Source organism: Staphylococcus sp. GDB20D11A, from assembly GCF_016893255.1.
Classification (GTDB): Bacteria; Bacillota; Bacilli; order Staphylococcales; family Staphylococcaceae; genus Staphylococcus; species Staphylococcus aureus.
Window position 1 is genome coordinate 230,686 of sequence record NZ_JAFEPJ010000018.1, and the last position, 57,671, is coordinate 288,356.

The 57,671-nt window shown below is 32.8% G+C and carries 51 protein-coding genes and 2 pseudogenes (2 of these 53 only partly in view); 6 read left to right on the plus strand and 47 right to left on the minus strand.

What is annotated here, in order from left to right; translation table 11 throughout:
- The 3 genes from recG to JV528_RS11665 form a co-directional block, all read right to left on the minus strand.
- Positions 1–1,004: the 5' end (the start) of an ATP-dependent DNA helicase RecG gene (recG, locus tag JV528_RS11655; protein WP_001151505.1), read on the minus strand. The gene continues 1,057 nt to the left of window position 1, outside the view; only the first 1,004 of its 2,061 coding nucleotides appear in the window; it begins with the start codon at positions 1,002–1,004; its stop codon lies beyond the left edge, outside the window.
- Between the two features lie 189 nt (positions 1,005–1,193).
- Positions 1,194–2,840, minus strand: coding sequence for a fatty acid kinase catalytic subunit FakA (fakA, locus tag JV528_RS11660; protein WP_000623920.1), 1,647 nt, complete (start codon positions 2,838–2,840; stop codon positions 1,194–1,196).
- Between the two features lie 14 nt (positions 2,841–2,854).
- Positions 2,855–3,229 (minus strand): Asp23/Gls24 family envelope stress response protein, encoded by a 375-nt coding sequence (locus JV528_RS11665; RefSeq protein ID WP_000171418.1) that lies wholly within the window; start codon positions 3,227–3,229, stop codon positions 2,855–2,857.
- Positions 3,230–3,671: 442 nt separating this feature from the next.
- On the opposite strand from JV528_RS11665, the gene rpmB reads away from it, so the two are divergent.
- Positions 3,672–3,860 carry a 50S ribosomal protein L28 gene (gene rpmB / locus JV528_RS11670; protein WP_000517908.1) on the plus strand — a complete coding sequence of 63 codons (189 nt, stop codon included), beginning with the start codon at positions 3,672–3,674 and terminating at the stop codon, positions 3,858–3,860.
- A 380-nt stretch (positions 3,861–4,240) separates the two neighbouring features.
- Here the strand turns inward: rpmB and JV528_RS11675 are convergent, their stop codons facing one another.
- The 9 genes from JV528_RS11675 to JV528_RS11715 form a co-directional block, all read right to left on the minus strand.
- The gene (locus JV528_RS11675) at positions 4,241–4,882 is read right to left on the minus strand and encodes a thiamine diphosphokinase (RefSeq protein ID WP_000547904.1); all 642 of its coding nucleotides are present in this window, start codon (positions 4,880–4,882) and stop codon (positions 4,241–4,243) included.
- A 6-nt stretch (positions 4,883–4,888) separates the two neighbouring features.
- The gene (gene rpe / locus JV528_RS11680) at positions 4,889–5,533 is read right to left on the minus strand and encodes a ribulose-phosphate 3-epimerase (RefSeq protein WP_000164332.1); all 645 of its coding nucleotides are present in this window, start codon (positions 5,531–5,533) and stop codon (positions 4,889–4,891) included.
- Positions 5,534–6,409: a ribosome small subunit-dependent GTPase A gene (gene rsgA, locus JV528_RS11685; RefSeq protein ID WP_065315580.1), complete on the minus strand. Its 876-nt coding sequence runs from the start codon at positions 6,407–6,409 to the stop codon at positions 5,534–5,536.
- A 227-nt stretch (positions 6,410–6,636) separates the two neighbouring features.
- On the minus strand, positions 6,637–8,631 hold the full coding sequence (gene pknB, locus JV528_RS11690) for a serine/threonine protein kinase Stk1 (RefSeq protein ID WP_000579550.1): 1,995 nt from the start codon (positions 8,629–8,631) through the stop codon (positions 6,637–6,639).
- Positions 8,628–9,371, minus strand: coding sequence for a protein-serine/threonine phosphatase Stp1 (locus JV528_RS11695; protein ID WP_000888494.1), 744 nt, complete (start codon positions 9,369–9,371; stop codon positions 8,628–8,630). The genes pknB and JV528_RS11695 overlap by 4 nt, the downstream gene beginning before the upstream one ends.
- 6 nt (positions 9,372–9,377) lie before the next feature.
- Entirely contained in the window at positions 9,378–10,472 is a 1,095-nt protein-coding gene (rlmN, locus tag JV528_RS11700) for a dual-specificity RNA methyltransferase RlmN (protein WP_204177650.1), read from the minus strand.
- A 2-nt stretch (positions 10,473–10,474) separates the two neighbouring features.
- Positions 10,475–11,782 carry a 16S rRNA (cytosine(967)-C(5))-methyltransferase RsmB gene (gene rsmB / locus JV528_RS11705; protein WP_000572247.1) on the minus strand — a complete coding sequence of 436 codons (1,308 nt, stop codon included), beginning with the start codon at positions 11,780–11,782 and terminating at the stop codon, positions 10,475–10,477.
- Complete coding sequence (gene fmt, locus JV528_RS11710; RefSeq protein ID WP_000161282.1) at positions 11,779–12,714, minus strand: methionyl-tRNA formyltransferase; 936 nt, start codon at positions 12,712–12,714, stop codon at positions 11,779–11,781. Before fmt ends, rsmB begins: the two co-directional genes overlap by 4 nt.
- On the minus strand, positions 12,707–13,195 hold the full coding sequence (locus tag JV528_RS11715) for a peptide deformylase (protein WP_000985287.1): 489 nt from the start codon (positions 13,193–13,195) through the stop codon (positions 12,707–12,709). Before JV528_RS11715 ends, fmt begins: the two co-directional genes overlap by 8 nt.
- Positions 13,196–13,493: 298 nt before the next feature.
- On the opposite strand from JV528_RS11715, the gene JV528_RS11720 reads away from it, so the two are divergent.
- Positions 13,494–13,697 (plus strand): TM2 domain-containing protein, encoded by a 204-nt coding sequence (locus JV528_RS11720; protein WP_001198024.1) that lies wholly within the window; start codon positions 13,494–13,496, stop codon positions 13,695–13,697.
- Between the two features lie 162 nt (positions 13,698–13,859).
- On the opposite strand, the gene JV528_RS11725 is transcribed toward JV528_RS11720, so the two are convergent.
- The 5 genes from JV528_RS11725 to gmk form a co-directional block, all read right to left on the minus strand.
- The gene (locus tag JV528_RS11725) at positions 13,860–14,813 is read right to left on the minus strand and encodes a hypothetical protein (RefSeq protein WP_000751699.1); all 954 of its coding nucleotides are present in this window, start codon (positions 14,811–14,813) and stop codon (positions 13,860–13,862) included.
- 500 nt (positions 14,814–15,313) lie between these two features.
- The gene (priA, locus tag JV528_RS11730; protein ID WP_000560854.1) at positions 15,314–17,722 is read right to left on the minus strand and encodes a primosomal protein N'; all 2,409 of its coding nucleotides are present in this window, start codon (positions 17,720–17,722) and stop codon (positions 15,314–15,316) included.
- The gene (coaBC, locus tag JV528_RS11735) at positions 17,722–18,921 is read right to left on the minus strand and encodes a bifunctional phosphopantothenoylcysteine decarboxylase/phosphopantothenate--cysteine ligase CoaBC (RefSeq protein WP_000722167.1); all 1,200 of its coding nucleotides are present in this window, start codon (positions 18,919–18,921) and stop codon (positions 17,722–17,724) included. The genes priA and coaBC overlap by 1 nt, the downstream gene beginning before the upstream one ends.
- Before the next feature lie 215 nt (positions 18,922–19,136).
- Positions 19,137–19,355, minus strand: a complete 219-nt coding sequence (gene rpoZ, locus JV528_RS11740) for a DNA-directed RNA polymerase subunit omega (RefSeq protein WP_000933956.1) — start codon at positions 19,353–19,355, stop codon at positions 19,137–19,139.
- Entirely contained in the window at positions 19,355–19,978 is a 624-nt protein-coding gene (gene gmk, locus JV528_RS11745; RefSeq protein ID WP_000368225.1) for a guanylate kinase, read from the minus strand. The genes rpoZ and gmk overlap by 1 nt, the downstream gene beginning before the upstream one ends.
- A 274-nt stretch (positions 19,979–20,252) precedes the next feature.
- Between gmk and JV528_RS11750 the strand changes: the two genes are divergently transcribed.
- Positions 20,253–21,950, plus strand: a complete 1,698-nt coding sequence (locus JV528_RS11750; RefSeq protein ID WP_000312757.1) for an Rqc2 family fibronectin-binding protein — start codon at positions 20,253–20,255, stop codon at positions 21,948–21,950.
- Positions 21,951–22,265: 315 nt separating this feature from the next.
- On the opposite strand, the gene JV528_RS11755 is transcribed toward JV528_RS11750, so the two are convergent.
- From JV528_RS11755 to lspA, 12 genes are all read right to left on the minus strand, one after another.
- A complete protein-coding gene (locus JV528_RS11755) occupies positions 22,266–22,667 on the minus strand; it encodes a VOC family protein (RefSeq protein WP_000354184.1) in 402 nt (133 codons plus the stop codon).
- A 437-nt stretch (positions 22,668–23,104) separates the two neighbouring features.
- A complete protein-coding gene (locus JV528_RS11760; RefSeq protein ID WP_000998559.1) occupies positions 23,105–23,317 on the minus strand; it encodes a hypothetical protein in 213 nt (70 codons plus the stop codon).
- 29 nt (positions 23,318–23,346) lie between these two features.
- Positions 23,347–23,958, minus strand: a complete 612-nt coding sequence (gene pyrE / locus JV528_RS11765) for an orotate phosphoribosyltransferase (RefSeq protein WP_001040248.1) — start codon at positions 23,956–23,958, stop codon at positions 23,347–23,349.
- The gene (gene pyrF / locus JV528_RS11770; protein WP_000654063.1) at positions 23,958–24,650 is read right to left on the minus strand and encodes an orotidine-5'-phosphate decarboxylase; all 693 of its coding nucleotides are present in this window, start codon (positions 24,648–24,650) and stop codon (positions 23,958–23,960) included. The genes pyrE and pyrF overlap by 1 nt, the downstream gene beginning before the upstream one ends.
- Positions 24,651–24,759: 109 nt before the next feature.
- The gene (gene carB / locus JV528_RS11775; protein WP_001126255.1) at positions 24,760–27,933 is read right to left on the minus strand and encodes a carbamoyl-phosphate synthase large subunit; all 3,174 of its coding nucleotides are present in this window, start codon (positions 27,931–27,933) and stop codon (positions 24,760–24,762) included.
- Positions 27,926–29,026: a carbamoyl phosphate synthase small subunit gene (locus tag JV528_RS11780; protein WP_086037407.1), complete on the minus strand. Its 1,101-nt coding sequence runs from the start codon at positions 29,024–29,026 to the stop codon at positions 27,926–27,928. Before JV528_RS11780 ends, carB begins: the two co-directional genes overlap by 8 nt.
- A 1-nt stretch (position 29,027) precedes the next feature.
- Complete coding sequence (locus tag JV528_RS11785; RefSeq protein WP_000767028.1) at positions 29,028–30,302, minus strand: dihydroorotase; 1,275 nt, start codon at positions 30,300–30,302, stop codon at positions 29,028–29,030.
- A gap of 17 nt (positions 30,303–30,319) precedes the next feature.
- Complete coding sequence (locus JV528_RS11790) at positions 30,320–31,201, minus strand: aspartate carbamoyltransferase catalytic subunit (protein ID WP_001016166.1); 882 nt, start codon at positions 31,199–31,201, stop codon at positions 30,320–30,322.
- Positions 31,202–31,228: 27 nt separating this feature from the next.
- Positions 31,229–32,536, minus strand: a complete 1,308-nt coding sequence (locus JV528_RS11795) for a uracil-xanthine permease family protein (RefSeq protein ID WP_001178619.1) — start codon at positions 32,534–32,536, stop codon at positions 31,229–31,231.
- A gap of 217 nt (positions 32,537–32,753) precedes the next feature.
- Positions 32,754–33,281, minus strand: coding sequence for a bifunctional pyr operon transcriptional regulator/uracil phosphoribosyltransferase PyrR (gene pyrR, locus JV528_RS11800; protein ID WP_000003870.1), 528 nt, complete (start codon positions 33,279–33,281; stop codon positions 32,754–32,756).
- Between the two features lie 397 nt (positions 33,282–33,678).
- The gene (locus JV528_RS11805) at positions 33,679–34,596 is read right to left on the minus strand and encodes an RluA family pseudouridine synthase (RefSeq protein ID WP_000451299.1); all 918 of its coding nucleotides are present in this window, start codon (positions 34,594–34,596) and stop codon (positions 33,679–33,681) included.
- On the minus strand, positions 34,596–35,087 hold the full coding sequence (gene lspA, locus JV528_RS11810; RefSeq protein WP_000549208.1) for a signal peptidase II: 492 nt from the start codon (positions 35,085–35,087) through the stop codon (positions 34,596–34,598). Before lspA ends, JV528_RS11805 begins: the two co-directional genes overlap by 1 nt.
- A 554-nt stretch (positions 35,088–35,641) precedes the next feature.
- On the opposite strand from lspA, the pseudogene JV528_RS14905 reads away from it, so the two are divergent.
- Positions 35,642–35,896, plus strand: a pseudogene (locus JV528_RS14905) (transposase); the annotation flags it as partial.
- Between the two features lie 2 nt (positions 35,897–35,898).
- A pseudogene (locus JV528_RS11820) lies at positions 35,899–36,608 on the plus strand (transposase); the annotation flags it as partial.
- A 60-nt stretch (positions 36,609–36,668) separates the two neighbouring features.
- On the opposite strand, the gene JV528_RS11825 reads toward JV528_RS11820, so the two are convergent.
- The 18 genes from JV528_RS11825 to bshC form a co-directional block, all read right to left on the minus strand.
- On the minus strand, positions 36,669–37,466 hold the full coding sequence (locus tag JV528_RS11825; protein WP_000274849.1) for a VOC family protein: 798 nt from the start codon (positions 37,464–37,466) through the stop codon (positions 36,669–36,671).
- 290 nt (positions 37,467–37,756) lie between these two features.
- Positions 37,757–40,510 carry an isoleucine--tRNA ligase gene (gene ileS / locus JV528_RS11830; RefSeq protein WP_000384694.1) on the minus strand — a complete coding sequence of 918 codons (2,754 nt, stop codon included), beginning with the start codon at positions 40,508–40,510 and terminating at the stop codon, positions 37,757–37,759.
- Positions 40,511–40,730: 220 nt separating this feature from the next.
- On the minus strand, positions 40,731–41,348 hold the full coding sequence (locus JV528_RS11835; protein WP_204177649.1) for a DivIVA domain-containing protein: 618 nt from the start codon (positions 41,346–41,348) through the stop codon (positions 40,731–40,733).
- A gap of 23 nt (positions 41,349–41,371) precedes the next feature.
- A complete protein-coding gene (locus JV528_RS11840; RefSeq protein WP_000232497.1) occupies positions 41,372–42,178 on the minus strand; it encodes a YlmH family RNA-binding protein in 807 nt (268 codons plus the stop codon).
- 82 nt (positions 42,179–42,260) lie between these two features.
- Positions 42,261–42,551, minus strand: coding sequence for a YggT family protein (locus JV528_RS11845; protein WP_000354114.1), 291 nt, complete (start codon positions 42,549–42,551; stop codon positions 42,261–42,263).
- An 11-nt stretch (positions 42,552–42,562) separates the two neighbouring features.
- Positions 42,563–43,126 carry a cell division protein SepF gene (locus JV528_RS11850; protein WP_000018608.1) on the minus strand — a complete coding sequence of 188 codons (564 nt, stop codon included), beginning with the start codon at positions 43,124–43,126 and terminating at the stop codon, positions 42,563–42,565.
- Complete coding sequence (locus JV528_RS11855) at positions 43,123–43,791, minus strand: YggS family pyridoxal phosphate-dependent enzyme (RefSeq protein ID WP_025174650.1); 669 nt, start codon at positions 43,789–43,791, stop codon at positions 43,123–43,125. The genes JV528_RS11850 and JV528_RS11855 overlap by 4 nt, the downstream gene beginning before the upstream one ends.
- Positions 43,792–43,814: 23 nt before the next feature.
- Positions 43,815–44,606: a peptidoglycan editing factor PgeF gene (gene pgeF, locus JV528_RS11860; protein ID WP_204177648.1), complete on the minus strand. Its 792-nt coding sequence runs from the start codon at positions 44,604–44,606 to the stop codon at positions 43,815–43,817.
- 257 nt (positions 44,607–44,863) lie between these two features.
- Complete coding sequence (ftsZ, locus tag JV528_RS11865; RefSeq protein WP_000888997.1) at positions 44,864–46,036, minus strand: cell division protein FtsZ; 1,173 nt, start codon at positions 46,034–46,036, stop codon at positions 44,864–44,866.
- A 32-nt stretch (positions 46,037–46,068) separates the two neighbouring features.
- Positions 46,069–47,475: a cell division protein FtsA gene (ftsA, locus tag JV528_RS11870; RefSeq protein ID WP_000391032.1), complete on the minus strand. Its 1,407-nt coding sequence runs from the start codon at positions 47,473–47,475 to the stop codon at positions 46,069–46,071.
- A 104-nt stretch (positions 47,476–47,579) separates the two neighbouring features.
- The gene (locus JV528_RS11875) at positions 47,580–48,899 is read right to left on the minus strand and encodes a cell division protein FtsQ/DivIB (protein ID WP_000342196.1); all 1,320 of its coding nucleotides are present in this window, start codon (positions 48,897–48,899) and stop codon (positions 47,580–47,582) included.
- 15 nt (positions 48,900–48,914) lie between these two features.
- The gene (murD, locus tag JV528_RS11880) at positions 48,915–50,264 is read right to left on the minus strand and encodes a UDP-N-acetylmuramoyl-L-alanine--D-glutamate ligase (protein ID WP_000935992.1); all 1,350 of its coding nucleotides are present in this window, start codon (positions 50,262–50,264) and stop codon (positions 48,915–48,917) included.
- Between the two features lies 1 nt (position 50,265).
- A complete protein-coding gene (gene mraY / locus JV528_RS11885; RefSeq protein ID WP_000578468.1) occupies positions 50,266–51,231 on the minus strand; it encodes a phospho-N-acetylmuramoyl-pentapeptide-transferase in 966 nt (321 codons plus the stop codon).
- 291 nt (positions 51,232–51,522) lie between these two features.
- Positions 51,523–53,757 (minus strand): penicillin-binding protein, encoded by a 2,235-nt coding sequence (locus JV528_RS11890; protein ID WP_001118652.1) that lies wholly within the window; start codon positions 53,755–53,757, stop codon positions 51,523–51,525.
- Positions 53,738–54,139: a cell division protein FtsL gene (ftsL, locus tag JV528_RS11895; protein ID WP_000257598.1), complete on the minus strand. Its 402-nt coding sequence runs from the start codon at positions 54,137–54,139 to the stop codon at positions 53,738–53,740. The genes JV528_RS11890 and ftsL overlap by 20 nt, the downstream gene beginning before the upstream one ends.
- 13 nt (positions 54,140–54,152) lie before the next feature.
- Positions 54,153–55,088 (minus strand): 16S rRNA (cytosine(1402)-N(4))-methyltransferase RsmH, encoded by a 936-nt coding sequence (gene rsmH, locus JV528_RS11900; RefSeq protein ID WP_000468384.1) that lies wholly within the window; start codon positions 55,086–55,088, stop codon positions 54,153–54,155.
- Between the two features lie 15 nt (positions 55,089–55,103).
- Entirely contained in the window at positions 55,104–55,535 is a 432-nt protein-coding gene (gene mraZ / locus JV528_RS11905) for a division/cell wall cluster transcriptional repressor MraZ (RefSeq protein WP_000480800.1), read from the minus strand.
- Between the two features lie 143 nt (positions 55,536–55,678).
- Positions 55,679–57,292: a bacillithiol biosynthesis cysteine-adding enzyme BshC gene (bshC, locus tag JV528_RS11910; RefSeq protein WP_000340483.1), complete on the minus strand. Its 1,614-nt coding sequence runs from the start codon at positions 57,290–57,292 to the stop codon at positions 55,679–55,681.
- Positions 57,293–57,486: 194 nt separating this feature from the next.
- Between bshC and JV528_RS11915 the strand changes: the two genes are divergently transcribed.
- Positions 57,487–57,671, plus strand: the 5' portion of a protein-coding gene (locus JV528_RS11915) for an N-acetyltransferase (RefSeq protein WP_001289711.1). Its footprint extends 256 nt past the window's final position; only the first 185 of its 441 coding nucleotides appear in the window; its start codon is at positions 57,487–57,489; its stop codon lies off the right edge, out of view.

The following is a 57,671-nucleotide window of genomic DNA, read 5'->3' on the forward strand; positions in this document are numbered from 1 at the left end:
GCAATTAAACTTTCAGCATGTTGCTCTGCTAAAATTTCAGTTGGTACCATCAATGCTGATTGATAACCAGCCGTTTTTAACGCATACATACAAATTGCAGCAACTACTGTTTTTCCTGAACCTACATCACCTTGAAGTAATCGATGCATACGTATTGGTGCTTTTAAATCTCTAAAAATTTCATTAACACTGGATTTCTGTGCTTCAGTTAGTTCAAAAGGTAAACGATCAATAAATGATTTAACTTGGTCTAAGTCATAATCAATTTCAATTGCTTCGTCAGATGACTTTTCTAATCTATTTAGCCATTGCATACGTAATTCGAATAAAAACAGTTCAGTAAATGCATAGGTTCTACGAGCACGTAATAAATCCTCTTTACTTTTAGGATGATGTAACGTGTTCAAAGTAAAGTCCAAGGTCTCTAATTTATATTTTTCTCTTAGTTCATCAGTTAACCATTCATGAATTGTCACATCATTTAATGCTTGTCTAATTTGGTCTCGTATTTGCTTTTGTTTAATACCTTCCTTAATACGATAGACTGGTTCTAATTGAACATCTGCGTTTTCTTGAGTTTGTGTACCTTGTGAATTAAAGAAAACCCTATTACCAGTAATTTCCTGTTTAACCCTATTCCACTTACCTTTAACAGTTATAGTTTGATTTAATTCGATTTTCTTTTTTAAATACGGTTGATTGAAAAAAATACATTTGACAGCAATATTATTTACCATTAAATGAACAGTTAATTTTGATTTATTTCTTCCAAAAAATGCAACTACTGGAGCTGTATATACTTGTCCTTCTATCGTAACGTTAGATTGATCTTCTGCTTGATTCAAATCAATCACTGTATTATCTTCATATCTGGTTGGCAAATAAAGAACAAGATCTTCCACTGTATGAATATTTAGTTGTTGCAATACTTCTATTTTCTTAGGACCTATACCTTTTAATTGTAAAAGAGAATATGGACTTTCTATTAAGTTTACTTTCGCCAAAATAAATCACCTATGTTTTATTTGATTTTACGTATCATTTAGTATGTTATTTATTTTATCATGACTAAGTTGAACATGACATTGTTAGCAACTCGAGAATGATACTTTTAACCCGCTATCTCACTAAAATAGCAAAATAAAAAACTACCAACTGATGATTTATCATTGGTAGTTTTTTATTTTAAATTTTTATTCTACTGAAAAGAAATATTGATAAATTGGTTGTCCACCTTCATGAACTTCCACTTCTACATCTGGATATTGCTCTTCGATCCAGTTTATCATGTTATCTGTAACTGTTTGCTCTGCATCTTGACCAATAATCACAGTCAATATTTCACTATCTTCTGCTAACATCTCATTTAACAACTCAGTAACCGTTGTTAATTGATCACTTTGGCTACTTACAATCTTATCTTCAGTTAAGCCCATAAATGCGTCTTTTTTAATCTCAACGCCATCAATTTTCGTATCACGAACAGCGTACGTTAATGAACCAGATTTAACGTTATTAACTGAATCAGCCATTTGCGCTTTATTTTCTTCAAGTGTTGCGTCCACATCATATTGGAATAGTGCGCTTATACCTTGAGGAATAGATTTCGTTGGAATAACAACTGCTTCTGCATCAACAATACTCGCTGCTTGTTCACTTGCCATTAAGATATTTTTATTATTCGGCAAAATAATTGCACGTTTACATTTTGATTGTTCAATGACTTTAACGATATCTTCTGTAGAAGGATTCATCGTTTGTCCACCACTAATAATATGTGTGGCACCCATTGATTTAAATATCTCTGAAATACCTTCACCCATAGAAATAGTAATAATTGCTGTTTCAACCGTTTCCATTTTCGGTTTAGCTGTGTGCTGCTCTTTTCGAATCACTTCACGGTGCTGTTCTCTCATATTTTCAACCTTAAGTTTAATTAATTCACCATATTGTTGACCATAATTAAACACTTTACCTGGGTATTCGGTATGCACGTGAACTTTCACAATTTCTTCATCATTAATGACTAATAAAGAATCACCAAATTGACTCATATCTTGCCTGAATTCTTGTTCATCAAAGGCTTTTTTATTCTTTCCAAAACGAACCATCATTTCAGTACAATAGCCATAAATAATATCTTCAGTATTAATTACACCATGGAAATCATGTTCATCATGTACAAATTCATCTTTATCTAGCTTTGCAACTTTGGCTTCAACTTTTTCACCTTTAAGCGCTTTTAAGAATCCTTCGTAAACGCATAACAAACCTTTACCACCACTATCAACAACACCAACTTCTTTAAGTACAGCTAATAAGTTTGGTGTGTTTTCAAGTGATTCATTGGCTTTTACAATAATGTACTCCATTAATTCTATACAATCTTCAGTATTATTTGCTTTTTCTACTGCAGCTTGCGCAGCATCTTTTGCAACTGTAAGTATTGTACCTTCAACTGGTTTCATAACAGCTTTATATGCCGTTTCAACACCAGCTTGAAAACTTTCAGCTAACAATTTTGAATTAATTTCAGATTCACTTTCAATATTTTTACAAAATCCTCTGAATAATTGTGACAAGATGACACCAGAGTTACCTCTTGCACCCATTAGTAAACCTTTCGAGAATGTTTTACCTAATTCGCCGATATTTTTCGACAAATTATTCTCTACTTCTTCGCGACCTGAAGTCATAGTAAGATTCATATTTGTTCCTGTATCACCATCTGGCACTGGATACACATTCAAAGAATCTACCAAATCTGCATTGTTAGATAAATTTTGTGCCCCTTGTATAATCATATCGGCAAATAATTTACCATTAATTTTGCTAATCATTTCAAGTTGTCCTCCTAAGCTTTCTTGCCTGTATTATTCACACGTACACCTTGTACATATATATTGATTGAATTTACTGATACATTAAGTGATTTTTCCAAAGTATATTTCACTGTTGATTGTACATTATTGGCAACTTCAGATATTTTCACACCGTAACTTACAATAATGTACATATCTATATCCACTACGCCATTATTTTCAGTTACTTTGATGCCTTTAGCATAATTTTCATGTCCTAGTATTTCCGCAATACCATCTCTAACTTGTTGTCTAGATGCCATACCTACAATACCATAACATTCAACGGCCTTTCCACCTACAACCGAAGCAATCACTTCGTTTGAAATATCAATTTTACCGTAATCATTTGAAATCTCTAATGTCATATCTTTGTCCCTCCTAAATTTCAAAGTTTATTATTCGTTTTCCCTAATCACTTTTAAAATTTTACCACTTAGTGTAGTCATAAACGCTTTAAGTTTCATTGATTATTTTTATAAAATATCAATGGTACAACTTATCAGAATGACTTACGCTTAAATCACCTATTATATTTTGAGTAAACTGAATTTACAGTCGTGACGATTATCTATAGGCGTTTTCTTTTAATAGATGTAGTATCATTAAATAAAAAGTTTAAATGTTTCATTCACTTATTTCTCTAAAATATCATACTACATAACTTCACAGTCTACAATTATATCACAAAACTCAGTATTTTTGACTTTTATGTGAAAATTATTCATTGTTTTTCAAATGAAACTATGCTATCTTAGTTAAGTATATAAGTAGTTATGTGTATTTATATTTATTAAAGGAGGTACTCATATGGGTAAACAATGTTTCGTAACAGGTCGTAAAGCTTCGACTGGTAACAGACGTTCACACGCTTTAAACTCTACTAAACGTAGATGGAACGCTAACCTTCAAAAAGTTAGAATCCTAGTTGACGGTAAACCTAAAAAAGTTTGGGTTTCTGCACGTGCTTTAAAATCTGGTAAAGTAACTAGAGTTTAATAAATATATTGCACATAAAAAATGTGACCTTATGTGGAGGACGCATTTACTTAAGAACTAAGAGCTCAACCTCTTAGTTCTTTTTTTGTTACAAAACAATACATAATGGTTCATAGTGAAATTCGAAATACTAATATAATTTGGTTAAAACGTTTAATAATGCTTCTCTGTCAAATTGGACTTATGGGTTCAATATCGATTTTGGCACATAAATCAATGTACTAGGACCTACAATTTTCCTTTCAATAATAAATCACGCCATAATCTTCATTAATTACAGCGTGATTCATCTATTATTATGCTATAAATTCTATCTATAAACGTCACTTTATTAAATTACTCATGCACTTTATTAAAAATCCTCATTAATTTGAATATACTTAATTTAAATCTGTACTTCTAATTTGCAAAATCAACCCATCATGTACAATTACTTTCGCTTGCAAAGACTCAATTTCATTTGAAATAGTTAAAGTAGAACCTATATTAAGCATTTGTCTAGCTAAATTATATTTAAAACCTGCTAGAGAAAGTTCTACATCATCAGTCATCGGTATAAATGAAATGTACGGATAACTCTTATCTTTTTCAACTGTATGTTGACCTTTAGGCAATAATTCAATTTTATTTTGTTGATCGATAACTTCTATATGAACATCATGTTTATAATATGCTTTTTTCAATAATAACTGAATTGCCCCAAAAAAGTGATCTAATCGTCCGCCTGTTGCACCATAAATTGTAATACTATCAAATCCAAGTGCAACAGCTTTATCAACCGCTAAAGCTAAATCAGTATCAGCTTTTTCAGCTTGAACAGGTTTGATTTGTAACTGTTCTGTTAGAAGTTGGCGTTCTTCTTTACTGACTGAATCAAAGTCTCCCACTGAGAAAAAAGGGATAATTTGATGCTTCAATAAAATCAAAGCACCTCTATCAACGCCGCCCCATTTACCTTCATTACTTTTGGCCCAAATATCTTGCGGCAAGTGTCGATCAGAACATAATAAATTTATATGCATATACACTCAACCTTTCAATGCTTGTGTGACTTTTTTATAATCCTCTTGTTTAAAGAAAAATGAACCTGTTACTAGCATTGTAGCACCATTTTCAACACATACTTTCGCAGTATCGGTATTTACGCCTCCATCAACTTCAATATCAAAGTTTAATTGACGTTCCATTTTAATAGCATTAAGACCCGCTATTTTTTCTACGCATTGATCAATAAATGATTGACCACCAAACCCTGGGTTAACTGTCATCACCAGTACATAATCAACAATGTCTAAAATAGGTTCAATTTGTGATATTGGTGTACCAGGATTAATTACTACACCAGCTTTTTTATCTAAATGTTTAATCATTTGAATAGCACGATGGATATGAGGCGTTGATTCGACATGAATTGAAATCATATCGGCACCATGTTCTGCAAATGATGCAATATACTTTTCTGGATTTTCAATCATCAAATGTACGTCTATAGGTAATGTTGTGCCTTTTCTTACTGCATCTAATATTGGTAAACCAATAGATATATTAGGCACAAATTGACCATCCATAACATCAAAATGAACCCCGTCGACACCTGCTTCTTCAAGTCGTTTTAATTCATGTTGTAAATCCAAAAAATCAACAGATAATAATGATGGATATAGTTTTGTCATTTAATATCTAACCTTTCTATTTGAAATTTCATTAAATAGTTGTAAATAATGGTCGTATCTAAATTGCGAAATATTCCCTATCTCTAATTGATGCTTAACATTACAATTAGGTTCTTTGATATGATTACAATTTCTAAACTTACATGTTTCACCATATCGATTTAATTCAAGAAAATAATCTTTTATTTCATCTTTATCTATATGATCAAAATCTAAAGCACTGAATCCAGGTGTGTCTGCAATATAACCGTTTTGACGTTCGAATAGTTCGACATGTCTTGTAGTATGCTTTCCTCGATTTAATGATTTTGATATATCATTTGTCTCAAGATTAAGTTCTGGACGATAATGATTTAAGAAAGTGGACTTACCGACACCTGATTGACCACTAAGTACTATAAGTCCAGCTGGCCAAGCTTCTACTATTTTTTTTCGATCATCATCATTTCCAATAAATTCAGTCTCATAGCCAATATTTTCATATATTTTCAACAACTCATTAATTTCGAACTGCTTTTCAATTGGTGTTTTATCTTTTTTAGTCACCAAAACTCTCGCATTTAACTGATACGAATGTGCAATAACTAAAAATCGATCTAATAATTGCGTTGAAAAATTTGGCTCGACAGCACTCATCACAATTACTAGTGTATCTATATTACTTACAGGTGGTCTTTTCAACTCATTTTTCCGCTCATACACTTGATGAATATAGCCTTCATTAATGTTTTGTACATCAAATTCCACTATATCTCCAACTACCGGTGAAAATTTTTTCTTTCTAAATAATCCTCGTGGTTTTGTATTGAAACGTTCGCCATTAACGTCTACTTGATATACCCCACTAATTGATTTCACTATTCGACCTGTCTTCAAAATGGCACCTCTCGATTAATTTTACTGCATTTATTATATCAAAGACTGGAAAATTAATATATAAATGATCATTTCAAATGATATAAATATTGCGGGAGTGAAACAGAATTTATAGACAATGCTCACCTGTATATGATGACATGAAGCATTTTAAAACTACCGCAATCTCAATATAAAAATACCGAGACTTCTAAATAGAAACCTCGGTACATTTACTTCAATTATATTTAAATATCATCATAGCTGACTTCTTTTTCAGCTACAGTTTTACCGTCTACTTTAACAATATAACTTGCTGTTTTTCCTTTTTCAATTCTTAAAGGAATGTCTATACGTTGATCACTAGTAATGTCGAAACTACCTTTTTCAGTTGAACCGTCATTATCTTTATCTTTAATATAAACTTTAACTTTTTGTGACTTATCATTTTTACCAGTGTATGGTACATCTACCGATTCAGTTGTCGTTTTGACATCTGATGAGTCGCTTTTTTTACCTTTAGAAACAACAAATGAAATCGTTGACCCCTCATCTACTGATTTCCCTTTAGGAGATTGAGAAATTACATCACCCTCATCAATATCGTCACTATACTCTTCTTTACTTTCAACTTTAAATCCTTTTTCTTCTAAGGCTTTTTTAGCTTTGCTAAAGGATTTATGTTCAAAGTCTTCTACATAAACTTGCTTAATGCCTAAAGATTCATATAGTTTAATATTAGAATCATGAATAGCGATTTCAGTATTTGCCGTTACACTTTGATTTGCAATGTATCCTTTTGGCGCTTGATTATTATATACTTTTTCAATCTTAACATCTTTAAGACCTAACGATTTTAATTTCTGCAAGGCTTGCTCCTTAGGTAAACCAATGACATTTGGCATTTTAACCTTTTCAGGGCCTTTTGATATAACAACATCAACACTGTCACCACGTTCAACACGTTCACCTGTATTAGGAGTTGTCTTAATAATTTCATTTTCAGGATATTTATCACTATAACTTCTAGAAATTTTACCTAATTTCAGATTGTTTTTATTGAATATTTGCTCTGCTTCTTTTACAGATTTCCCGATTACATCAGGTGTCTCTTCGTATTTATTACCAAACATTGCCATTGCCACAAAAGAAACAAGTGCAATCATTAACAACGAAAAGATTAGTGATAAGAGCACAATCTTTCGTGTTGATTTCTTTTTAGGTTTTGCTTCATACAACATACCTTCTGGCTTTTGGAATTGCTGATGATGAGCAGGCCCATTTACAATAGGTACTTGCGTCGTTTCACGTTTAGGTTGATTCGACTTATGTTCACTAATATGCTTTGCTAGATCTTCTTTTTTCAAAGGTACCGCTATCGTTTTCATTTTATCGAGTTCATAGACATCTTCATTCGCTCGATTTTCATGTAAAACACTACTCAAATCATCTTTCATTTCTTGAATTGTTTTGTAACGATTCGCTTTGTCTTTTTCTGTAGCGCGTAAAATGACGTTACTTAAAGATTGCGGAATATCCTTACGTACATCTGTTGTCACATTTGGCACAGAATCCTGAATATGTTTAATCGCAATGCTAACTGCAGTTTCTCCATTAAATGGTGGTTCACCAACAAGCATTTCATATAACACAATACCTATAGAATAAATATCTGTACATTCATCCGTTGCCTCACCTTTTGCTTGTTCTGGTGAAAAGTACTGCACAGTACCTAACACATGATTAGTCTGAGTTAAAGACGTCTCACTTAAAGCTTTAGCAATTCCAAAATCAAATATTTTCAACGTTTTATTGCTGTCAATTAATATATTTTGTGGCTTAATATCTCTATGTACAATACGCATATCATGTGCATGTTTAATGCCATCCAATATTTGATTCGTAAAATTAATCGCCGTGTCAACACTTAATGGCCCATGACTTTCTATATACTCAGACAAAGTCGGACCTTCAATATATTCCATTACTAAGTAGTAACAGTCATCTTCTTCATCAACATCGATCATACTTACTATATTTTGATGTGATAGCTGTGATGAGTTATGTACTTCTCGTTCAAAACGTTTTAATGTTTCTTCTTTTTCTCTAGGTGGTATAAAAATCGCCTTAATTGCAACTTTAATGTTAAGTATCGTATCTTCTGCAAGATAAACGGTACTCATGCCACCGCCGCCAAGCTTATCTACAATTTTATATCGTTCATTTATTATTTTACCTATCATACTTTATCACCTTCAATAGCCGCGAGTATGAAAGTAACGTTATCTTTCGAATGGTTATCTAATGCCAATTGCATTAATTGATCCCCATGATCTTCTATTGTACCTTCTTTTACTAACAAACGCTTAATTTCATTGTCTTTAACATAATCAGTTAATCCATCTGAATTTAATAATAAATAATCATAAAAATTTAATCGCTTAATAAACAAATCTGGACTCACACGTTTATCTGTGCCCATCACCTTCGTAATAATATTACGTTGTGGATGTGTAAATGCTTCTTCCGGCGTAATTTGACCCGTTAAAACAAGATGATTAACAAACGAGTGATCACTAGTAATTTGTTCAATTTGTCGACTATTAATAACATAGGCTCTAGAATCACCGACATTTGCTATCACAACTGATTTTTCAAAAACAAGTGCACAAACACATGTTGTACCCATACCTTTATATTCTGCATTTTCTTGTGCATAGTGATATAACTGAAAATTTATATCTTTTATGTTATTACGCAACCAATTTTCAGCTTGATGTTGTTCTATAAGATTTTCCGCTTCAAAACGGGATTTCAACTCATCTGTAACAAATTTACTTGCAACTTCTCCTGCTTTATGGCCGCCCATACCATCACACAGAACTAAAAGTTGTTGATTAGTTTGATTATAAAAAATACCACCCGCATCTTCGTTCTTATCTCTATGTTGTCCAGTATCAGTAAAAAATTGTGCCTCTAGCATTTGTCTTTACCTCGTTTCTACTTGTCGTTCCTTTGCTCTTAATTGACCACAAGCTGCGTCAATATCTGAACCTTGTTCACGACGTATTGTGGCATTAATTCCTAGTCTCTTTAATTCTTTTTCAAATTTAAAGATATCATTTTTAGCCGTTTTTACATAATTTCTTTCTGGAACATGGTTGACAGGAATTAAGTTAACATGGCAGTTTAAGCCTTTTATTAAATGTGCTAATTCTCTTGCATGTTCTAGTTGGTCATTCACACCACCAAACAGACCATATTCAAAAGTAACACGACGATTTGTTTTTTCTTGATAATATTGAATTGCTTCGATTAACTTCTCAACATTATATGCACGGTTAATTGGCATCAAGCGTGATCGCACTTCATCTTTTGCGGCGTGTAAGCTTACAGCAAAATTAATTTGGATATCTTCATCCGCAAAGTCATATATTCTAGGAATGATACCTGATGTTGATACTGTAATGTGACGTGCACCAATATTTAAACTGTTATCATCATTGACGATTCTTAAAAAGTCCATCATTTCATCATAATTTTCAAATGGTTCACCGATACCCATTATGACAATTTGAGATACGCGCTCTTCTGTAGCATCAAGGGCTTTTTGAACTGTTAAAATTTGTGAAACAATTTCGCCAGCTTCAAGGTTTCTTTTTAAGCCGCCAAGTGTAGAAGCACAAAACGTACATCCGATACGACAACCTACTTGTGTCGTTACACATACTGAATTTCCATAATCATGTCTCATTAAAACAGTTTCAATTGTATAGCCATCTTGTAATTCAAATAAGAATTTAATTGTACCGTCTTTACTTTCTTGTTTTACTACAGTTGTTAAAGTTGTAACAGTAAAGTTATCTTTTAAAAGCTGTCGTAAGTCTTTCGATAAGTTCGTCATTTCATCAATCGAATCTACTCTTTTTTGATATAACCATTCAAAAATCTGTTTCGCTCGAAATTTTTGTTGACCTTGTTCAACGAGCCAGTTTTGCATTTCGTCAAATCGCAATGAATATATTGATTGCTTGTCAAAATTTGGAAGAAATTTATTCTTCTTTTTCTTTTCAGCAGTTATCATTCCTAATTGTCCTTTCTTTTTATCTTAGTGATAAAGAATCCATCTGAATTAAAGTCTTGCGGCATGATTTGTAACGTTTTGACCAACTCTCCAGTTATCGGATGTTGAAACGGTTCAAATTCGAAGTTTTTATTATTTTTCAAAAACGTATAAATCACGTTTTCATTTTCTAGTTGCTCTATAGTACATGTTGAATAGACGATTTCGCCACCTATTTTTACATTGTTTTTTACATTTTCCAATATTTCAAGCTGTAAATCAACTAGTGACTCAATATGTTGTTTGCTTTGAGTATATTTAATCTCAGGCTTATGTCTCATAACACCTAATCCGCTACATGGTGCATCAACAAGTATCTTATCGTATGTTTTATCATAAGGTTTTGTCGCATCATGTTGAAAAGCTTTAATATTTGTTAATCGTAATTTTTTTATATTAAAATTAATTAAGTCTATTTTGTGATCATGTATATCTGAAGCGTCAACTTGCCCTTCTGGCATTAAAACTTCAGCAATGTGACAAGCCTTACCGCCAGGTGCACTACATGCATCTAATACGTGATCATGTCGGTCTACATTCATAATGTGTGCAACAAACATTGAGCTTTTATCTTGAATTGAAACGAATCCATCTTTAAATGAACGAGAATGAATAATTGGTTGTCCTCCTATATGGAGACAATAAGGTAAGTCATGATCTTTTTCAACGTCATAACCTTCGTCTTGCAACTTTTCAATAATATCATCTAATGATGCTCGCGTCAGGTTGGCACGCACAGATGTTGATGTCGTTTCTAAAAATGACTGTAAAATTGTTTCAGTTTCTTCGAGACCATAATGTGTTGCCCAATGATCTATAATCCACTTCGGCATACTATACTCGATTGCCATTCTTTTTTTAGGATCTGCAATTTCATTAAAATCAGGTAAGTCACTACGCATCATTGTTCGTAAAATGCCATTTACGACATTTCCGTTGTGATAGCCACCGCGTTCTTTTGCTATTTCAACTGCTTCATTAATGATGGCGTGATTTGGAACTTTATCTAAATAAACATATTGATAAATACTCATCCATAATAATTGCCTAACCCATGCCTTAATCTTTGTTTTCACAAAAGGCTTTAAATAAAAATCTAACGTATATTTTCTTTTAACGGTTCCGTAGACAATTTCTGTAAATAAAGCTTTATCCATTACATTTAATTCATTTTCTGACAACACTTCATTGATACGCAAGTTACTATACGCACCTTCATTTAATATATCTTGAATCGTGTCAAAAGCAAGACTTCTCACGTTTTCTATCATATAAGTTTCTTCCCTACTAGTGTGTTTTGCGCACCACTTAAATAATTGGCAGCTAACATTCTCTTTTTCCCAGCCAATTGCATATCTTTAATTGCAACAGCTTCATTATCATTTGTAGCAACAATAATGGCTTTTTTAGTCGTTTCTATAATTGTTCCGGGCTCGTTTATCTTATTAGTCTCAACGAGTTCAGCATCGTATATTTTCAAGTTAGTGTCATCCATAGTTGTATAAGCAACTGGCCATGGTGATAATCCTCGAATTTGATTAAACACTTGTCTTCCTGGTTTATTCCAGCTAATTCGCTCATCTTCGCGTCGAATATTGGAAGCAAATGTTGCTTGCGTATCATCTTGAGGTACACTTTCATTTGTGCCCTCTATAATAGATGGTAAAGTTTCTTTTAATAAATCTGCCCCTAATACACTTAATTTATCATGCATCGTACCGACATTATCATTTTCTTCTATTTTAATTGCTTGTTGCGAAATAATATTACCCGCATCTAATTTTTTAATCATATACATAATTGTTATGCCGGTTTCTTGTTCACCATCGATAATTGCCTGATGAATTGGTGCACCACCTCTATACTTCGGTAACAATGATGCATGCACATTAATTGCGCCAAGTTTTGGTAATGCCAACAATGATTCAGGTAATAATTGTCCAAAAGCAGCAGTTACAATTAAATCTACATCTAATTGAAGCAATTGTTCTAATTCTTCTGAACCACTTAATTTTTCAGGCTGATATACAGGTAAATCATATTTCATTGCAACTTTTTTAACTGGTGGTGGTGTCATAACACGTTTACGTCCAACAGGTCGATCTGGTTGCGTTACGACTGCAATGACATCATGTTCTGCAATAAGCATTTCTAAAACAGTTGTTGAAAAGTCTGGTGTACCCATAAATATTATTTTAGTCATTTATAAAATATGCCTCCACTTCTTTATCTGTTAAAATACGGTCCGCACGTTCTGTAAAAGGGATACCGTTCATTTGATCTATAATATGCAAAATCATTCTTGCTACATCTTCATGTGCAGTTAGTTCAACTTTGTTCCCATTGACGTCATAACTTTCGACAACGATCATTTTACTTCTTGTCACTTCGCCGTAAACATCTGGCAATGTAATTGAACCTTCTAAGTCTGTTATTGTTTCATTTGATTGACTTATAATTTTCGGATTAACAAGTTGTAATAATCCTTCCATTTCCATATCAATGATTGCCACTTGCAATGACTGATTAATTTGAGGTGCACATAAGCCAGCAGCTTCTTGTGCATACATTGTATCTTCTAAATCTTGTAATAATCTTTTTAACGAATCATCAAATTTTATAACTGCTTGCGCTTTTTTCGTTAAAATAGGATGCGATGCTGGTACTAACTTTTTAATCGCCATAGCTCTTACTCCTCAATAAAATTCATCAAACCATTATAACGTAAATATATTAAAAATGCGACCTTACATCATAGAATGTATATTTTTCAATTTAAAGATTGTCATGTGATTCATTACGTATATTTCACACGTAAAATAATACAATGCAACTGAAGTGTAATCCTAAATTTATTGTAAGGATTGAATAACTGAAATTTAGATGATTGGGAATGCTTAAACTAGAATGTTTGAACAAAAAGTGGGTATAATAAAAAGAGAAGCTAATGTCATTATAAGCAATTCAACTGGAGGGAAAGAAATGCAAGTAAACAAAGTTATTTATATTTTATTAGCATTGTTCTTAGGTAGTTTTGGTATTCATAAATTTTATGCCGGCAAAAATATGCAAGGTATTCTACACTTAATATTCTGTTGGACAGGTATCCCACACATTTTAGCAATTATTAGTGCAGTGATTACTGTTTTCAAACCTGCTGATGAACAAGGTAATGTCACTTTATAAATGGATAAAAATAAATCCCGATGACAATCATTTATTAATTGCGAATCATAGAGTTATAGTTATTACGAACTCTATATGATAAGCAGTAATGCTGATTGTTTATCGGGATTATTATTGCGATTATTTAATGTAGTACACTATTTATTTTCTACACAGTAAATACTATTTTAAAGAATCATCTGACGCTGTTTCATAGTTTGATTCGTACTCTTTAATATATTTACTTAGAACAACAAAATGTGCGTTACCAAAATCACTAGATGCATTTAAAAAATCCATACTTACTAAATTTAAAACTTTTGGATCTGGATTAGACTTGTCTTCATAATTTTTTGGTGAAAAAGTGAAATATGCCAATGCCGGCATCACTTCATCTTTAGTATCCTTTGATCCATGCGTCATAAAAGAAACGCTTGTTAAAGGCACTCCGAAAGATTTGATTTGAGCTACGCTATATGGAACTGGTTTTGGATGATCAAGTTTAGTTAGTTGACTTAATTTTTTTAACTTAGAATAATCGTCATATTTAATTGCATCATCTTTATGTATTACGTAAGAACCTGGTTCGACTGATGCATAAACTAACTTTCCATCTTTATATTTTGTCATAATTTCTGCGTAAAAAACAGGTGTGTTTGAATTGCCAATTTTCTTTCCATCTGGATCTACATACCAATAATCAACTTGTTTTACATCATCGTGTGTTTCAATCACTTTTCTTTTTATACCTTTCTTACCTTTAAAGAATGCATCAACATCTTTTATAGAAGATCCTTTTGAATCTTTTGTAAATCTATAATCTGCAAGTTCCACTTTACCCATTAATTCTTTGTAATCTTTCCATCCTTGAATCCCTTTACTATTCGTAAACGACTTTTCTGTCATTAATGGATCCAACTTATCTAGAGATGGCGCATCTTTAATTCCTTTCATTTTCTTCTCTATTTCTTCAAATTTCTCTAAATCTGGGTCTTTCTCTTCTTCCGATTCTTTTTTTACAGTTTCTTGTTTTGATTCTTCTGATTTCTTTGATGATAATTTATGATTCCCACCAAAAGAACAACCTGCTACGACTAAAAGCATAATTAAAAGTAAACATCCCAGTGTCTTTTTCATAAACTTTCTCCTCTTAAGTTATTTTGTTTGAATCAAATAAACATACATAAATTTAAAAAACTTATTTATATTGATATTTTACATTAACCATCAATATTTTTAAATACTTTAATTGATAATTTAAGAAAATTGTTTTGTCTAATAATTTAAGTAGTTAAAACATAGATAGATATAAAATAGTTTATAGCCATTAATTTATAAGTGTAAAATTTGCACCATTTCAATTTGCCATTAAAAAATTGTTTGTTTAATCATTAGTACTTTTATTTATCAGTAAGTATGGCACTTACATTAAAATCATAATTCGTAAATGAAAATACTAATAAATTCCTAATCAAAATCACGTAATTTATAAAGCCATATAAAAAGACAGAATATAAACTGCTAATTTAAATGGTTAACAGTTGTATATTCTGCCCTTTTTCTGCCCTTAAAGTAAATATTCAAAGACTGGTTCAAATACTCGTACATACTGAACTTGTTTCTAATAATTAGTAATGTTACATCATCATCTGTGGATCAATATCAATCTTCAATGCTAATTTTTCTTTTATAAATTTTTCATGGTAATAGTCATCTAAAAATTGAATGGCTTGTAATAATCCAGGTTCACTTTTATATTTCACTAAAATTTGGAATCTAAATTCATTGTTGATTCTCGCAAGTGCTGCCGGAGATGGACCTAGTACAAGCGCTTTTTCTGTTAAATGCTGTAATAAAATTTTATGAACATGTTGCGATGCTTCCATAACCTTCTTCATTTCTTTATGTGAGATTGTGAAATTAATCAAATAATAATACGGTGGATACTTTCCTAATTTACGATATTCCATTTCCTGACGATAAAATGTTAAATAATCATTTTTTTGAACATCCAATATTGAATAATGATCTGGATTATACGTTTGAATGATGACTTGACCTGCCTTTTCATGACGACCAGCTCTACCAGCCACTTGCGTTAATAGTTGATAAGTACGTTCACTCGCCCGAAAATCAGGTAAATTTAACATTGTATCTGCATTCAGCACACCAACTAAAGTAATGTTTGGATAATCTAATCCTTTCGCAATCATCTGAGTACCTAGTAAAATGTCACCGTTACCTTTTTCGAATTCAGTCAATAACTTTTCATGTGCACCTTTCTTTGAGGTTGTATCTACATCCATCCTAATTATGCGCGCATCTTCAAATTCTTGTTGCAATAGTTCTTCAACTTTCTGAGTACCAGTACCTACTTGTCGAATGTGTTCACTCTCACAATTTGGACATTGATTCGGTGGTGTCTCTTGGTAACCACAATAGTGACATTTTAATAAGTCTGTCGTTTTATGATACGTTAATGAAATATCACAGTTTGGGCATTGCGGTACATATCCACAATCCCGACATAACATAAATGATGCATAACCACGTCGATTTAAAAATAAAACAACTTGTTCCTGTCGATCTAATCTTAATTGTATGGCTTCACGTAAATCTTTTGAAAACATTGACCGATTACCTTCACTCAATTCTTCACGCATGTCTACGATATCAATTTCAGGTAAAGCTTGTTGGTTCACTCTGTTTGGTAATGATAGCAAATGATAAACACCTTTTTCAGCTCGTGCATAACTTTCAAGACATGGTGTTGCACTTCCTAAAATGACTGGGCAGTGATGATATTCACTTCGCCATTGGGCAATTTCTCTAGCGTGATATCTCGGATAATCTTCTTGCTTATATGTAGATTCATGTTCTTCATCAATGATGATTAACCCTAAATTTTTGAAAGGTGCGAACACACTTGACCTTGCACCAACACTTACTCTCGCACGACCATCCCTTATTTTTTGCCACTCATCATAACGTTCCCCATTAGATAAGCCAGAATGTAATACAGCAACGTCATCACCAAATCGACGTTTGAAGCGTAAAACCATTTGCGGTGTTAGAGCGATTTCAGGAACTAACATCATCGCCTGTTTTCCTTGGCTTAAAACATCTTCTATCGTTTGTAAATATACTTCTGTTTTACCTGATCCCGTCACACCATGAAGTAAAAATGTTTCTTGCTCTTGGCTTACAATTTTAGCTTTAATCGCTTCATATGCTTTAAATTGGTCTTCTGTTAATTGCTGTTTTGATTCTTGTTCGAAAACACGATCTTTAAATGGGTCTCTTTCAACAACCGCGTCATATTTTTCAACATAACCTTTTTTGATAAGTCCATCTAAACTGGATTTTGAAAAGCCCATATCCTCAATATCAGTTAAAAATATTGTTTTATGTTGTTCTTCAGACAAGTAAGCATACAAATCGTATTGTTTAATAACTTTCTCCAACTTAGCTAATACTTCATCAGGATGATACCCTTCAATGACACGAACAGCACGCTTGGTTTTTTTAGTTATATTTTGTGTGAGAATCGTTTTTTCTTCAACAATATCATCTTTTAACAACTTCATAAGCAATTGAATATCATTATTTTTTTGCGCATCTTTATAATAATAGTAACCATGCTTATCAAATTTTTGTAATAAAGTTGAAGGTACCTCTATGTCATCTTTCATCTTAAATGCTTTTTTATACTTCGCTTTAATAGCACTCGGAAGCATCACTTCTAGCATAGAAATACGTTTAATGACATGAGTTGAACCCATCCACTCACTTAAAGCTATTAATTCTGAAGTTAATTCTGGTTGTATATCTTTCACTTCTATGATTTTTTTTAACTTCGAAACGTCAAGTTGTGCATCAGGTTCTGCTGTTACTTCCATTACATAACCTTGAATCGTTCTTGGTCCAAAAGGTACAATCACACGCACACCAGGTTGGATGACAGATTCGAGTTGTTCGGGAATTATATAATCAAATTTATAGTCAACGCTCTTCGACGCGACATCGACTATGACTTTCGCTATCATTATTGCCACCTAGTTTCTAGTTCATCTAAAATTTGTGCAGCTAATACTACTTTTTTTCCTTTCTTGATATTTACTTTTTCATTATTTTTAAAATGCATTGTCAATTCATTATCATCAGAACTAAATCCGATAGACATATCCCCAACATTATTTGAAATAATCACATCTGCATTTTTTTTGCGTAATTTTTGTTGTGCATAATTTTCAATATCTTCAGTCTCTGCTGCAAAGCCTATTAAATACTGTGATGTTTTATGTTCACCTAAATATTTAAGAATGTCTTTAGTACGTTTAAAAGATACTGACAAATCACCATCCTGCTTTTTCATCTTATGTTCTAATACATCAACCGGTGTATAGTCAGATACGGCTGCTGCTTTTACAACAATATCTTGTTCGTCAAATCGGCTTGTCACTTGTTCAAACATTTCTTCAGCACTTTGAACATGAATAACTTCAATATCTTTTGGATCCTCTAGTGTTGTAGGACCAGTAACTAATGTCACGATAGCTCCTCGATTTCGCAATGCTTCAGCTATTGCATAACCCATTTTTCCAGAAGAACGATTGGATACAAATCTGACTGGATCGATAACTTCAATAGTTGGTCCGGCTGTAACCAATGCGCGTTTATCTTGAAATGAACTATTAGCTAAACGATTACTATTTTGAAAATGAGCATCAATAACAGAAACGATTTGAAGCGGTTCTTCCATACGTCCTTTAGCAACATAACCACATGCTAGAAATCCGCTTCCTGGTTCGATAAAATGATACCCATCTTCTTTTAAAATATTAATATTTTGCTGCGTACGTTTATTTTCATACATATGCACATTCATAGCAGGCGCAATAAATTTCGGTGTCTCTGTTGCTAGCAACGTTGATGTCACCAAATCATCAGCAATACCTACACTCAATTTTGCAATTGTATTTGCCGTTGCAGGTGCAACAATGATTGCATCTGCCCAATCACCTAATGCAATATGCTGTATTTCTGAAGGATTTTCTTCTATAAAAGTATCTGTATAAACAGCATTTCGACTTATTGCTTGAAATGCTAATGGTGTCACAAATTTTTGTGCGTGATTCGTTAACATAACGCGAACTTCATACCCAGATTGTGTTAACTTACTTGTCAAATCAATCGCTTTATATGCCGCAATGCCACCTGTAACGGCTAACAATATTTTCTTCATATTCAATCTCCCTTAAATATCACTATGACATTTACGCTTTACATCATCATATGCGCACAAATGCTCATTACTTTTTTATAGATACAAATTTAGTATTATTATAACATCAATCATTGGATAAACTAAAAAAACACACCTATATAGGTGCGTTTGATTTGGATATGCCTTGACGTGTTTGATATACGTCTTGCTTCACATATTTTTAATGGTCGAAACTATTCTTTACCATAATAATCGCTTGAAATAACAGGGCGAATTTTACCGTCAGCAATTTCTTCTAACGCTCTACCAACTGGTTTAAATGAATGATATTCACTTAATAATTCAGTTTCAGGTTGTTCATCAATTTCACGCGCTCTTTTCGCTGCAGTTGTTGCAATTAAATACTTTGATTTAATTTGTGACGTTAATTGGTTTAATGGTGGATTTAACATTATTTTTTAGCCTCCAAAATCATTTTTCTATACTTAGCTTCTACGCGCTCTCTTTTTAAGTGCTCAGCTTCTACAATACATTGAATTCTATTCTTCGCAAGTTCTACTTCATCATTAACTACAACGTAATCATATAAATTCATCATTTCGACTTCTTTACGTGCTTCGTTAATACGACTTTGTATTTTCTCATCAGATTCTGTTCCTCTACCTACTAATCGCTCTCTCAAGTGATCTAAACTTGGAGGTGCTAAGAAAATAAATAACGCATCTGGAAATTTCTTTCTAACTTGCTTTGCACCTTCTACTTCAATTTCTAAAAATACATCATGACCTTCGTCCATTGTATCTTTAACATATTGAACTGGTGTACCATAATAGTTGCCTACATATTCAGCATATTCTATAAATTGGTCATCTTTAATTAAAGCTTCAAACGCATCCCTAGTTTTAAAAAAGTAATCTACGCCATCAACTTCACCTTCACGCATTTGACGTGTTGTCATTGAAATAGAATACTTATATGATGTACTTGGATCTTCAAATATTCGTTTTCTAACAGTACCTTTACCTACTCCAGATGGTCCTGATAAAACGATTAACAATCCTTTTTCATTATCCATGCCTTACGACCTCTCTAAGCTAATCTTCTATTATTTAAATATGATATCACATTGTTCTTTATATTGTATAGCATATTTGAAATTGCATGCCATAATTTCTATTAGGTCTAACAATATCGTTATATTGCACGATTAATTTTAATTAAATAAATTGAATTGCGAACTTTTAGATAATGTAAAATGTGTGGCATAATGTATGATTCAATAACTATACCGAAAAGTTACAATCATGTTAAAATGAAACGAATGATATGAAGAAGGTGGAAGATAAATTATGGCTTATGATGGCTTATTTACAAAGAAAATGGTTGAGTCTCTACAATTTTTAATAACAGGACGCGTTCACAAAATCAATCAACCTGATAATGACACAATACTAATGGTTGTACGTCAAAATAGACAAAACCATCAATTGTTATTGTCAATCCATCCAAACTTTTCAAGATTACAATTGACTACTAAAAAATATGATAATCCATTTAATCCACCCATGTTTGCGCGTGTTTTTAGAAAACACTTAGAAGGTGGTATTATCGAATCGATTAAGCAAATTGGTAATGATCGTCGCATTGAAATCGATATAAAGAGTAAAGATGAAATTGGCGATACTATTTACCGCACTGTCATCCTTGAGATTATGGGTAAACATAGTAACTTAATTTTAGTAGATGAAAATCGTAAAATAATTGAAGGATTTAAACACTTAACACCAAATACGAATCACTATCGTACAGTAATGCCAGGTTTTAATTATGAAGCACCACCTACTCAGCACAAAATGAATCCGTATGATATTACAGGTGCAGAGGTGTTGAAATATATCGATTTTAACGCAGGTAATATTGCTAAACAATTATTGAATCAGTTTGAAGGATTTAGCCCTTTAATTACGAATGAAATCGTTAATCGTCGTCAATTTATGACTTCATCAACATTACCAGAAGCATTCGACGAAGTAATGGCAGAAACCAAGTTACCACCTACTCCTATTTTTCATAAAAATCATGAAACAGGTAAAGAGGATTTCTATTTTATAAAGTTAAATCAATTTAATGATGATACAGTTACGTACGATTCATTAAATGATTTACTTGATCGTTTTTATGATGCGCGTGGCGAACGTGAACGCGTTAAACAACGTGCGAATGATTTAGTTCGATTTGTTCAACAGCAGTTGCACAAATATCAAAATAAATTAGCGAAGTTGATTGAAGAATATGAGCAGTCTAAAAATAAAGATACTGAACAGTTATATGGTGAATTGATCACTGCTAATATATATCGAATTAAGCAAGGCGATAAAGAAGTGACGGCATTAAATTATTATACGAATGAAGAAGTTGTCATTCCTTTAAATCCTACAAAATCCCCATCTGCAAATGCTCAATATTATTATAAACAATATAATCGTATGAAAACGAGAGAACGTGAATTACAACATCAAATTCAATTGACGAAAGACAATATAGATTATTTTTCAACAATCGAACAACAATTACATCATATTTCTGTCCATGACATTGATGAAATTAGAGATGAATTAGCAGAACAAGGCTTTATGAAACAGCGTAAAAATCAAACTAAGAAAAAGAAAGAGCAGATTCAATTACAACATTATGTATCAACTGATGGCGACGATATATATGTTGGCAAGAATAACAAGCAAAATGATTATTTAACAAATAAAAAAGCTAAAAAAACTTACACATGGTTACACACAAAAGATATTCCTGGTTCACATGTCGTTATATTTAATGATGCACCAAGCGATACGACAATCAAGGAAGCGGCTATGTTAGCAGGATATTTTTCAAAAGCTGGTAATTCTGGACAAATACCTGTTGATTACACGTTAATTAAAAATGTGCACAAACCATCAGGTGCAAAGCCTGGGTTTGTAACATATGATAATCAAAAAACTTTGTATGCTACACCTGATTATGAACATATTCAAAAAATGAAACAATCATAATCAAGTTGTCGACAAATAAACACCTCACCATAAGAAAGGACTACTTTCTTTTGCGAGGTGTTTATTTTTAATTTAATGCGTTCATTGAAACGAAGTATCGTGTTTTTTAATAACGCATCATCATTTAAGTTACAAATTATCTTTGTGATTTTAAAAATGAGTGAAACTAAAATGATAAAGAACTACTAATCATTTATTATGTAGTGGTTCTTTATCATCAACCACAGATAATGTGTACTTAAAATAGGAATACATAGGTAAAACGCATGCATAAGAAAAAGTGTTTCTTTATCATTCAACGCTGTACGAATCCTTTTACTCAGGTAATGCTAATTGAAAACTTACTCCAAACTTATCTTGAACCCAAGCAAACTCTCTGTATGGGGGCATATTCGTTTTTGGCATTAAAATGGCACCTTCATCTTTTAATCCATTAAATAGTCGTTCCATTTCAATAGTATCTTTTACTGTAACAAATAATGAAATCGCAGGATTCATTGGTAATTCTGTGCCACTATTAGCATCAATCGCCATGAATACTTGTCCATTTAATGTAAATATTGAGTGTTGTACAGTCCCAGGATCACCAGGTCCATTTTCACCATACTTAGCCATTGTTATAATCTCACTATCTTCAAATAAGCTTGTGTATAGTTTAACAGCTTCTTCAGCTTGGTTATTAAACATTAAAAATGTCGTGATTTTTGGAATATCCATGCTATGCCTCCTATAGATTGAACTTCTATAACTACTATTATCTTAACATAATTAAAATGACAAAAGCGCGTCGTACCGTTATGTGCACGAATGACAAACGTCTTATTGGCCTGTTGATTAAATCACATAGTTAACGATAAAAAATTACGCAAGATTAAAAATATGATACATATGTTAATAAATGATACTTATCATAGGTATTAATGTTTTGACTTATTGTCAAATTTGATTACAATTAAAATTAAGTTAAAGGAGGGACGTTATGTTACATTATGTGATTCCAGTATTAGTCCTATTACTCGTATTCTTAATTGGTTGGATTTTAATAAAGTTAATTATCCGCTAATAAATTTTTTATATAATAAAAGCTATAGTGTTTGTAATATTCGGATGCGGTTAAGCAGCCCCTGATATTAAACACTATAGCTTTTTGGTTTTTAAATTTGTCCTTGTTTACGTAATATATCCTTTACATGTTTAAATAAATCATCATTATGATTTATAGTTGTTTTATTTTTTATATGTTTTTGCTTCGTTGAACTTTCGTCGACATCGTGACTACTAGATAGATTGGAATCATTTGAATGATTGATAAATTCGTTACAATGTTTTATCTTCCCATATAAATCATTAGATGTTTTGTCATTCATTTGTTGAATTCCTCCTTCTAGTGTCTATATTATGCTAAGTTGTCTCTCCATTCAACTAATGTTTGGATATCTTCACTAGAAATTTTACCTTCATTTTCAGCTACTTCAATTAATTCATTATAATCACTTAAAGTGTAAAAAGGTAGTTGAATATTGCTAAATGTATCATCTGCTTTTTTCAAACCGTAAGTAAAGATAGCTACAACACCTAATACTTCTGCACCTGCTTGTTTTAAGGCTTCAACTGCTGTGACTGAAGATCCCCCTGTCGAAATTAAATCTTCTATCACAACTACTTTTTTACCTTCACTTTTAGCACCTTCAATTTGATTTTGCTTACCATGACTCTTATTTGATGAACGAACATAATTCATTGGTAATTTTAATTTTTCAGCAATAAAAGCTGCATGTGGAATACCAGCTGTTGCAGTACCAGAAATAACTTCTACTTCAGGAAAGTGTTCTTTAATTAAGTTAATTAAACCATCGCGGATTGCGCCTCGAACTAAAGGATAACCTAACGTAACACGGTTATCACAGTAAATCGGTGATTTAATACCTGAACTCCATGTATATAAATCATTTGGTGATAATGTTACAGCTTCAATATCTAATAATGATTTTGCAATTTCTTTAGCCATTATACTAACCAACTTTCTTTAATTTTATGATAACTTTCGACTGGATTGTCACTTTGTGTAATCGGTCTACCGACTACAATATGCGTCGAACCAAGCTGTCTTGCTTCTTCCGGTGTCGTAATACGGTGTTGGTCATCTTGAGATGCCCCTTTAGGTCTAATGCCTGGTGTTACTTTTAAAAATGATGCACCTAACTTTTCAGTCAACATACGACTTTCAAGAGGTGAACAAACAACGCCATCTAAACCAGCTGCATTTGCTAACTTGGCATAATTTAAAACGGCCTCTTCAATCGATGTTTGTATATTTTGTTCGTGTCGTAACATGTCTTCTGTTGTTGACGTAAGCTGTGTTACAGCAATAATTTTTGTATGTTGATTATGTTTTCTTAATCCTTTAATGGCCTCAGACATCATTTTTACGCCACCAGCAGCATGAACATTTACCAGATCAACATTCAATTTAGCTAGTCCTTCCATCGCCTTACCAACTGTATTAGGAATATCATGCAGTTTCAAATCTAAAAATACATCATGGCCTCTTTCTTTTATCTCATTAATTAATTGAGGACCTTCTTGATAAAAAAGTTCCATACCTACTTTTACGAATAATGATTCATCAAATAAATCTAAAAATTGATTTACTTTTTCTTTTGATTCAAAATCTAATGCAATAATTGGTAAATCTTTCATCATATATGTCTCCCTTTACGTTAAGAAATTCATTAAAATAATGAGACTGTAATATAAACTTCTTTAAGTAAATGGTTAATTACAGCCCCACCGATACAGTTTGATTGATTTACATTTGACGCATTGTAAATGTCATACTTTCAATTACATTCGTTAAGGCATTAGCTGTATCTAAAGATGTCAAACATGGAATACCATTTTCAACTGTAGTACGTCTAATTTGGAAGCCATCTCTTTCTACTTCTTTACCTTTAGTCATTGTATTTATAACGATTTGAACATCACCATTTTGAATACGTGTTAATAAATCATTTTCGCCACCAATTTTGCCTACTACTTCTGCAGGTATGTCATACTCAGCTAATTTATTAGCTGTTCCAGACGTTGCTAAAATTTTATAGCCAACTTCATTTAAGCGTTGTGCCAATTTAACAACTTCCTCTTTATCTTTGTCACTGACGGTCATTAATACTGTACCGTGATCTTTAACTTCAACACCACTACCTGTTAACCCTTTGAATAACGCCTTTTCTAATGTTGTATCTTTCCCCATTACTTCACCTGTAGACTTCATTTCAGGTCCTAAAGTAATATCAACATTTTTCAATTTATTAAAACTAAATACCGGTGCTTTCACAAATACACCCTCAGCATATGGTTGAACCCCTTCTTGATAACCCATATCTGTTAGTTTTTCCCCAATGATTGCTCGCATAGCTAATTGTGCCATTGGAATATCAGTAATTTTACTTAAGAATGGTACCGTTCTACTAGAACGTGGATTTACTTCTAAAACATACACACCATCGTGAGCTATAACGAATTGAATGTTGATTAAGCCAATGATGTTTAAACCTTTAGCTAATTTTATAGTATAGTCCTCAAGCGTTGCTAACTCGTCTTCTGTCAAAGTTTGTGGCGGATATACAGCGATTGAGTCACCACTATGCACACCAGCACGTTCAATATGTTCCATAATTCCTGGAATAATGACCGTTTCTCCATCACAAATCGCATCAACTTCAATTTCTTTACCAGTTAAATATCTATCGACTAATACCGGATGTTCCGGACTCGCTTTTACAGCCTGGGTCATATAGTTTTCTAACTCTTTGTCATTGTCTACAATTTCCATTGCGCGACCACCTAATACATAAGAAGGTCTGACTACAACCGGATATCCGATTTCTGCAGCATTCGCTAATGCTTCCTCAGGTGATGTAGCTGTTTTCCCTTGTGGCTGTGGCACGTTAATTTTTCTTAATAGTGCTTCAAATTCTTTTCTATCTTCAGCACGATTTAGATTTTCTAGTGAAGTACCAAGTATTTTAACACCATGTTTAGCCAATTTGTCTGCTAAATTAATCGCTGTTTGTCCTCCAAATTGTACAACGACACCTTTAGGCTTTTCTAAATTAATGATATTCATCACATCTTCTTCAGTTAAAGGTTCAAAGTATAATTTGTCAGAAATTGAGAAGTCTGTTGATACTGTTTCTGGATTGTTATTCACAATTATCGCTTCGTACCCTGCTTTTTGAATTGCCCAAACGGCGTGAACTGTCGCATAGTCAAATTCTACACCTTGGCCGATTCGAATTGGTCCAGAGCCTAATACTAAGATTTTTTCTTTGTCAGTAATTATGGATTCATTTTCAGTTTCATATGTACCATAATAATATGGTGTTGAAGATTCAAATTCAGCTGCGCAAGTATCAACCATCTTGTATACAGGTTTAATATCATTTTCCATACGCAATTGATATACTTCTTCTTCCGTCATATTAAAGCGATGCGCTATTGTTTTATCACTAAATCCATAATCTTTTGCATATTTAAGATATTCTAAATCACCTTGATGTTCTTTTAGTTGATGCTCAATATCAATAATGTTTTGGAACTTGTGTAAGAAGAAGTAATCTATCTGAGTCATATTATGAATTTCTTCTAATGTTGTGCCTCTTCTAATTGCTTCGCCGATGAAAAATAATCGTTCATCATCTTGGTGTGAAATACGTTCTTTAATATAATCAAGATCGAAGCTTTCACCATTTGGTAATCCTAAGTGATGCACACCATACTCAAGTGATCGAATTGCTTTTAACAATGATTCTTCGTAAGTTCGACCAATGGCCATAACTTCACCTGTTGCTTTCATTTGTGTGCCAAGCTCTCGTTCTCCTTTTTCAAATTTATCAAAAGGAAATCTTGGTATTTTTGAAATCACATAGTCTAAAGTTGGTTCAAACGCTGCATAAGATGTTCCTGTAATTGGATTTAACATTTCATCTAATGTTAGACCAACCGCGATTTTAGCTGCTAATTTTGCAATAGGATATCCTGTTGCTTTTGAAGCTAACGCTGATGAACGTGATACACGCGGATTTACTTCTATAATATAATAATCGAATGAATGCGGATCTAATGCTAATTGAACATTACAACCACCTTCGATACCTAAAGCTCGAATAACTTTTAATGAAACATCACGTAACATTTGATACTCAACATCTGATAATGTTTGGCTAGGAGCCACAACAATTGAATCGCCTGTATGAATACCAACTGGATCAATATTTTCCATGTTACATACAACGATGGCATTATCGTTTTTATCACGCATTACTTCGTATTCGATTTCTTTAAAACCTGCGATAGATTTTTCTAATAAACATTGCGTTGCTGGACTATAATGAAGACCATTTGAGACGATTTCATGTAATTCTTCATCATTATGACAAATACCGCCTCCGGTACCACCCATCGTAAATGCTGGTCTAACAATTAGCGGGTATCCCACTTGCTCTTTGAATTTAAAGGCTTGCTCTACTGTATTTACAATGTCACTCTCTGGCACAGGAACGTTTAAATCATTCATTAATGTTCTAAACATTTCACGGTCTTCTGCTTGTTGAATTGATGTTAGCTCAGTTCCTAATAATTGAACGTTATTATCTTGAAGCACACCACTTTCGTGTAGTTGAATCGCCATGTTTAAACCTGTTTGACCACCTAAAGTTGGAAGTAAAGCGTCAGGTTGCTCTTTACGTATAATTCGCGCTATAAAATCATGAGTTAACGGTTCAATATATACTTTATCCGCAATTTCCTTATCAGTCATGATTGTCGCTGGATTTGAATTTACAAGAATAACTCGGTATCCCTCTTCTTTTAAAGCTAGACATGCTTGTGTTCCAGCATAATCAAATTCAGCTGCTTGACCTATGATAATTGGCCCAGACCCTATTACTAATATTGTTTTGATATCATTACGTTTAGGCATTGATATGACGCTCCTTTTCCTTAAAATTAGTCATCATTGCTACAAAATCATCAAATAGATAGTTTGAATCTGACGGTCCTGGATTTGCTTCAGGATGGTATTGAACAGAAAATGCTGGTAATGTTTTATGTTTTAAACCTTCTACAGTACCATCATTTAATGCAAGATGAGTAACTTCTAAATCAGTACTTTTTAACGAATCTATATCTATTGCATATCCATGGTTTTGACTCGTAATATCAATTTTTCCAGTCTCTAAATTTTTAACTGGATGGTTCGCACCACGATGACCAAACTTCATTTTAAATGAGCTTGCTCCTTGAGATAATGCAAAAAGTTGATGTCCTAGACAGATACCAAAGAACGGAATTTTCCCTAAAATTCCTTGAATCATTGGAATCGCACATTCTACAACTTCAGGATTACCTGGTCCGTTTGATAGCATAACGCCATCTGGAGCCATTGCTAAAATTTCTTCGGCAGTAGTTGTATATGGTACAACTGTGACGTTACAACCTCTGACGTTTAATTCTCGAACAATATTTTGCTTCTTACCAAAGTCTACAAGTACGACACTTAGATCCTTACCTGTCGAAACATACGGTGTTTTAGTCGAAACGATTTCTACTTCGTTTTTAGGTAATTCTACTTGTTGTAAATGTTTGACAAGTTGATCAATATCTTCTTTTCGATCAGTAAAACCAGCTTTTAACACACCGTGTTGTCGAATTTTACGCGTAATACTTCTTGTATCAACACCTGCAATCCCTGGAATTTGATGCAATTCTAAAACGTCATGAAGTGTCTTTTGTTGTCTAAAATTACTTGGATGCGCACTCGCTTCTTTCACTACAATACCGTTTAATGTAGGTACTAATGATTCAAAATCGTCTCTATTGATACCATAATTACCGATTAATGGATACGTAAAAGTAATGATCTGACCTGTATATGATGGATCTGAAATAGTTTCTTGATAACCTGTCATCGCTGTATTAAATACAATTTCTCCTACAGTTAAGTTATCAGATCCTAAACGGTAGCCTTCGTAAAAAGAACCGTCTTCTAACACTAGATAACGTTTGCTTTGCATATTATTTATCCCCCTCAAATTTAACTTCGCCTTCAACCATTGTTAAGATCGGATTTCCATAAACTTTATAGCCGATAAATGGTGTATTATCTGCTTTTGATAAGAAATCTTCACCTTTAATTTCTTGTTCACTATCTAAATCAATGATTGTTAAATCTGCATAACCATTTTCTTTTAATGTGCCGTATTCTAAATTAAATGTCTCACATGGTTTAATTGTTAAGTAATCTACTAATTGTTGTAATGTCCAATCACCATTTTTCACAAAATGTGTATATAATAATGGGAATGCTGTTTCACTACCAACAATTCCGAATGGTGCTTTTTCCATTGGTTGTGCTTTTTCATCACGTGCATGTGGTGCATGGTCTGTTGCGATACAGTCAATTGTACCGTCTAGTAACCCTTCTAACAAAGCCTCTCTATCTTCAGTACTTCTCAATGGTGGATTCATTTTATAAATGGCATTGTTACCAGGAATATCATCTTCTGTTAACAATAAATGGTGTGGTGTAACTTCAGCTGTAACATGAATGCCTGCGCGTTTAGCATCACGAATGACTCTAACACTTTCTTTAGTAGAAACATGACACACATGATAATGACAACCTGCTGCTTCAGCTAATAGTACATCTCTTGCGATTTGAACAGATTCACAAATGTTTGGAATACCCGGTATACCTAACTCTTTACTGCGTTTCCCTTCATGCATTGCACCACCATAGATTAATGAATTATCTTCACAGTGTGCTACGATGGCTTTGTTTACTTTTGCAGCTTCAATCATGCCTTCATACATCATGCTTGCAGTTTGTACTCCTACACCGTCATCTGTAAACGCAAAGGCACCTTCTTTTACTAGTGCTGGGAAATCAACCAATTCTTTACCTAATTGACGTGTTGTAATTGAAGCATAAGGTAATACACGTACTTGAGCATTGTCATCGATTAATTTTTGTAAAGCTTCAAAATGTTCTACAGAATCTGGTACCGGTCTTGTGTTAGGCATTGGACATACAGTTGTAAATCCGCCTCTAGCAGCAGCTTTAGTACCAGTTTCAATTGTCTCTTTATATTCACCACCAGGTTCGCGTAAATGAACATGAACATCGACAAATCCAGGTGACACAAAGTGACCTTTCGCATCTATGATGTCAACACCATTGCTTGGTTCAATTGCAGGTGCAATTTGTTTAATTACCTTACCATCAATTAAAATATCTGCTTGTTGTAATTCGCCATTTTGTAATACTTTACCGTTTTTAATTAATTTCATCATTTTCGTCCCCTTACCTATTTTAATAATTCATCAATGACTGCCATTCTTAAGTAAACGCCATTTTCCATTTGCTTAAAAATTCTTGATTTTGAAGCTTCTACTAAATCGCTTTGTATTTCTACTCCTCTATTCACAGGTGCCGGATGCATAACAATAGCATGTTCTTGTAATTTGTTATAGCGCACTTCATTTAAGCCATGCTTTTGATGATAATCATCTGCTGCAAATCTAGTTTCTTCTGCAAGCCCATGTCTTTCATGTTGAATTCTTAATAACATAACTATATCTACTGTTTCTATAACATCATCTATATTTACATAAGGTGCTTCTAAAGAATCATCAATCCAAGCATTTGGGCTATTAAACATTACGTTTGCACCTAATGCTTTTAAACTATGGTAATTACTACGTGCGACACGTGAATTTTTAATGTCTCCACAAATCAATACATTCAAGCCTTCAAAATATCCATATTCTTCATATATCGTCATTAAATCAAGCAAACTTTGTGTTGGATGTTGTCCACTACCATCACCAGCATTCGCAATTGGGATGTTAATATTCGCTAATTTTTCATAGTAGTTATTAAACGGATGTCTAATGACTAATAAATCACAGCCAATACTTTCTAAAGTTTTACATGTGTCATATAAAGATTCACCTTTTGAAACAGATGATGTTGATGTTTCAAAGCTAATCGTTTTTAACCCTAGCTTAAGTTCTGCCATTTCAAAACTACATTTTGTTCGAGTAGAATTTTCAAAGAATAAATTTGCGACATATTTCCCTTCAAAGTTTGGTAGTTGACGTTCACCAGATTTAAATTGACTTGCCTTTTGGATAAGTTTGTATATTTGATCTGTAGATAAATGTTCCATTGATAATAAATGATTCATAAAAGCGCCCTCCTTAATTTGTAAATCTTAATTGTTTTGTTTTTTCTCTTTAGGTAAGATTAAGTTCAAAATAATTCCTGAAAGTGCAGCTAATGCCATCCCCTCAATTTGAAGGTTGATACCAATTTCTTTTAAGTTAAATACTAAATTACCGATACCTACAACTAAAATTACTGAAGCTATAACTAAATTTCGATTGTTCGCAAAATCTACTTTGCTTTCAACTAACATTCTTAAACCACTTGCTGCAATAATACCGAAAAGTAATATAGATACTCCTCCCATAACTGGTGTAGGTATAGAAGAAATTAATGCAGTGAACTTACCAATGAATGCTAAAACAATTGCTATAACTGCCGCACCACCAATGACGTAAATACTGTATATTCTTGTAATCGCTAATACACCGATATTTTCACCGTATGTTGTACTTGGTGGTCCACCAATAATACTGGCAAACATTGTAGAAACACCATCACCAATGATTGATTTATCAAGTCCTGGCTTTTCAAAGAAGTTTCTACCTACGATTTTATTCAGTACCATTTGGTGCCCAATATGTTCACTTACTGTTACAAATACAATCGGAATCATTACAAGTACAAGTCCTAAGTGAAATGAAGGTACATAATCTTTAAATGGCAGATAAATATGAGGGAAATCTATCCATTTTGCTGACATAATTGCATCAAATTTCACAATCCCCATAAAAATCGCTACCACATAACCTACGATAATACCTACAAGTACTGGAATTAAAGATAGAAATCCTTTAAAAAATCCTTGAACGACTATTGTTACAAGCAAGGTTATCATTGCAACAATTAAGAAACTGATATTGTAACCTTTCATATCTCCAGGATTTTCATACATTGCCATATTGACTGCAGTAGGCGCTAAGCTTAAACCAATTACCATGATGACTGGTCCTACAACAACTGGTGGTAATAATTTCATTAACCATGCTGTCCCACTTAATTTGATTAGAATCCCGATGATGACGTACATAACACCACTCATGAATAATGCTACAAGCATGTCTCCTAAGCTATGTGTACTTAATCCCGTGATAATTGGTGTGATAAATGCAAAGCTAGATCCCAAGTATGCTGGTATTTGCGCCTTCGTTATTAAGATATAAAGTAATGTACCGATTCCCGAAGCTAGTAACGCTGCGGATATTGGTAATCCTGTTAAGAATGGTACTAGTACTGTTGCGCCAAACATCGCAAATAAATGTTGTAAGCTTAAAAATGCCCATTGCGCTGGTTGTGGTTTTTCATTTACATCTAGTACAGGTTTTACTGTTCGTTCAAACATTTCATCATTTTGCATAATATTCATTTCCTCCGATAATAAAAAAATCTCTTTACATCAGTATATGTAAAGAGACAAAAAGTGTGACAAGTTGCTACAAGTCATTTTCGTCCGTAGAAATTGACTTATAGTTGTCGAACATGAGGGTATTATTAGATAAACAAGCATATGAAAACTTATTTATCATTCAACTCCCCCACCTTTTTCAGTCTCTCGTACTGAATTAAAAGGGGTATTATTTAATTATAACTGCATTTCTTTGATCCATTTCTTCTAAATAGACACTTACCGTTTCCTCTTTAGAAGTAGGTATATTTTTACCAACAAAATCTGCTCGAATTGGTAACTCACGATGTCCTCGATCAACCAAGGCAGCTAAACCAATTTTAATAGGTCTAGCATTTAGCAAAATAGCATCAAGTGAAGCACGAACCGTTCGACCAGTATACAGCACATCGTCAATAATGATGACTACTTTATCTGTAATATCTGTGTCAATGTCTATTGCGTCTTTTGTCGTAAGTGATGACATGTGCTCTATATCATCTCTAAAGTATGTAATATCAATTGTTCCTGTAGGTATACGTTGTTGCTCAATTTGATGAATTTTATCTTGTATACGATTTGCTAAATATTCACCTCTTGTTTTGATACCTAAAAGAATTAAATTATCAGTACCTTTGTTATACTCCAAAATTTCATGAGCGATTCTCGTTACTGTACGTTGTATTGCGGCATCATCCATTATGATACGTTCAGACATATTCTCACCCTTTCAAAATTTAGAAACAAAAAACCTCATGTCTTTAATATCGACATGAGGTTTAGTATATACAATCAGCCTATTTACATAGAAGAATCGTAGTATTACTACTTATTCTTGCATATGTGAAAGTGTTATGATTCATTTTAGTATATATATATTTTCATGTCTTTGACGTCTCTCTGGACGCTCAATTAAAGACTCTTTATGTTGTACTTAAACTGTTATAAGGATAATACTAATCAGGCGCTTTGTCAATCTATATTGAAAAATTAACCATTCTCAGTAAAAATGTTAACCTTAATCTATTTTATAATGTGTTTTCATTTTTAAAAAACGAAACGATAAATACTTATAGTTTACATAATAATGTTATCGTAATTATAGCACGACACAATTATGCATCTCTTTTTCGAATTGTATCTAATAAATCTTCAAAGTCTTGTGGTAATTCAGCATGTCTTTCAATATATTCACCTGTTACTGGATGTTCGAATCCAATAAGTCCAGCATGTAGAGCTTGACCACCAATATCCAATGTCTTTTTCGGTCCATACTTTGGATCACCAACTAATGGGAAGCCAATATATTTCATGTGCACACGGATTTGATGCGTACGTCCTGTTTCAAGTTGACATTCAACAAGCGTATAATCTTTAAAATGTTCTAGTACGTTAAAATGTGTCACTGCTTCCTTACCATCATCAACAACAGCCATAGATTGACGATCATTTTTGTTTCTACCAATTGGCGCATCGATTGTACCGTAATCATGAGGAATATTCCCGTGAACTAAAGCGATATATTTTCTTTTAACAGATTTATCCATTAATTGTTCTACAAGCCCACGATGAGCAATATCATTTTTAGCAACCATTAATAAACCAGAAGTATCCATATCTATACGGTGAACAATACCTGGACGAATTTCTCCATTAATACCCGATAAATCTTTAATTTGATACATTAAACCATTAACTAATGTATTGGTATAATGACCTGGTGATGGATGAACTACCATGCCTTTCGGTTTATATACAACTGCAACGTCATCATCTTCATAATAAATATCTAAATTTAAATTTTCAGGTAGAATGTCAGCTTCAACCACTTCTTTTTCAGTGACAACTATATGATCATTAAGTTTCACTTTATAATTAGATTTAACAACTTTATCGTTTGCAACGACTAAACCTGCTTTAATCCAATCTTGTATCTGGTTACGAGACCAATCACTATTTAATTCAGGCAGCAACTTATCTACACGCATACCTGTTTGTTCTTTATCTGTAATGTTAAATTCATAAGTCTCCATTACTTAACCTCCTTCTCCTTTTTATTGGAAGTATCCTTTAATAAGGCAATAATAATTAATATTACACCAATTGTTAAACTTGAATCTGCGATATTAAATATTGGAAAATCATAACCAAAAATATTTGTATCAATAAAGTCAACAACTTCTCCTGTTAAAACTCTATCAATAAAGTTTCCAAGTGCACCTGCAAAAAGTAAACTAATAGCAACTTGCATAAACAAATTATATTGAGCATCTTTAATAAAGAAATATACTAAGGCTATTAATATAATAATGGTAATAATAAAGAAAAATGTCATTTTTCCACTCAATATTCCCCATGCAGCACCATTATTTCGATGTGATGTTATGTTTAAAAAGTGCGGTATCACTTCAAATGAATCTCCAATTTTCATTGTAGTAGCTATAATATATTTAGTAACTTGGTCAAATATAACGACAAATACTGCTATTAAAATGGAAGTGCCAATAAAATATTTTTTGTGCATTTTCGTTCCTCCAATCAATCGTCCATAAGACAACTCTTTATATTATAGCTTACACCTGCTAATAAAAAAAGTAAGCATATTACATTAAATCTAATGTTACTAACTCAATACTTGATAAACTACTATGTTTTGACATTAAATATGAACTTAATTATTCATTTATCATTTTTAAGATAACATTAAAAATGATGAAAGAGGCTGGGACATTAATCCCTAAAAAAACAGCAGTAAGATATTTTCTAATTAAAAATTATCTTACTGCTGTTCTCTATTTATACAATACTTCGTATTGAATGGCTTCGCTATGCCCATCTGGCACATTACTGTAAAATTCTATAAATAGAATTTTTGATGATGGGTCCCTTCCTAGGGTGCCGTCTCAGCCTCGGTCTTCGACTGGCACTGCTCCCTCAGGAGTCTCGCCATTAATACTACGTATTAACATGTAATTTTACTTTTAAATACTTTAAAAAAATAAGACATGAATCGTCTACACTTAATTGGACAAATTCTATGAGAATAGATATTGTTAATTTAAGAAAGTAGGCTATTTTATTATGACAAGAGAAAGAAGATCATTTAGTTCAGAGTATAAGTTACAAATGGTTAGATTATTTGAAAATGGTAAGCCTAGGAATGAAATTATACGCGAGTATGATTTAACACCTTCGGCGTTAGGAAAATGGATAAAGCAACATCAAAACACGGGTACATTCAATCACCAAGATAACTTATCAGATGAAGAAAAAGAGCTGATTAAATTACGTAAAGAAGTTCAACATTTAAAAATGGAGAACGATATTTTAAAGTAAGCAGCGCTGATCATGATGCAACTTTTATGAGAAAGAAGGAAGACCATATGAAAAATGGCCAACTTAAGCCAGGATACAATTTACAAATAGCAACAAATTCTCAATTTGTTTTATCCTATGACCTATTTCAAAACCCGACAGATACTAGAACTTTAATTCCATTTTTAACACTCAAAATTGGAAATATGACGAACTTAATGATGAATTTATATGTCCTAATAACAAAAGAATAGGTTTTAAAGGATATGCATACCGTAATGATAGATATGGTTTTAAACGTGACTTCAAACTATATGAATGTGATGACTGTTCATCATGTTCTTTGAGACATCAATGCATGAAGCCAAATTCGAAATCCAATAAGAAAATTATGAAGAATTATAATTGGGAATTCTTTAAAGCCCAAATTAATCAAAAGCTTTCTGAACCAGAAACGAAAAAAATCTATAGTCAAAGAAAAATTGATGTAGAGCCTGTTTTTGGATTTATGAAGGCTATTTTGGGTTTCACTCGAATGTCAGTTCGAGGAATAAATAAAGTTAAACGAGAGCTAGGTTTTGTATTAATGGCACTTAATATAAGGAAAATAGCAGCTCAACGAGCTGTACATTATAAAATACATATCAAAAAAGCTGATTTCTATCAAATAATTAATAGAAATCAGCTTTTTACATTGCCTAAGAACTTAATGTCTCAAGCTCCTTCATAGCCTGTATAAAAAGATCATTAAAACCGATTCATTATATGGTTCGTCCATTCAAAGTATATACTAATCTTCAACTTCGAAATGATTAAAGCGATAATAGATACCATCCGGACCTTGTAAATTTAAATGTGTTGTTTCAGGATAATGAAAGTCAACAATTGCTAATCCATACGTATCAAAATTTTCTACACGTTTCGTTGCTGATACCCAATCATTCATGGCCAAATGTTGATAATAGCCATTCGATGCTAAAAATATTGAATAATCATCCATATATGCCGATTGCTCTAATCCAAAATAATCGAGGTAGTAGTCTTTTACCTCTGATAAATGAATTGTCTTAATATGCAATGCACCTATAATAGCGTCATCTGGAATACCTAACCATAACAATTTTGTTGCATGACTCACTAACCTCGGTACATTTAATGGTCTAATATCAATTTTTACTAAATCATTTTGCCTCGTCCATTGCGCTTCGTCTTTATCAACATAAAATTTAAAACCGTTTCCTTCCGGGTCTTCAAAAAATAATGATAACGAAGCAGGCTGTATACCTCCGTTAACTGGAATATCATATTCGCTTAAATGAATTAGTAAATTAGCTAAATCACTAATTTGAGGTAGTTTAATTGCGATATGAAACAGTCCCGCTTCTGACATTAAAGGTTCACGTCCATTTTGTAATTCAACAAGTGTAATGACATGATTATTTTGACCTACTTCATATTGTATCGATGTTAATGTCTCATTTATAATATTTAATCCTAATACGTCCTCATAAAATGGCTTTAATTCATTCTTATCTCTTACATTTAAAGTGATACCATTTACAAAGTTTGCGTTACTGTTATGATACATTCAATTAACTCCTATCAAATTCAATATCTGTACTTACTTTTACTTAAAATTATCGCGAACATAATTGAGAATAGCAACTATAACGCATTTATAAGCTGCAGAGAATTTGTACCATTCCTGAATAATTTTTATTTTAGTAAATTACACATTTTTTAACACATATAACCAGTAACTTGGTCATTTTTTTATTCGCAAAAAAACTCTCTTCATCATGTCAACAAAAACTACAACATGATTATGAAGAGAGCTTTAATTTATATCATCTGTATGAGTACTTTATACAATTTCAATTATACAAGTGATTTTACAACTTGTTGGCATCGTGGACATAGATGCGTCAATTCATCAACAGCACCAAGATCCTCTGAATAGTTCCAACATCTTTCACATTTTTCACCATCTGCATGTTCGATGACAATATCACCATGTTCATAAGCTGTTGCCTGATCATCTAACTTATCTACAACTTTAACTTGTGACACGATAAATAATTGATGTAATGCATCAAATGAAGTTAAGAATTCAGATGCATTAAATTTATCGTTACTAGCAATCGTAACTTTAGCTTCTAATGATTTACCAATAACTTTTTCATTACGAGCAGTTTCTAATGCACGGTTCACATCATCACGTAAATTCATAAATGTACGCCATTTATCCAATAAAGCTTGATCTACTTCTACAACTTTAGGCATGTCTGCTAAGTGAACACTTTCTTCTTTAACATGTGGTGTATGAGACCAAACTTCTTCAGCTGTATGCACTAAGATTGGTGCTAACAACTTCGTCATATCAACTAAAATTTGATATAACACTGTTTGCATACTACGACGGATATGAGAATCACGTTGTTCAATATATAAAATATCTTTACCGTAATCCAAATAGAAATTACTTAACTCAACATTGATAAAGTTTTGAACTTCTTGATAAATATTTAAGTAGTCAAAGTTTTCATAGTTGTTAATCGTACTTGCAGTAAATTCACGTAAACGATTTAGCAAGTAACGATCCACTTCTAATAACTCTGATTCAGGAACGCTATCTGTATCAGGATTGAAATCATTAATATTACCTAACATAAATCTTAATGTATTTCTGATTTTACGATAAACATCAGATGTTTGTTTTAAAATTTCATCAGAAATTCTAACATCAGCTAAATAGTCCGTACTACTTACCCAAAGTCTCGCAATATCAGCACCTTTTTGTTTAACCACTTGGTCAGGTACAATCACATTACCTAAAGATTTACTCATTTTCTTACCTTCACCGTCCATAACAAAACCATGAGAAAGTAAGAATTTATAAGGTGATACTCCTCTTGTAGCAACTGAAGTTGTAATAGAAGAGTTGAACCAACCACGATATTGGTCACTACCTTCTAAATACATATCTGCTGGGAAACTTAATTCCGGTCTTGTTTCCAACACGCCACGGTGTGATGAACCAGAATCAAACCAAACGTCCATAATGTCTGTTTCTTTAGTAAATGTACCGTTAGGGCTGCCTGGATGTGTAAATCCTTCTGGTAGTAAGTCTTTCGCTTCTCTTTCAAACCAAATATTTGAACCGTGTTCTGCAAATAAATCAGCAACATGATTTACTGTTTCTTTCGTCATGATAATTTCGCCATTTTCAGCATAAAATACTGGTAACGGTACACCCCAAACACGTTGACGAGAAATAACCCATTCGCCACGGTCACGAACCATATTGTAAATACGTGTTTTACCCCAATTTACTTTGAAGTTTGTATTTTCGATTGCATCTAAAATATCTTGTCTTACTTTACTGATTGAAGCAAACCATTGTGGTGTAGCACGGAAGATTACAGGTTTTTTTGTTCTCCAGTCGTGTGGATAGCTATGTGTAATAAAGTCTAATTTTAATAGTGCACCTTTTTCTGTTAATAAATCAGTAACGGCTTTATTAGCTTTATCATAGAACATTCCTTCAAATTGGCCGCCTTCTTCAGTAAATACACCTTTATCATCGATTGGACTAATTACTGGTAATTCATATTTTTGACCAACAATATAGTCATCTTCCCCGTGACCTGGTGCTGTATGTACACAACCTGTACCAGCATCTGTAGTAACATGATCACCATTAATCACTAACGATTCTCTATCTAAGAATGGATGTTGTGCTACAACATACTCCAATTCTTTACCTGTGTATTCTTTTTCTAATTTGATTGATGCTTTATCCCAATCCAGTGCTTCTGCTACAGCGTCAGATAAGGCTTCTGCAATAATATATTTTTCGCCATTTACATTGTATTGACCATATTTTAATTCAGGATGAACGGTAATCGCAACATTTGATGGAATTGTCCATGGCGTTGTTGTCCAGATAATAAATTTAGCATCTGCATCAACGACACCTTTGTCATCTTTAACGTCAAATGCAACGTAAATTGATGCTGAACGTTTATCGTGATATTCAATTTCTGCTTCTGCTAATGAAGACTCACTTGAAGGAGACCAATAAACTGGCTTTTTACCTTTATAAATTAAACCTTTATCTGCCATTTCGCCAAAAATACGAATTTGTGCAGCTTCGTATTCAGGTTTTAATGTAATATATGGATCATTAAAGTCACCACGCACACCTAAACGTCTAAAATCTTTTTTCTGTAATTCAATTTGTTCTAAAGCAAATTCTTTACATTTCTCACGGAATTCAGCTGTTGACATTTTCTTACGGTCAACACCTTTTTTCGTTAATGCTTGTTCAATTGGTAAACCATGTGTATCCCAACCTGGTACGTATGGTGCATAGAATCCTTGCATAGTTTTATAACGTACAATAAAGTCTTTTAAAATTTTGTTCAAGGCATGTCCCATATGTAAGTTACCATTCGCGTATGGTGGGCCATCATGTAAAATGAATGTTTCGTTACCTTTATTTTTTTCTAACGCTTTATGGTATTGATCTTCTGCATCCCATTTTTCTTGAATTTGCGGTTCCTTGTTTGGTAAACCACCTCGCATTGGGAAATCTGTTTTAGGCATTAATAACGTTTCTTTGTAATCCATTTTTTTCACTCCTTAAAAATTTAAAAAACTCTAAGTTAAATTAAAAGGGACGATTGCTCGCGGTACCACCCTTATTAACTCAACTTAGAGTTCTCTCATTACATTATTTAAATATTAAAAAGTCAGTGATATAACATACATGCTTTTACTAGGCTCTCACCATTACCTAATTCGCTGTGAAAAGTTAAATGTATATTACGCGTCTGTCTTTATTTAATTCTTACTTCTTAGTTGTTTCTGAATCATTGGATTGTTGATTATTGTCTGATGTATTTGATGCATTATTTTGTGCATTTGCTGCAACCTCATCTGGCTTTAAATCATTTTCATGTAAATGATGAATATTTTCAAGCGTCACTTGTTCAGCGTCTAAATCATAATTCAACAAGTAATCCCAATCTTCGTTTTTTAATAAGTCTAATTGCGCTTCAACTAACATACGGAAACGCGATCTAAATACTTTTGATTGACGTTTCATATCTTCAGTCTGGAATGCTAAACGGCGTGCTTTTTCTACCGCGTCACCAACCATTTGATTAGCTTGCGCTTCTGCCTTAGCTATAATCGCTTCAGCTTGTTTCTCTGCAGCTTGCTTAGTTTCTTCACCAGCTTTTTGAGCTTGTATCAAAGCATCACTTACAGATTGATGCACGTCTTGATAAGACTTAATATTAGTATCTCTCTCTTCGATTACTTTTTCAAGTTGTTTTTTATCTTCTTTAAGACATTCAATTTCAGTGCTTAGTTGCTCCAAAAAATTAGCAACTTCAGTAGGTTCTAAACCATTCTTTACACGTGAAAACTCTTTATTCTTAATTTCATTTGGTGTAAAAGGCATTTGTTATCCTCCTTAAATCATTACTATTTGAATAATGTTCTATAGGTAATGTGCGTTTTATCTTTTTTAGTTTTACCACCTAAGTCAGTAATGTGTGCTCTACCAAAACCTTGGATGGATATTAAATCATTTGCTTGTAATTGAAAATCTGCTGAATCAACAATAGTGTGATTCACTTTAACACGTTTTTTTTCGATTAGTTGTTTCGCAATCGTACGTGATTTACGTATCATTTCTTTAATAACAACATCTAACCTTAAAGAACTAACTGTTGCACTTTCAATTTTCCAATTCTCATTAGATTGTATCATATCTGTTACTGGAATAGTATAAAGTTTAACTGATGCGCCTTTAATACGTTGTAATTCTAACATAATAAATGATTCCAATCTACTTGTCAAAACAAATTGAATTCGTTCATTCACAATTATATCTCCAACTTGTTCGCGTTCGATACCTAAAGACATTAATGTCCCTAAAATATGTTGATGTTTTAAAGTGACGAATTTTTCAGGATAATCTATTTCCATTAAAGTTAAATCAAAGTCACTTTCTTTAGGTTCATAATAGTTCGGCGAAATGATTGCTCTTTTTCTTTCAGCATTAGGCCCGCCATAAAAAGATACGTTTAAATCTTCATAACTGCCACAAATCACTTCCAATATATATTGCCCTCTTGGATCTAAAAAATGCGTTAATACTGGTGCATAATGCTGTTCCGCTTGATCACATTTATCCGTTAGCTGATCAATTAATTCGTATTCTTCCTGTCTAAAGTGTTGATAAATATCTATGTTAATCCCTACCTTAAAAAAATTATAAAATACCATCTATTGCCCTTATATTCAGAAAAATACATATCAAAAACGAGGCTAAAGTATCATGTACCCTTGCCTCGTTATGTCGCTTAATTTATTGTAATTGAATTAAAATCCAATTAAAGATTTGAAGTAACCCTTTTTGGAATAATACTAAAACGATAATTGCAGCGATTGATGATATGTCGATAATTCCAATAGGTGGAATTACTTTTCTAAATGGTTGTAAGAAAGGTTCATATATTTTCGCTAAAAAATAACCTACCTTAGTTTCTCTAATACTTGGTACCCAAGATGTAAAGAAATATATAATCATGCCGAAATAATAAATTTCAACAACAAAAAGGATAAATTTAAATATTGTAGCTAGCACATTTATATCCATATGTTAACTCCTTAGTCGAATGAATGTTCCATATTTTCAATATGGTCTGTAATGCTTCCAGCTACTTCCACATTATCAGGCGTACATAAGAAAATATCAGTACCTACACGTTGGATATCTCCACCGATTGCATAAACAGTACCGCTTAAAAAATCAATAATTCTTTTCGCTGATACTTTATCAATACGTTGTAAATTGACAAGTGTCGCACGGCGGTTTTTAAGCTCATCAGCAATATCTTGTGTATCTGAAAAAACACGTGGTTCGAATAAACACATTTTTGAACTTTCTTGTGATGCATTGTTTGGTGTAGCATTGTTCATAGTTACAACATTACGTGAATTATTTTTTGAATAATTAGACATACGGTTATTCCTTTCTTCTGACGTTGTTGTATATCTTGATGCAGATTTTTGAGGGACTGATTTGATTGCGTTTTGTTTTGTTGTTTGTTGTGACTGCTCTTTTGCTGGCGCTTCATTTACCTGTTGTTGTTTGTCAGGTACTTCTACTTCCTCTTCATCATCTATTACAAAAAATCCACTAAATAAATCTTTTAAAGCCAAGTGGCTCACTCCTCTTCTCCTACAAGTTTAGTCCCAATTCTAACAAACGTTGCACCTTCTTCAACTGCAATAAGATAGTCATTACTCATTCCCATTGATAATTCATCACAAGGCGCATATTCTAAATTGAGTCGCTGTATTTCTTCTTTTTTCAAACGTAACTGTTTAAATAACGATCTAATATATGCTTCATCATCTGTCAATGGTGCCATCGTCATTAAACCTACAATTTCGATTTTGTCATATTTTTTAAGATCACCTATAAACTGATCAACATCTTCTAAAGCAATACCATGTTTAGAAGCTTCTCCCGAAACGTTCACTTGCAAGAAACATTTAATTTTATGTTCTGCACGTTTGTTAATTTCTTTGGCTAAGCTCAATCGATCTAAAGCATGGAAATAATCTACGTCGTTTATAACGTCCTTAACTTTTCGAGATTGTAATGATCCTATAAAATGGATCACCGCATCTGATGGTAATGCTTCTTTCTTTTGAAAAAAGCCTTCCAATCTATTCTCACCAAAATGTCTTATTCCAGCCTCATACGCTTCTTTAGCTCGCTCTATTGTAACATATTTTGTAACTGCAATCACGTTTGGTTTTGTTGAAAAATTATTTTTTTCACTTTTGTCATTAATTTGTGTTGAGATTTGTTGTAAATTATCTTTCACACGCAAGCATATCTCCTCCTTGTTTACTGTTGACCAATGAATGCTAACATGCGTCCTGTTTGACCTTTTTCTAATCGATAAGAGAAAAATAATTCTAAATGTTCAGATGTAGCATACGCTGTCGTATAAATATTTTCTTTAGGAACACCATAATTATTTAATAATGCAGCATTGGCTTTTTTCAAATCAATACCATGACGATCTCGTCCTCTAGTTTCAATATAGTTTGCACTATCAATTGGCAATGTTTCAAATTTATTTTTAATATCATCATTAATTTCATAACTTGATGATGTAGATGGTCCAATAACGACATGTAAGTCTTTCAAATCAAAGTTCACATGTTTTAGCACTTCTTTTACAATTTCAGTATAGGTACCACGCCACCCTGCATGGGCCAATGCAATAAAATGATGTTTTGTACTATAAAAATATACTGGTACACAGTCTGCATAACACATCGTTAATAAGACATTACTATCATATGTGTACATCGCATCAATACCATGAAGCGCATCAGTTAAAGTGTCTATATTTGCGCCTATATCATCCTTTGTTATACAAGCGACTTTATTTTCATGTGTTTGGATGGGAAACACCCAATTTTTTCTATCAAACGCAATTTCTTCAGCTAATTGCAATTGATGTTGAGTAATATTATATGGACGATCATCAATATATCTCGCCATATTAAAAGCATTTTTAGGATAGTCACTTAAACCATCGCCTCTAGTTGTAATACCTAGAGTAATACCTTGTTGTAATAATTCTTCATATATTAAATGATGCGGTTGCTTTTTAAAATTATCATTCACTCGATCGTCACCATCATTTCATTTAAATTATCTTCGTCTAACTGTACAAAGTTAATAATTATATAATATAACATTTATGTTTAAAGTTAAAATGTTGCGCAAATAATTTTTGACTTAATTTTGACACGATACTTAAACACTTTTAATGACTTCGAAAAACTTAAATGTCCTTCTACATGTTCTAAAAATTAGTAAAAAAATCATCAGATATGTTATCTGATGATTTGTGTTGAATTATTTGTGTATATATTAACCGATTAACGTCTTGTTCTTCTTGAACGTCTTTCTTCTCTATTTCTAATGAAGCTAGGAATATCATCTTCTTTAGTTGTATGTGTTCTTTCACTTACACTATCAGTTGCTTGTGCATTTGATGAATTTGAAGTGAATGATTCATCTTTAGAAGTTGCATTGCTAGAAGTATTTACGCTTGTTCCGAATCCAGTGCTACCAGATTTACGACCATGTGATGTTGGTTTGTCATCAAAACCAGTTGCAATAACTGTTACAACAATCTCATCTTGTAATTCAGGATTAATAACTGTACCGAAAATCATATTAACGTCTTCATCTGCAGCATCTTGGACAATATCAGCAGCCTCTTGTGCTTCAAATAATGACAATGACTCGCCACCAGTAATATTCATAAGCACACCTTGTGCACCAACGATAGATGTTTCAAGTAATGGAGAAGAGATTGCTTTTTTAGCAGCTTCTACCGCTCTATTTTCACCAGAAGAAACACCAATACCCATTAATGCAGAACCTTGGTTAGACATAATTGTCTTAACGTCTGCAAAGTCTAAGTTTACTTCACCAGAAACAGCGATTAAGTCTGAGATACCTTGTACACCTTGGCGTAACACGTTGTCAGCTTCTTTAAATGCTTCCATCATTGGCGTAGATTTGTCAACGATATCTAATAAACGGTCATTTGGTATAACGATTAATGTATCTACTGCAGCTTTCATAGCTTCTACTCCAGCAGCAGCTTGAGTTTGACGTTTACGTCCTTCAAAACTAAATGGACGAGTTACAACACCAACAGTTAATGCGCCCATTTCTTTTGCAATTTTAGCAACGACTGGTGCTGCACCAGTACCAGTTCCGCCACCCATACCAGAAGTAACAAATACCATGTCTGCACCTTGGATTGCATCTTCAATTTGCTCACGAGATTCCTCTGCAGCTTTTTTACCGATTTCAGGATTAGCTCCTGCTCCTAAACCACGTGTTAATTTTTCACCGATTTGGATTTTAGATTCAGCTTTAGATAAGTTTAAAGCTTGACCGTCTGTGTTGATAGCGATAAATTCAACATTATTCATTCCATGGTCAATCATTCGGTTTACGGCGTTGTTACCGCCACCACCTACACCAATGACCTTTAAAGTCGCTAAATGATTAAATCCTTGTTCAAATTCTAACATTTAAATTTCCTCCTAGTTTTATTGGCCAATAATCATTCAAATAGAGATTTCATTAGTTTTTTGAATTTACTTTCTTCTTTATCTTTGTCTTGAACATGTTCATGATTCTGTTTATGTTCCTGATGATTATCTTCTGATTGATAAATTTCTTCATCTGTTGACTCTACTTCATTTTCATGAGTATCTTTTTTGTTTGTTTTACGTTTAAACCAATCAAATCCGCCTAATTTAGATTCGTTATCTTTGTCTTTCACATCAATAACATCTTCTTCAGTTTCTTCATTATCATGATAATTAATTGTAACATAATCTAATAACTCATCAAAAGCGATACTACTAGAAATTGTAGAAATTGCTGAAGAAAATTCAGGTTTTCTAATTCCCATTTGTGATGGCGTGTGAATTCTAACTTTTTCACTTACCATATCTGATAATAATTCTTTTACGCCAAGTAAGTTTGCAGATCCACCAGTTACAATAAACCCACCATTTACTTTTGTTAATCCTAAATCTTGTAAAACATCAAATACTTCGAAGAATATTTCTTCTACACGCGCTTCAATAAAGTCACTCAAATCTTTTTGAGTATACTGTACTGTTTCATCACTATCAACCTGTTCAACAGTGAAGATATCTTGATCTGAAGCAGAATCATAGAATGCATGACCATATTGGTGTTTAACTTTTTCAGCAGTTTCATAAGAAGTGTTTAACCCTTGTGCAATATCGTCTGTAATATCACGCCCTGCCATTTCGATAGAATCAGCATCTACTAATTCACCGCGTTCATAAAAAGCAACTTGCGTAACGTCTTCACCAATATCAATGACACATGCACCTAACTCTTTTTCAGTAGCTGTTAGGATTGAACCGTAGTTATATGCATCAGAATAAACATCTAATACATCAACACCACATGCTTCAACGCATTTAATCATATTAATTAAAATCGATTTTTGAATAGCAATTACGCCTGCTTCAACCTTTAATGAATGTCTGGCAATTAATTCTTTAGGGTCTGAAACCTCATTTTCTTTATCGACTATAAAACGAATCGGGAACACATTAATTACTTCTGTTTCTTGCACATCATTTTTTTCTCTAATACCTTCTAATACTTTTTCGATATGTGAACCGTTGATTTCTGTATCCTCATAAAAGTCGATTTCATTTGATTCATCATAAACTTCCGTTCCAATGATAGGTAATTTCAGGAAAACTTCTTTAATATCAACACCCGAAGCGATTGATGCCTTTTTAATTGTGTCTTTGATTGCTTGACGCGCAATATCAAAATCATCAATTAAACCATTTTTTATACCGCTCGTGTAGGTTTGTCCTGTACCTATCACATTTATACCATTGTGAAATTTCTCGCCTACTATTGTTTTTACGCTTGATGATCCAATATCAATACTTACGTAGTAATGTTCTTCCATAGATAGGCACCTCCTGACAAATTACTATTAAAAAATACACTATCTTTAGTTTACAATACGTTGAATGGCTTGTGAACTATAAACATAGACAATATCAAAATTTTTTAATTATTCTTACTTGATTGTTTGTTAATTTTGTTTAAAACGCTTTGTAATTCTTCTTTTGCTTGATTTTCCTCTTGAGATGATTTAGTCACATTTTTATCGCTTTCTGATTGAGTAGACGTGTTTCCACGGTATGGGATAAATGAAGCACCGACTGATAAATCAATATAGCCTCGTGTTTTTAGTTTACCCGAACTATCTCTTGATAATGATTGTGACATCTGCGGATAATATTTCATTTTCTTAGATATCGTCGAAATATCACCGATTACTTGAAGTCCATCTGTCGTAAACAATTCAATTCTGCTTTGTTTGTTTTTACTTGGGGCGTATGTCACTTCGGCAATATATCGTCTAACTTCAGGTGTCATTTCAGATAACGCCTTAATCATATCATCTTCTTTTGTACCTTTGAAACCATCCATGACAGGTGCATCATTAATTTTGACATCATTTGAACCTTTAAGCAATTTACCATTTTCTAATAAAGGTAAATATTTACCTTTATATTTCACTAAAGCAATAATTTCATTTTCTGTGATATCTACGTTTAATGTGTTTGGTAATTGCTTGTGTATCTCAACACTTTTGATTAATGGATCCTCTTCGAGATCATTAATAGCATTTTTTTTACTAAACGTATACATCCTCGAATCATTTTTAACACCTAACACTTTGTTTATCTTTGAAGTACTAACGTGATTATTTCCATTTATATTTACATGCGCAATTTTACTAAGTGGTGAAAACATGTAAATTAATATAACAGCAATCAACAATACCAATATTGTAATAACACTGTATTGGATCCGTTTTTGTCGCTTACGTCTTAACTTCCGCTTTTCTTCAAGTGTTAATGGCTTTAATTGTGTTACTTTACTTTTTCGTTCTTTTTTCGTTACTGTTTCCTCATCATTCGAGTCGCTATTTTGTTCTTTAGGAGCTGATTGAGATTGTTCGTTGTCGACTGCAATTCCATTCGATTCATTTTGGTCGTCAATTTCTTGATTATATCTATAATCCTCAATTTCAATATTAGAGTCTGTAGAATCATCGATATTATTATCATTCGCATGACTAGAAGCAGAATCATTATTTTCATCTTTGCTTTCTTCTTTTTTGAAGTCTTTATTTATCAAGTAAATTTCTTCATCAAACTCAGCTTGTTGAGATGTATCATCTTTATTTTGATTAGAAAAATGTGTAGCCTTTGATCTTTTTCTTTGCCGTCTTTTCTTAGATGTATTCCTCGTAAATAATTCTAATTCATCTTTATCTTCATTTGATTCTTGTTGATCGTTCTTCGTTTTATCATCCATCAATACTCACACCCTTTAATAAGATGGTAAATGGGCACGGAATCTTTCAATAAATTTCTCTCCACGCTCTTCAAAAGTACTATATTGATCCCAACTCGCACAAGCAGGTGACAATAATACAACATCATTTGGTTCTATAATATCTTGTACTTTATCAACAGCGTCTTCGACATTGTTCGCTTCAATGACCGATTTCCCTTGACTATTACCTAGTTTAGCAAACTTAGCTTTCGTTTGTCCGAATACAACCATCACGCGAACATTTTCCATATAAGGAATGAGTTCGTCAAATTCATTCCCTCGATCCAAACCACCACATAACCAAATGATTGGTTGATTAAATGAATTTAAGGCAAACTGTGTTGCTAGCGTGTTTGTTGCTTTGGAATCATTATAATATTTATTAGTTCTATTAGTACCAACATATTGCAATCTATGCTCTATTCCTGAAAATGTAGTTAAACTATCAATAATTGCTTTAATAGGTACACCAGCTAAAATACAAGCAAGCACAGCTGCTAATATATTTTCTAAATTATGTTCACCAGGCAATACTAGATCTTCAGTGTTAATAATACGAACACCTTTATAAACGATAAAACCATCTTTAATATAAATACCATCTACTTCTTGTTGTGTTGAGAAATACAATGTCTTAGCTTTTAATTCTTCCGACTCTATCACTTGTCTTTGATGATAATTACAAATCAAATAATCTTCTTCCGTTTGATTTTTATATATTTGCTTTTTAGCATTCTGATAGTTTTCTAAATTTTCATGGTAATCTAGATGCGCTGAATAAATGTTAGTAATTATAGCAATGTGTGGTTTATACTTTTCGATTCCAAGTAACTGGAATGACGACAACTCTGTAACTAAATAATCTGTAGGCTTTACTTCTTGTGCTACTTTAGATGCAACATAACCAATATTGCCGGATAGTCTTCCAGTTAAGCGACTTTTTTTAAACATATCTCCAATTAGAGAAGTAACTGTCGTTTTACCATTTGTACCCGTTACAGCTATGATTGGTGCTTCAGAGATTAGATAACTTAACTCAACTTCTGTTAAAATTTTCAAACCTCGTTTCACTGCTTCATCAATAATAGATACTGTATAAGGTATTCCAGGATTTTTAACAATTATTGGATTATTATCAAGCAATGTTAATGGATGACTTCCACTTACAACAGAAATGCCCATAGATTCTAAATCTTTTGCATGAGCATCTTGCGATAAGTCTTTCCCATCATTGACAGTCACATTCGCACCTAATTTACTTAATAATTTAGCTGCTTCATAACCACTTTTTGCCAAACCGACAACTAATACATTTTTATTTTCTAACCCTGTGTAATTAAGCATCTTAATGCACTCCAATCCATAAACCGATTAAACCTGAAATCAGACCAACAGCCCAAAATACTGTAACTACTTTCCATTCGCTCCATCCTATCAATTCAAAATGATGATGTATCGGACTCATTTTAAATATACGCTTTCCAGTCAATTTAAAGCTAGCGACTTGTGACATAACAGATAATGTTTCAATTACGAATACTAAACCTATAAAAATTAATGATAATTCCTGATTAAGCATGATTGAAATCGTAGCAAATATACCACCTAAAGCTAAGCTACCTGTATCTCCCATAAACACTTTAGCAGGGTTAATGTTATATGGTAAAAATCCTAAAAGTGCAAACAACATAATGATACAGAAAATACCAATCGCCGTTTCTCCTAACACAAAGCTCATGATGGCATACATTGTAAATCCGATAATTGACAGTCCAGTTGCTAATCCATCTAAACCATCTGTTAAATTTACCGCATTAGAAAAACCTACTTGCCAAAAAACAATGAAAATAACATATGCAAATGATAGTGGGATTGCTACATTCGTAAATGGAATATGTATGCTCGTAGAAAAATTCACCAAATGAAACACATTACTTAAAACAAAGAAAATAATCGCAATACCAATTTGCGCCAAAAACTTCTGTTTACTTGTTAAACCTTGGTTATTCTTTTTAACAACAATAATATAATCATCTATAAAACCAATTAACCCAAAACCAATCGTCACAAATAATAACAGTATGATCGGATTAGCTTGTTCTACAAATATAATAGCCACCAAAGACGTTATCACAATACTTAATAGAAATGTTAGTCCACCCATCGTTGGTGTACCAGTCTTCTTCATATGGCTTTGCGGACCTTCTTCTCGAATACTTTGACCAAATTTCATCCTTTTTAATGTAGGTATTAAAACAGGTACCAAAACAAATGTAATCACTAGCGCTAATAACGCATATACAAAAATCATAACTATCTCCTCTTCTTAATCCAGACTTTTTTAACCACTAATATATTATCAATTTTTCAATTAAATAAACAAAGTTGTAATCAAAATTTATAATTTTTCTTTTTTACGGCATAAGAGGCCAGTATAAAAAGTTTGCCTATAACAAACAAGTTAATCTGACCTCGTCTACCTTAAAATTCTCTATCAACACTTATTTATAAAGATTAAATGAAGATGTTGTTTTCTATCACAGCATTACTTTAGTAAAAACAAATAGTGACAATACATCCTTATTTAATGTAGCCATTCTTGTTAGTCCGACTTATCCTTGTCAGTTTTACTGTCAGATTTCTTCTTATCATCTGAATTTGAATCAGAATTATTCGTCGAATTGCTGTCTACATTCTCTGATGAAAATTCTACGTCTATTTTATCTTTTTCAGTAAGTTTTTGTCCCTTACTAATTGATTGGTGGGACACAAAACCGCTACCTTTTAAATTCACTTTAATATTTGTTAGGTTTTCAAAAGCAATGACATCTTCTTTCGTCCATCCTGACATGTCAGGCATAGTTAAGTCTCCATCTGTTAATAACAGTACTTTACTATGAGGTAAGACTTTATTCCCTGCTTTTATAGATTGCGCTTTTATTTGTGTGCCAGAACCGATAGTAACTGGTTCTAATGATTTTGCACTCACATTATCAATAGCTTTTTGTTTGTCTTGACCTTCAACATCTGGCACTTTACTATACTCTGCATTAGATGTGTCATCTTTTGATTTACCTACATTTAAATATTTCAAAGTATTTTCCATTATTGGTTTAAACGCTTTACTAACACCTAATTCATAAGCTTCTTGGTCATTTTTTTGTGCCAAGCTCATACCAGCGTATACAATAACTTTAGGATTTTTCTTCGGCGCGTCACCCATAAAACTTACAAAATATGGGTTTGGACCTTTAACGTATCCACCACCATTAGGTGCAGCGACTTGTGCTGTACCAGTCTTACCTTCGACCTCATAACCATCAATACGATAGTTTGCAGCGTGACTCTTCTTACTATTCACAACTAAATCCAATTGCTTTTCAACTTTTTCAGCAGTATCTTTTGTTATTGGTTTGCCTGCGATTTGTTTTTGACCTTTATAAAATTGTCTTTTACTAACAGGATTTTCAACGCTATTCACAAACCATGGTTTTAACATATTACCATCATTAAAGAACGCTGATTGCGCTTGTAACATTTGAACAGGTGTTACTGTTGTCGATTGACCAAATGATGACGTTTTTTGTTGCAATTCATTACTCCATCCAATTTGACCAGGTGCTTCTCCATCAAACATACCTTTAGTTGATTTTCCAAATCCAAATCGTTCATACCAAGATTTCATTTTGTCTGCACCAACTAAATCTTGTAAATGCATCATCAATGTATTAGATGAATAAGTAAATCCGAGTGACATTGGGATTTCACCCCAACCGACTCTATTCCAGTCTGAAATGCGTGAACCCATAATATCTCTATGTCCAGATTTATATTTCTTATCAGGATCAAAAGCACCTTCTTGAATAGCAGCTGCTAACCCATATGATTTAAATGTTGATCCAGGCTCGTATGTGTTTTGATAAAGGTCATTTGCCCACTTTTTACCAAAGTCTTTACCAGTTTCAGGATTAAATGTTGGTCGCTGACTGTATGCTAAAATTTCTCCAGTTTTGGCATCCATGACAACCGCAAATAAATCTTTCGGCTGGTATCTTTCAACCATGCCATCTAAAGCTTCTTCAACAAATACTTGAATATTTGAATCGATTGTTAAATGGACATCATCACCACGTTTAGGCTGCTTCTCTTTTTTAGTATTTGGTGCAATATATCCCCAAATATCATGAATATATCTCAATGATCCTTTAGATCCACTTAAATAACTATCAAAAATCTTTTCAACTCCAAGCGCACCTTTAAGTTCACCAGTATCCGGATTTTTCTGAGCTCTACCAATTAAGTGTGATGCAAAATTGCCATTTGGATAAAAGCGTTCTGTTTCAGGCAATAAAGAAATACCAGGCAAATTCATTTTCTCTATTTTCAATTTGTCCTGATACGTTAAATTTGTTCCTTTGCGTCCAAATTCAATTTGGAAGGCTTTCTTTTGACTAAGTCTCTTTTCAATTTCCTCTGGCTTCATATCAATGACTGTAGATAATTTCTTTGCAGTCTCTTTTTTATCAACTACATGCCTAGGTTTTTTAGAATTGGCACTCGCCTTTTTATCTATTACTGCAACAAGTTTATATCTTTCTACATCTTCTGCTAGCACTTTACCATTACGATCATATATCTTTCCTCGTTCTGGTTGTTGTGCATTCTTAACTAAATACTTTTCATTTGCCTTCATGACTAAATCTTGACCATTAGAATGTCCAGTAATCATGATATATGAAATTCTTAAAACCAATATAAAAAAGAGCAGTCCGAATAAACCAACAAGTAGGACTGCCCCTATTTTATTTTTTTTAATTTTAATTTTTTGCTTCGCCATTACTACGCACTACCTTTACATTATCGTTCTCAAGGCTCATCCCCTGTTTCTTAGCCTTTTCGTATATGCGTTCATAAGAAGAATTCTTTTTGATTTCAGATTGTAAAGCACTGTTTTCACTTGATTGTTTATCTATTTTATAATCTAAATCTGCAATCTTTCCTCGCGTATCATACGCATCCATTTTTAAAGATAGCATATAAATACTTAACATAGCAATTACAGTAATCAAAGTTATGTATAAAACTTTTTCAAATTTAGTTAATTGTACAACCACTTTTCTCGAAACAGTCTTCTTTTCGGGCTTAGTTTGTGGTTGTTGCTTCGGTATACTATTATAAACTTGTTCGTCATATGGTTGGTACACTTTTTCTACAGCCATTATAAATTGCTCCTTATTTAAGTATTTCAGCTACACGTAATTTCGCGCTTCGTGCTCTGTTATTGTCATCTAAATCTTCTTCTGTAGCGGTAATCGGTTTACGATTAACACGCTTTAACTTAGGTGTATATGCTTCTGGTATAACTGGTAATCCTCTTGGTACTTCTGGACCTTTTTCATATTCTTGGAACACCTGTTTACATAAACGATCTTCTAAAGAATGGAAAGTGATTACCGAAATCCTGCCGTCTACTTTCACTAATTCAATCGCTTGTTCTATTGAATCTTCAAAAGCTGACAATTCATCGTTTACTGCAATTCGTAGTGCTTGAAATACTCGTTTTGCAGGATGTCCGCCTTTTCTTCTTGCTTTTGCAGGAATACCTTCTTTTATAATGTCAACTAATTCTAATGTTGTTGTTATTGGTTGTTGTTCGCGATGTGCTTCGATTCTTCGAGCTATCTGTTTTGAAAATTTCTCCTCGCCATAGCGATAAAAAATCTTCACTAACGCTTCATATGACCAATTGTTAACAATTTCATATGCTGTTAGTTCTTGTGTTTGGTCCATACGCATGTCTAATGTTGCGTCATGGTGATAACTGAATCCTCGTTCTGGAATGTCGAGTTGTGGGCTTGAAACACCCAAGTCGTAATAGATTCCATCTACTTTTTCAATGTTTAAGTCTTTTAATATTTGAGTTAATTCACGGAAGTTGCTATGAACAAAAGTCACCTTATGCAAATGATCCTTTAATACTTCTTTAGCATTATCAATTGCAGTTTGGTCTTGATCGATTGCTATTAATCTTCCGTCGTCATTTAATTGATTTAGTAAATAAAGGGCATGTCCCGCTCCACCTAGCGTACAGTCAATGTACACACCATTTTCTTTTACATTTAAATAATCAATGGTTTCGTTTAACATAACGCTGATATGATGAAACACTTCAATTCCTCCATTTTAAAAATCAAAATCTATTAAATCTTCAGCAATATCTTCGAAACTTTCTTCAGATTCTTCATAGAAATCATTCCAAGTTTCTCTATCCCAAATCTCAATACGATTTGAAACACCGATTACTGTACATTCTTTAGTTAAATTAGCGTATTTCCTCAAGTTTTGAGGGATGTTAATACGCCCTTGCTTATCAAGTTCTACTTCAACAGCACCAGAGAAGAACATACGCATAAACTTACGTGCGTCTTTTTTTGTCATAGGTAAGGTTTTCATTTTCTCTTCAATCTGTTGCCATTCGTCTAGAGTGTAACCGAATAAACATTTATCAAGGCCTCTTGTGATAATAAAACGCTCATTTAAGTCATAACGAAACTTGGACGGTATAATCATACGTCCTTTTGTATCTAATTGATGATCGTATTCTCCCATGAACATTTTTTATCACCTCACCTTATATATAATTTACCACATCTCCCCACTATCCACCACTATTTATACAAAATTTGTGAAATTTATTTTAAAAAACAAAAAAATGCCCGATTTATCATTAAGATAAACCGGGCTAAACCCTTGGTATATTAAGGTTTTATAATAATATGATCAAAAGTGTAAGAAAGTGGTGGATAGGTGGAGGGCTTGAACACATCTGTCCCAAAATCATTCAAAATTTGAAGTGGATTCCATATTCTTTCTTGTAATCCTCCCATTGGATGGAGTGTTTCTTGAATTTCTCTAAATTGCTTCATACTGATGTCGTTTTCTCTTTCAATGTTTAAAAGATAACGTTTTAACAAATAATCATACTGTTGTATATGAATTTCATTATTTTTATTCACAAGGTTAATATTATTTTGATTCCCCGCCACTTCATCTAATAAGTCTTGGTTTAGACGACGCTGTTGTTCAATCATACCTTCTACCTTTTCAATAAATTGATGTGATGCTTGTTCTCTAATAAACTTACTTCTTTCTCCTTCAACACCATCGACTAACACTTTTTCTAATGGAATATTGTATTTCGAAAGTAATTTTTCAATACGGTCATTTAAATAAGTAATTCTAAGCCTTGGCATCACGATAGGCATTTCAACATCAAATAGTTCAAATACATCTTTTAGTTCAGCCCAGTACTTAATTTCACTCGGTCCTCCAATAAATGCCACCGTGTTAAATAGCCATTCTTCCATTAATGGTCTTGTCACTACATTATTAGAAAATAATTCAGGTTGATTTTCCGCAATATTTATAATTTCTTCCTTTATATATGTCTTATCTGTTTTATTTAATTTAAAATGCTTACCATCATACGTAACTAATTGACGCATATTTTCATCATGTAAGAATAAATGAACATTTGTATCTGTTTGTATCATCGCCTTCAAGCCTTGATTTTGAGTACGTTGTTGTGTTGCTCTAAAAGCATCATCAAGCAACTGATGTTTTTTCAAAATCTTTTTAAACATAGGCGCTTCCATTTTTCTTAACGGCTCAAACTGCGCATCTATAAATAGAACGCCATATGCTTTAAATGTCTCATGCAGTAGTGCTTTAAACATATCAGTCCACGAGTCATATTGGTCAATAATTCTGTCACAAATCTCCAGTAGACCTTGTGTATGAACAGTTTCTTTCATATGAATGAACATCGTTTTTAAAGTTTGTTTCAACTCAGCCTTATCAGGATAATATCTAGAGACAGTCGTCTCTGGCATCTCCATTGTATGATATTTAACCTTATGCAGTGACCCATGATTTTCGTTATAAACAAATGTATGATTCACTTCATCGAAATCATGATCTTCTCCTGCAATCCAAAAAACTGGTACTACTTGTTGCTTATGTGTATCCGTTAATTCCTTAGATAAAGTAATGATTGAAAATATTTTATGGAATGTATACAATGGTCCCCCGAAAAGCCCTGCTTGTTGTCCACCAATCACAACTTTTGAACCATTAGCTAAATATTGTATGTTTAATTCTTGTTCACTTGAAAGCTTTAAATCACTCATATATTCACGAATAACATTCGCTAATGCCGCTTCTCTTCCATTATTTTCTTTAGACATCCTTTTTTCAAAACTAGTTTGTTGAGCTGCATCATATTGAAATAATCCTGTTATTACAGGGTCACTGCTCTTTATTTTTGGTATAAACTGATCTTTTTCATTTAAACTAACTACTTTACAGTCCATGTTTTTTCTCCTTAAGTACGCGATTACAAACTATAGTATAAAGTCTATACCGGTGATTGACAATTTTACGGCTTGAAAATCAATTTAATCATGGAAAATTTATAATATTCATTGTTTTACATTTTCAAATCAATGAAAAACACAAGTGGTTTAATGTATAATAATAGTAGTAAACAAATAAGGGGTAGATAAATATGAGTGAAATCAAACGTCTTGAAATTAATTACAAAACTGACGAATTATTCGAAAACTTTAGAGCGTTTGGCAACAAAGACTTATACATGGTCAATGAGTTAAACGGTCAAATGATTGATGCAAGTTCAGATTCACCATTTTATGGCATATTTGTCGGAGATCAATTAGGAGCTAGAATGGCATT

Excerpts from the sequence above, each read along its gene's own strand:
- fakA (WP_000623920.1), bottom strand. The coding sequence starts at position 2,840 with ATGATTAGCAAAATTAATGGTAAATTATTTGCCGATATGATTATACAA.
- JV528_RS11665 (WP_000171418.1), bottom strand. The coding sequence starts at position 3,229 with ATGACATTAGAGATTTCAAATGATTACGGTAAAATTGATATTTCAAAC.
- rpmB (WP_000517908.1), top strand. The coding sequence starts at position 3,672 with ATGGGTAAACAATGTTTCGTAACAGGTCGTAAAGCTTCGACTGGTAAC.
- JV528_RS11675 (WP_000547904.1), bottom strand. The coding sequence starts at position 4,882 with ATGCATATAAATTTATTATGTTCTGATCGACACTTGCCGCAAGATATT.
- rpe (WP_000164332.1), bottom strand. The coding sequence starts at position 5,533 with ATGACAAAACTATATCCATCATTATTATCTGTTGATTTTTTGGATTTA.
- pknB (WP_000579550.1), bottom strand. The coding sequence starts at position 8,631 with ATGATAGGTAAAATAATAAATGAACGATATAAAATTGTAGATAAGCTT.
- JV528_RS11695 (WP_000888494.1), bottom strand. The coding sequence starts at position 9,371 with ATGCTAGAGGCACAATTTTTTACTGATACTGGACAACATAGAGATAAG.
- rlmN (WP_204177650.1), bottom strand. The coding sequence starts at position 10,472 with ATGATAACTGCTGAAAAGAAAAAGAAGAATAAATTTCTTCCAAATTTT.
- rsmB (WP_000572247.1), bottom strand. The coding sequence starts at position 11,782 with ATGATAGAAAACGTGAGAAGTCTTGCTTTTGACACGATTCAAGATATA.
- fmt (WP_000161282.1), bottom strand. The coding sequence starts at position 12,714 with ATGACTAAAATAATATTTATGGGTACACCAGACTTTTCAACAACTGTT.
- JV528_RS11715 (WP_000985287.1), bottom strand. The coding sequence starts at position 13,195 with ATGGCGATTAAAAAGTTAGTACCAGCATCGCATCCTATTTTAACGAAA.
- JV528_RS11720 (WP_001198024.1), top strand. The coding sequence starts at position 13,494 with ATGCAAGTAAACAAAGTTATTTATATTTTATTAGCATTGTTCTTAGGT.
- JV528_RS11725 (WP_000751699.1), bottom strand. The coding sequence starts at position 14,813 with ATGAAAAAGACACTGGGATGTTTACTTTTAATTATGCTTTTAGTCGTA.
- priA (WP_000560854.1), bottom strand. The coding sequence starts at position 17,722 with ATGATAGCGAAAGTCATAGTCGATGTCGCGTCGAAGAGCGTTGACTAT.
- coaBC (WP_000722167.1), bottom strand. The coding sequence starts at position 18,921 with ATGAAGAAAATATTGTTAGCCGTTACAGGTGGCATTGCGGCATATAAA.
- rpoZ (WP_000933956.1), bottom strand. The coding sequence starts at position 19,355 with ATGTTAAATCCACCATTAAACCAATTAACGTCACAAATTAAATCAAAG.
- gmk (WP_000368225.1), bottom strand. The coding sequence starts at position 19,978 with ATGGATAATGAAAAAGGATTGTTAATCGTTTTATCAGGACCATCTGGA.
- JV528_RS11750 (WP_000312757.1), top strand. The coding sequence starts at position 20,253 with ATGGCTTATGATGGCTTATTTACAAAGAAAATGGTTGAGTCTCTACAA.
- JV528_RS11755 (WP_000354184.1), bottom strand. The coding sequence starts at position 22,667 with ATGGATATTCCAAAAATCACGACATTTTTAATGTTTAATAACCAAGCT.
- JV528_RS11760 (WP_000998559.1), bottom strand. The coding sequence starts at position 23,317 with ATGAATGACAAAACATCTAATGATTTATATGGGAAGATAAAACATTGT.
- pyrE (WP_001040248.1), bottom strand. The coding sequence starts at position 23,958 with ATGGCTAAAGAAATTGCAAAATCATTATTAGATATTGAAGCTGTAACA.
- pyrF (WP_000654063.1), bottom strand. The coding sequence starts at position 24,650 with ATGAAAGATTTACCAATTATTGCATTAGATTTTGAATCAAAAGAAAAA.
- carB (WP_001126255.1), bottom strand. The coding sequence starts at position 27,933 with ATGCCTAAACGTAATGATATCAAAACAATATTAGTAATAGGGTCTGGG.
- JV528_RS11780 (WP_086037407.1), bottom strand. The coding sequence starts at position 29,026 with ATGCAAAGCAAACGTTATCTAGTGTTAGAAGACGGTTCTTTTTACGAA.
- JV528_RS11785 (WP_000767028.1), bottom strand. The coding sequence starts at position 30,302 with ATGAAATTAATTAAAAACGGTAAAGTATTACAAAATGGCGAATTACAA.
- JV528_RS11790 (WP_001016166.1), bottom strand. The coding sequence starts at position 31,201 with ATGAATCATTTATTATCAATGGAACATTTATCTACAGATCAAATATAC.
- JV528_RS11795 (WP_001178619.1), bottom strand. The coding sequence starts at position 32,536 with ATGCAAAATGATGAAATGTTTGAACGAACAGTAAAACCTGTACTAGAT.
- pyrR (WP_000003870.1), bottom strand. The coding sequence starts at position 33,281 with ATGTCTGAACGTATCATAATGGATGATGCCGCAATACAACGTACAGTA.
- JV528_RS11805 (WP_000451299.1), bottom strand. The coding sequence starts at position 34,596 with ATGGAGACTTATGAATTTAACATTACAGATAAAGAACAAACAGGTATG.
- lspA (WP_000549208.1), bottom strand. The coding sequence starts at position 35,087 with ATGCACAAAAAATATTTTATTGGCACTTCCATTTTAATAGCAGTATTT.
- JV528_RS11825 (WP_000274849.1), bottom strand. The coding sequence starts at position 37,466 with ATGTATCATAACAGTAACGCAAACTTTGTAAATGGTATCACTTTAAAT.
- ileS (WP_000384694.1), bottom strand. The coding sequence starts at position 40,510 with ATGGATTACAAAGAAACGTTATTAATGCCTAAAACAGATTTCCCAATG.
- JV528_RS11835 (WP_204177649.1), bottom strand. The coding sequence starts at position 41,348 with ATGCCTTTTACACCAAATGAAATTAAGAATAAAGAGTTTTCACGTGTA.
- JV528_RS11840 (WP_000232497.1), bottom strand. The coding sequence starts at position 42,178 with ATGGTATTTTATAATTTTTTTAAGGTAGGGATTAACATAGATATTTAT.
- JV528_RS11845 (WP_000354114.1), bottom strand. The coding sequence starts at position 42,551 with ATGGATATAAATGTGCTAGCTACAATATTTAAATTTATCCTTTTTGTT.
- ftsZ (WP_000888997.1), bottom strand. The coding sequence starts at position 46,036 with ATGTTAGAATTTGAACAAGGATTTAATCATTTAGCGACTTTAAAGGTC.
- ftsA (WP_000391032.1), bottom strand. The coding sequence starts at position 47,475 with ATGGAAGAACATTACTACGTAAGTATTGATATTGGATCATCAAGCGTA.
- JV528_RS11875 (WP_000342196.1), bottom strand. The coding sequence starts at position 48,899 with ATGGATGATAAAACGAAGAACGATCAACAAGAATCAAATGAAGATAAA.
- murD (WP_000935992.1), bottom strand. The coding sequence starts at position 50,264 with ATGCTTAATTACACAGGGTTAGAAAATAAAAATGTATTAGTTGTCGGT.
- mraY (WP_000578468.1), bottom strand. The coding sequence starts at position 51,231 with ATGATTTTTGTATATGCGTTATTAGCGCTAGTGATTACATTTGTTTTG.
- JV528_RS11890 (WP_001118652.1), bottom strand. The coding sequence starts at position 53,757 with ATGGCGAAGCAAAAAATTAAAATTAAAAAAAATAAAATAGGGGCAGTC.
- ftsL (WP_000257598.1), bottom strand. The coding sequence starts at position 54,139 with ATGGCTGTAGAAAAAGTGTACCAACCATATGACGAACAAGTTTATAAT.
- mraZ (WP_000480800.1), bottom strand. The coding sequence starts at position 55,535 with ATGTTCATGGGAGAATACGATCATCAATTAGATACAAAAGGACGTATG.
- bshC (WP_000340483.1), bottom strand. The coding sequence starts at position 57,292 with ATGGACTGTAAAGTAGTTAGTTTAAATGAAAAAGATCAGTTTATACCA.